The 57,671-nt window shown below is 51.7% G+C and carries 43 protein-coding genes and 3 pseudogenes (1 of these 46 running past the window's edge); 35 read left to right on the top strand and 11 right to left on the bottom strand.

The annotated features are described in order from the left end of the window. The 5 genes from FYJ45_RS15625 to FYJ45_RS15605 all read left to right on the top strand — a co-directional run. Window positions 1-936, top strand: the 3' portion of a protein-coding gene (locus FYJ45_RS15625) for a lipoate--protein ligase (RefSeq protein WP_154465589.1). Its footprint begins 60 nt before the window's first position; the window shows 936 of its 996 coding nt (coding positions 61-996); its start codon lies beyond the left edge, outside the window; the stop codon is at window positions 934-936. Between the two features lie 30 nt (window positions 937-966). Next, the gene (gene lpdA, locus FYJ45_RS15620; RefSeq protein ID WP_154465587.1) at window positions 967-2,358 is read left to right on the top strand and encodes a dihydrolipoyl dehydrogenase; all 1,392 of its coding nucleotides are present in this window, start codon (window positions 967-969) and stop codon (window positions 2,356-2,358) included. Further along, on the top strand, window positions 2,355-5,228 hold the full coding sequence (locus FYJ45_RS31805) for a D-serine ammonia-lyase (protein ID WP_154465585.1): 2,874 nt from the start codon (window positions 2,355-2,357) through the stop codon (window positions 5,226-5,228). Before lpdA ends, FYJ45_RS31805 begins: the two co-directional genes overlap by 4 nt. Window positions 5,229-5,496: 268 nt before the next feature. Next, entirely contained in the window at window positions 5,497-5,721 is a 225-nt protein-coding gene (locus FYJ45_RS15610; RefSeq protein WP_154465583.1) for a hypothetical protein, read from the top strand. A gap of 110 nt (window positions 5,722-5,831) precedes the next feature. Continuing rightward, window positions 5,832-6,044 (top strand): DUF378 domain-containing protein, encoded by a 213-nt coding sequence (locus FYJ45_RS15605; protein WP_021634681.1) that lies wholly within the window; start codon window positions 5,832-5,834, stop codon window positions 6,042-6,044. Between the two features lie 35 nt (window positions 6,045-6,079). Here the strand turns inward: FYJ45_RS15605 and FYJ45_RS15600 are convergent, their stop codons facing one another. Continuing rightward, window positions 6,080-7,042, bottom strand: coding sequence for an AraC family transcriptional regulator (locus FYJ45_RS15600; RefSeq protein ID WP_195841832.1), 963 nt, complete (start codon window positions 7,040-7,042; stop codon window positions 6,080-6,082). 125 nt (window positions 7,043-7,167) lie between these two features. Here FYJ45_RS15600 and FYJ45_RS15595 point away from each other — a divergent pair, with 125 nt between their 5' ends. The 4 genes and pseudogenes from FYJ45_RS15595 to FYJ45_RS15580 all read left to right on the top strand — a co-directional run bounded on the left by FYJ45_RS15595 (window position 7,168) and on the right by FYJ45_RS15580 (window position 11,146). Further along, complete coding sequence (locus FYJ45_RS15595) at window positions 7,168-7,311, top strand: hypothetical protein (protein WP_021634679.1); 144 nt, start codon at window positions 7,168-7,170, stop codon at window positions 7,309-7,311. Further along, window positions 7,284-9,557 (top strand): glycoside hydrolase family 3 C-terminal domain-containing protein, encoded by a 2,274-nt coding sequence (locus tag FYJ45_RS15590; protein WP_154465579.1) that lies wholly within the window; start codon window positions 7,284-7,286, stop codon window positions 9,555-9,557. The genes FYJ45_RS15595 and FYJ45_RS15590 overlap by 28 nt, the downstream gene beginning before the upstream one ends. Before the next feature lie 162 nt (window positions 9,558-9,719). After that, window positions 9,720-10,025 (top strand): annotated as a pseudogene (locus FYJ45_RS15585) (BlaI/MecI/CopY family transcriptional regulator); the annotation flags it as partial. A gap of 206 nt (window positions 10,026-10,231) precedes the next feature. Next, entirely contained in the window at window positions 10,232-11,146 is a 915-nt protein-coding gene (locus FYJ45_RS15580; protein WP_154465575.1) for a YitT family protein, read from the top strand. A 181-nt stretch (window positions 11,147-11,327) separates the two neighbouring features. Here the strand turns inward: FYJ45_RS15580 and FYJ45_RS15575 are convergent, their stop codons facing one another. Then, window positions 11,328-12,803, bottom strand: coding sequence for a DUF1846 domain-containing protein (locus FYJ45_RS15575; RefSeq protein ID WP_154465573.1), 1,476 nt, complete (start codon window positions 12,801-12,803; stop codon window positions 11,328-11,330). A 233-nt stretch (window positions 12,804-13,036) separates the two neighbouring features. After that, a pseudogene (locus FYJ45_RS32720) lies at window positions 13,037-13,129 on the bottom strand (hypothetical protein); the annotation flags it as partial. A 420-nt stretch (window positions 13,130-13,549) separates the two neighbouring features. Between FYJ45_RS32720 and ftsH the strand changes: the two are divergent. The 14 genes from ftsH (at window position 13,550) to FYJ45_RS15500 (ending at window position 31,347) form a co-directional block, all read left to right on the top strand. After that, complete coding sequence (ftsH, locus tag FYJ45_RS15565) at window positions 13,550-16,027, top strand: ATP-dependent zinc metalloprotease FtsH (RefSeq protein WP_154465571.1); 2,478 nt, start codon at window positions 13,550-13,552, stop codon at window positions 16,025-16,027. A 184-nt stretch (window positions 16,028-16,211) separates the two neighbouring features. Beyond that, window positions 16,212-18,083 (top strand): excinuclease ABC subunit UvrC, encoded by a 1,872-nt coding sequence (gene uvrC, locus FYJ45_RS15560; RefSeq protein ID WP_154465570.1) that lies wholly within the window; start codon window positions 16,212-16,214, stop codon window positions 18,081-18,083. Between the two features lie 63 nt (window positions 18,084-18,146). Further along, complete coding sequence (hprK, locus tag FYJ45_RS15555) at window positions 18,147-19,094, top strand: HPr(Ser) kinase/phosphatase (RefSeq protein WP_154465568.1); 948 nt, start codon at window positions 18,147-18,149, stop codon at window positions 19,092-19,094. A 2-nt stretch (window positions 19,095-19,096) separates the two neighbouring features. Then, window positions 19,097-20,035, top strand: coding sequence for an ROK family glucokinase (locus FYJ45_RS15550; RefSeq protein ID WP_154465566.1), 939 nt, complete (start codon window positions 19,097-19,099; stop codon window positions 20,033-20,035). Between the two features lie 54 nt (window positions 20,036-20,089). Beyond that, window positions 20,090-21,001, top strand: a complete 912-nt coding sequence (gene murB, locus FYJ45_RS15545) for a UDP-N-acetylmuramate dehydrogenase (protein ID WP_025488331.1) — start codon at window positions 20,090-20,092, stop codon at window positions 20,999-21,001. A gap of 175 nt (window positions 21,002-21,176) precedes the next feature. After that, window positions 21,177-22,037, top strand: a complete 861-nt coding sequence (gene rapZ, locus FYJ45_RS15540; RefSeq protein ID WP_276891404.1) for an RNase adapter RapZ — start codon at window positions 21,177-21,179, stop codon at window positions 22,035-22,037. 35 nt (window positions 22,038-22,072) lie between these two features. Further along, window positions 22,073-23,098 (top strand): DNA-binding protein WhiA, encoded by a 1,026-nt coding sequence (gene whiA, locus FYJ45_RS15535; RefSeq protein WP_154465564.1) that lies wholly within the window; start codon window positions 22,073-22,075, stop codon window positions 23,096-23,098. Between the two features lie 37 nt (window positions 23,099-23,135). Further along, complete coding sequence (locus FYJ45_RS15530; RefSeq protein WP_021634662.1) at window positions 23,136-23,399, top strand: HPr family phosphocarrier protein; 264 nt, start codon at window positions 23,136-23,138, stop codon at window positions 23,397-23,399. Between the two features lie 131 nt (window positions 23,400-23,530). After that, entirely contained in the window at window positions 23,531-24,442 is a 912-nt protein-coding gene (locus FYJ45_RS15525) for a diacylglycerol/lipid kinase family protein (protein ID WP_154465562.1), read from the top strand. A 174-nt stretch (window positions 24,443-24,616) separates the two neighbouring features. After that, window positions 24,617-25,480: a class II fructose-1,6-bisphosphate aldolase gene (gene fba, locus FYJ45_RS15520; protein ID WP_154465560.1), complete on the top strand. Its 864-nt coding sequence runs from the start codon at window positions 24,617-24,619 to the stop codon at window positions 25,478-25,480. A 471-nt stretch (window positions 25,481-25,951) separates the two neighbouring features. Beyond that, entirely contained in the window at window positions 25,952-28,003 is a 2,052-nt protein-coding gene (locus FYJ45_RS15515; protein ID WP_154465558.1) for a TIM-barrel domain-containing protein, read from the top strand. Window positions 28,004-28,311: 308 nt separating this feature from the next. Further along, window positions 28,312-29,259 carry a helix-turn-helix transcriptional regulator gene (locus FYJ45_RS15510; RefSeq protein WP_154465556.1) on the top strand — a complete coding sequence of 316 codons (948 nt, stop codon included), beginning with the start codon at window positions 28,312-28,314 and terminating at the stop codon, window positions 29,257-29,259. A gap of 219 nt (window positions 29,260-29,478) precedes the next feature. Next, window positions 29,479-30,684: a DNA glycosylase AlkZ-like family protein gene (locus FYJ45_RS15505; RefSeq protein ID WP_154465554.1), complete on the top strand. Its 1,206-nt coding sequence runs from the start codon at window positions 29,479-29,481 to the stop codon at window positions 30,682-30,684. A gap of 96 nt (window positions 30,685-30,780) precedes the next feature. Then, entirely contained in the window at window positions 30,781-31,347 is a 567-nt protein-coding gene (locus FYJ45_RS15500) for a GNAT family N-acetyltransferase (RefSeq protein ID WP_154465552.1), read from the top strand. A gap of 143 nt (window positions 31,348-31,490) precedes the next feature. Here the strand turns inward: FYJ45_RS15500 and FYJ45_RS15495 are convergent, their stop codons facing one another. Continuing rightward, window positions 31,491-32,012, bottom strand: coding sequence for a peptidylprolyl isomerase (locus FYJ45_RS15495; protein ID WP_154465550.1), 522 nt, complete (start codon window positions 32,010-32,012; stop codon window positions 31,491-31,493). Between the two features lie 153 nt (window positions 32,013-32,165). Between FYJ45_RS15495 and FYJ45_RS15490 the strand changes: the two genes are divergently transcribed. The 3 genes from FYJ45_RS15490 to FYJ45_RS15480 all read left to right on the top strand — a co-directional run bounded on the left by FYJ45_RS15490 (window position 32,166) and on the right by FYJ45_RS15480 (window position 35,340). Continuing rightward, entirely contained in the window at window positions 32,166-33,128 is a 963-nt protein-coding gene (locus FYJ45_RS15490) for a GNAT family N-acetyltransferase (protein ID WP_154465548.1), read from the top strand. 237 nt (window positions 33,129-33,365) lie between these two features. After that, window positions 33,366-35,054, top strand: a complete 1,689-nt coding sequence (locus FYJ45_RS15485) for a thioredoxin domain-containing protein (RefSeq protein ID WP_154465546.1) — start codon at window positions 33,366-33,368, stop codon at window positions 35,052-35,054. A gap of 10 nt (window positions 35,055-35,064) precedes the next feature. Then, entirely contained in the window at window positions 35,065-35,340 is a 276-nt protein-coding gene (locus tag FYJ45_RS15480) for a hypothetical protein (protein ID WP_021634649.1), read from the top strand. A gap of 62 nt (window positions 35,341-35,402) precedes the next feature. Here the strand turns inward: FYJ45_RS15480 and FYJ45_RS15475 are convergent, their stop codons facing one another. Continuing rightward, the gene (locus tag FYJ45_RS15475) at window positions 35,403-36,341 is read right to left on the bottom strand and encodes a LysR family transcriptional regulator (RefSeq protein ID WP_154465544.1); all 939 of its coding nucleotides are present in this window, start codon (window positions 36,339-36,341) and stop codon (window positions 35,403-35,405) included. Window positions 36,342-36,687: 346 nt separating this feature from the next. On the opposite strand from FYJ45_RS15475, the gene FYJ45_RS15470 reads away from it, so the two are divergent. Then, window positions 36,688-38,103, top strand: a complete 1,416-nt coding sequence (locus FYJ45_RS15470) for an MATE family efflux transporter (protein ID WP_154465542.1) — start codon at window positions 36,688-36,690, stop codon at window positions 38,101-38,103. A 123-nt stretch (window positions 38,104-38,226) separates the two neighbouring features. Then, window positions 38,227-40,767 carry a glycoside hydrolase family 95 protein gene (locus FYJ45_RS15465; RefSeq protein ID WP_154465540.1) on the top strand — a complete coding sequence of 847 codons (2,541 nt, stop codon included), beginning with the start codon at window positions 38,227-38,229 and terminating at the stop codon, window positions 40,765-40,767. A 259-nt stretch (window positions 40,768-41,026) separates the two neighbouring features. Here FYJ45_RS15465 and FYJ45_RS15460 read toward each other — a convergent pair whose 3' ends face one another. Further along, a complete protein-coding gene (locus tag FYJ45_RS15460; RefSeq protein WP_025488343.1) occupies window positions 41,027-41,521 on the bottom strand; it encodes an HD domain-containing protein in 495 nt (164 codons plus the stop codon). Between the two features lie 198 nt (window positions 41,522-41,719). Then, window positions 41,720-44,179 carry a cation-translocating P-type ATPase gene (locus FYJ45_RS15455; protein ID WP_154465538.1) on the bottom strand — a complete coding sequence of 820 codons (2,460 nt, stop codon included), beginning with the start codon at window positions 44,177-44,179 and terminating at the stop codon, window positions 41,720-41,722. Window positions 44,180-44,928: 749 nt separating this feature from the next. Here FYJ45_RS15455 and FYJ45_RS15450 point away from each other — a divergent pair. The 3 genes from FYJ45_RS15450 to FYJ45_RS15440 all read left to right on the top strand — a co-directional run bounded on the left by FYJ45_RS15450 (window position 44,929) and on the right by FYJ45_RS15440 (window position 49,069). Beyond that, complete coding sequence (locus FYJ45_RS15450) at window positions 44,929-46,296, top strand: hemolysin family protein (RefSeq protein WP_154465536.1); 1,368 nt, start codon at window positions 44,929-44,931, stop codon at window positions 46,294-46,296. After that, window positions 46,274-48,220: an alpha-L-arabinofuranosidase C-terminal domain-containing protein gene (locus FYJ45_RS15445; RefSeq protein WP_154465534.1), complete on the top strand. Its 1,947-nt coding sequence runs from the start codon at window positions 46,274-46,276 to the stop codon at window positions 48,218-48,220. Before FYJ45_RS15450 ends, FYJ45_RS15445 begins: the two co-directional genes overlap by 23 nt. Before the next feature lie 66 nt (window positions 48,221-48,286). Beyond that, window positions 48,287-49,069 (top strand): HAD family hydrolase, encoded by a 783-nt coding sequence (locus FYJ45_RS15440; RefSeq protein WP_154465532.1) that lies wholly within the window; start codon window positions 48,287-48,289, stop codon window positions 49,067-49,069. A 93-nt stretch (window positions 49,070-49,162) separates the two neighbouring features. Here the strand turns inward: FYJ45_RS15440 and FYJ45_RS15435 are convergent, their stop codons facing one another. The 3 genes and pseudogenes from FYJ45_RS15435 to FYJ45_RS15425 all read right to left on the bottom strand — a co-directional run bounded on the left by FYJ45_RS15435 (window position 49,163) and on the right by FYJ45_RS15425 (window position 51,444). Continuing rightward, the gene (locus FYJ45_RS15435; RefSeq protein ID WP_154465530.1) at window positions 49,163-49,513 is read right to left on the bottom strand and encodes a hypothetical protein; all 351 of its coding nucleotides are present in this window, start codon (window positions 49,511-49,513) and stop codon (window positions 49,163-49,165) included. After that, window positions 49,503-50,749: pseudogene (locus FYJ45_RS15430) on the bottom strand (thiamine pyrophosphate-binding protein). Before FYJ45_RS15430 ends, FYJ45_RS15435 begins: the two are co-directional and overlap by 11 nt. Before the next feature lie 116 nt (window positions 50,750-50,865). Next, complete coding sequence (locus tag FYJ45_RS15425; protein WP_154465528.1) at window positions 50,866-51,444, bottom strand: TetR/AcrR family transcriptional regulator; 579 nt, start codon at window positions 51,442-51,444, stop codon at window positions 50,866-50,868. Between the two features lie 269 nt (window positions 51,445-51,713). Here FYJ45_RS15425 and FYJ45_RS15420 point away from each other — a divergent pair, with 269 nt between their 5' ends. The 4 genes from FYJ45_RS15420 (at window position 51,714) to FYJ45_RS15405 (ending at window position 56,934) form a co-directional block, all read left to right on the top strand. After that, entirely contained in the window at window positions 51,714-52,181 is a 468-nt protein-coding gene (locus FYJ45_RS15420; RefSeq protein ID WP_207708428.1) for a MarR family winged helix-turn-helix transcriptional regulator, read from the top strand. A 90-nt stretch (window positions 52,182-52,271) separates the two neighbouring features. Further along, complete coding sequence (locus tag FYJ45_RS15415) at window positions 52,272-54,422, top strand: ABC transporter ATP-binding protein (RefSeq protein WP_154465524.1); 2,151 nt, start codon at window positions 52,272-52,274, stop codon at window positions 54,420-54,422. Next, window positions 54,419-56,257 (top strand): ABC transporter ATP-binding protein, encoded by a 1,839-nt coding sequence (locus FYJ45_RS15410; protein ID WP_154465522.1) that lies wholly within the window; start codon window positions 54,419-54,421, stop codon window positions 56,255-56,257. The genes FYJ45_RS15415 and FYJ45_RS15410 overlap by 4 nt, the downstream gene beginning before the upstream one ends. A gap of 71 nt (window positions 56,258-56,328) precedes the next feature. After that, complete coding sequence (locus FYJ45_RS15405; protein WP_154465520.1) at window positions 56,329-56,934, top strand: cytidylate kinase-like family protein; 606 nt, start codon at window positions 56,329-56,331, stop codon at window positions 56,932-56,934. Here the strand turns inward: FYJ45_RS15405 and FYJ45_RS15400 are convergent. Further along, entirely contained in the window at window positions 56,856-57,437 is a 582-nt protein-coding gene (locus FYJ45_RS15400) for a M28 family peptidase (protein ID WP_154465518.1), read from the bottom strand. The genes FYJ45_RS15405 and FYJ45_RS15400 overlap by 79 nt on opposite strands. Between the last annotated feature and the right edge of the window lie 234 nt (window positions 57,438-57,671).

Raw genomic sequence — 57,671 nt, 5'->3', positions numbered from 1 at the left:
CTGGAAGAATATCTGATGTACCAGGCGGGAGAGGACGAATGTATTCTTTATTTGTGGCAGAATGAACGGACGGTGGTCATCGGACGGAACCAGAATGCCTGGAAGGAATGCAGGACGAAGGAGCTGGAGGCGGACGGCGGGTATCTTGCCCGCCGTCTTTCCGGCGGCGGCGCCGTATTTCATGATTTGGGGAACTTGAATTTCACTTTTCTGGCGCGCAGGTGCAATTATGATGTGGATAAACAGACGGATGTCGTCCTGGAGGCGGTGAAACGCCTGGGGCTTTCCGCCTGTAAAAGCGGCCGTAACGATATCACCATCAACGGATGTAAATTTTCAGGAAATGCGTATTATTCTACGGGAGACTGCTGTTACCATCATGGTACGATACTCATGCACGCGGATCAGGAGCAGATGGAAAAATATCTGCATGTTTCCAGGCAGAAGCTGGAATCCAAAGGGGTGGAGTCCGTGCGCAGCCGGGTCATCAATCTGTGTGATCTGATGCCGGAGCTTACGAAGGAAAGGATGGCTGTTGTGCTGAAGGAGGCCTTCGCCGGGCGCTACGGGCTGCCGGTGGAGCCGTTTCCGGGAGAACGGCTGGAGGGTGGTGAAATCCGCAGCCGGGCGGCTGCCTTTGCTTCCTGGGAATGGAAGTATGGCAGACAGATTCCCTTCAGCGATGAAATTTCCCGCCGTTTTTCCTGGGGAGAGGTACAGCTTGCGCTGAAGGCGGATGGGGGGAGGATTAGTGAATTGATCCTCCATACGGATGCGTTGGATACACAGCTGGTGACTGCGCTTACGGAGGCGCTTCCCGGAACACAGCTGACGAAGGCTGCGGTTGCGGAGGCCTTCCGGCAGATACCGGCGCAAAACAGGCTGCAGGCATCCATGAAGGATGATTTGGAAAGACTGCTGGGCCTGCTTTTATAATATGCGGCCTTTGGCAGCGGGAGGTAATTAATGGCACAGGAATTTGATTTGATTGTTATCGGCGCAGGGCCGGGAGGCTATCCGGCGGCGCTTCGTGCGGCGGAGGGCGGCCGCAGGGTGGCTGTCATAGAAAAAGATGAGCTGGGAGGAACCTGTCTGAATCGCGGCTGTATTCCCACAAAGACATTGCTTCATGCTTCAGGTTTGTACCGCAGGCTGCAGGAAGCGCAGGCGGAGGGGCTGAGCGTGTCGGAGGCTCATGTGGATATGGCCCGGCTGCAGGAACGCCGTCTTGAGGTAATCTCCTCCCTGCGGGAGGGAATTGCCGTGCAGTTTCAGAAAAAGGGTGTGACTCTTTTTACCGGTACCGGCCGGATCCTAGAAAAAGAAAAGGTGCTGGTAACGACAGGAAAAGAGGAAATTCTTCTTACAGCGCCCCGCATCCTTATCGCGGCCGGGGCTAAAACCGCTGTTCCGCCGATTCCGGGAATCGATCTGCCCGGTGTGGAGGACAGCGCCGGCCTTCTTGCAAGACAGAAACCATACGACAGCCTTATTATTATAGGCGGAGGCGTGATCGGCATGGAATTTGCCTCCTTCTATTCTGACCTGGGGAAAAAGGTCACCGTACTGGAGGCCATGGATCGGATTTTGCCCGGCATGGATCGGGAGATTTCCCAGAATCTGAAAATGATACTGAAAAAAAGAGGTGTGGATATCCATACAAAAGCTTCCGTAACCCGTGTGGAAAGAATGCAAGAGGGAGGCTTTGTATGTTATTATGAAGAAAAAGGACAGGCGTTTTCGGCTTCCGCAAAAGGGCTTCTGGCAGCGGTGGGCCGCAGGGCGGACGGGGAGTCCGTCTGGTCAGGGCAGCTGCTGGGGCCAAGCGGGACGGAGCGTGGACGCATTCCTGTGGACGAGAATTACCGGACCCGGATTCCCGGCATATACGCCGTGGGAGACGTGACAGGGGGCATACAGCTTGCTCACGCTGCCACTGCGGAGGGGCTGCTTGCGCTGGATCATATGGAAGGCAGGGAACCTTCCATAGACAGAAGGGTCATTCCTTCCTGCGTATATACAGATCCGGAAATTGCCTGTGCGGGCCTTACCTGTGAGGAAGCAAAGGCTTCAGGCGTCCCGGTAAAAACAGCGAAGTACATAATGTCCCTGAACGGAAAATTCGTGCTTTCCGGCCAGGAGAGAGGTTTTATCAGGCTTGTGGCACGGGAGGATAATGAAAAAATTGTGGGAGCGCAGCTGATGTGCGCCCGCGCCACCGATATGATTGGAGAGCTTGCGCTGGCAATCAGCCGCGGAATTACCGCAGGGGAGCTGGCCGGAGTCATCCATCCCCATCCCACCTTTGGGGAGGGCATCGGTGAAGCGGCCCGGTTGCTGCAACAGGAGAGAACATGAGAATCAAAACAACAGGCGGTTATGTGGAAGGATTTGAGGAAAACGGACTTCAGAATTTTCTGGGGATTCCCTATGCCCGGGCGGAGCGGTTTCAGGCGCCCCGGGAAATAAACTGGGAAGGGATGTTTCAGGCTGACGCGTTTGGTAAAAAAGCGGTCCAGTCCCATCCTGCGCAAGAAACGCAGGCCGGTTTGGAAGGGCGGAAGGAATACGGGGAGGACTGTCTGAATCTGAATATTTATGTTTCGGCGCGGGCCGCCCTGGAGGCGCGCCGGGAAGGAAGGGGCCTGCCTGTGGCGGTCTATATTCACGGCGGCGCATTCCAGAACGGAAGCAACCGTGACCGGAGCGGAAAACAGATCATACGCGATCATAGCTTTATTTATGTTTCCATAAATTACCGCCTGGGCGTATTGGGTTATCTTTATCTGGGAACTGCGCTGGGTGAGGAATACCGGGGCACCGGAAACAACGGGACCCTGGATCAGCTGGCGGCCCTGCGCTGGATATATGATAATATCGGGGAGTTTGGAGGCGACCGCAGCAGGATTACCGTGTTTGGCGAATCCGCAGGAGCCAAGACTCTTGGCGCGCTTCTGCTGAGGCCGGAGCTGAAAACCTGTTGCAGCCAGGTATTGATGGCCAGCGGCGCTTACCAGTGTATCCGTGAAGAAGAAACAGCTGCTGCGGTTGCGGATTCCTTTTTCTCGCTGGCAGGGCTTAAAAGGCCGGAGGATATCCTGACCATGGATGTGGATAACCTGCTGGCAGTACAGGAGCGGCTTGTGGATAATCCGGGAAATACTTGTACCTTCGGCCCGGTTGCCGATGGAATTACGGTTCCCATGGACTGGAGGGAAGCGCTGAGAAGCGGCAGGCATTGGTCGGGCAAGGCAATTGTGGGCAGCTGCCGCCATGAAATGGTATTCCGCCGCCTGGGCGATCCTGATTTTACGGCCCATTGCCCTGCCATTGCCAGGGCCCTGTTTGGGCAGAACGCGGAGATTGCCATAGAGGAATTCGAGGAGTTCGACGCCGGGGAGCGGCAGGAAGAAAGTGGTTTAGCTTTACGCAGGGCGCTGAAATGGGAACAGCTTCTTTCCGACTACATGTACCGTACCTACAGCAGGCGCCTGGCGGAACTTCTGGCGAAAAACGGAAGCCAGGTCTGGTATTACAGCATGGATTTCGGTACGGCGTCCCATGTGCTGGATCAGTCCGCCGCATTTGACGGCGCCTGGCGGGATGATGCTTTATTCCCCGGAATTGCCCTGGAGGAACGTAGAAAGACCGCGGAAATTATCTATGAAAGCTACGTCCGCTTTTTCGAAACCGGAGATCCCAACTGGGAGGGCATCCCGGAATGGAAGCCGCTGGGAGACGAGCGGGAAAAAATGGTCTGGGATGGCCGGATCCATACGGAGCCGCTGACAGAGGAGGAAACGCTGAACCGCTTCCCTGATGAGGTATTCCGCCTGCAGCGCTCCCTGGATCACGCCGTTTCCACAAAGGAAACGGTGGGTCCGCAGCCACAGGCAGTGCCGGATGCGGCAATGGAGGAAGCATCGGATATCATCGCCCGGGTGACAGCGCAGAGGGAGGTCTTCTGGATCAATCCCCACCGTGTTTCTTTCGCAAAAGCGAAGGAAAGCCTGGACTTTACGATGGCGGATATAGAAGAGGCCCAGGCGCGCCTGCTCAGGTTCGCCCCATTTCTGGAAGGCTGCTTCCCGGAGCTTCAGAAAACCGGAGGAATCATCGAATCCCCGCTGCAGGATATCCCGGCCATGGCGGAAAGCCTCTGGGACGGCTGCGGGGCGGGAGAGGGGGAGCCTCTCAGACATGGACGCATGCTCATGAAGCTGGACAGTGAGCTGGCGGTGGCCGGATCCGTCAAAGCCAGAGGCGGCATTTACGAGGTACTTGCAGCCACGGAGGAGCTCGCCCTGAAGGCCGGGCTTCTGAAGGAAACGGATGATTATTCCGTCCTTTTGAAGCACAGGGACTTTTTTTCACACTATACCATGCAGGTGGGCTCTACAGGAAACCTGGGACTGAGCATCGGCATTATGAGCGCAGCCATCGGCTATCGGGCGGTGGTGCATATGTCCTCGGACGCCAGGCAGTGGAAAAAAGATCTCCTCCGGAGCAAAGGGGTTATTGTAAAAGAATATGAGGGAGATTACGGCGCTGCGGTCAAAGAGGGCAGGGCGCTGTCCGATGCGGATGAAAACAGTTATTTTGTGGATGACGAACATTCCTCCAGACTGTTTCTGGGCTATGCCGCCGCCGCACTCCGGCTGAAAAAACAGCTGGCGGATAAACAGATCCCCGTGGACGGTGATCATCCGTTGTTTGTTTACCTGCCCTGCGGCGTGGGAGGCGCGCCGGGCGGCATTACCCTGGGGTTGAAATATGTATTCGGGGACGCGGTGCACTGCTTTTTTGCGGAACCGGTGCAAAGCCCCTGTATGCTCCTTGGCATGGCAACCGGCAAAGGGGATCAAGTCTGCGTACAGGACTTCGGACTGAGCGGGAAAACGCTGGCGGACGGCCTGGCGGTAGGGCGGCCCTCAGAGCTTGTGGCACGCAATATGCGTCCGCTTCTGGACGGCATTTATACGGTACAGGACGAATGCCTTCCCGGATGGATGCAACGGCTTAACGAAACGGAAGGCGTGATAATAGAACCCTCCGCCTGCGCCTGCCTGGGCGGCCCCAAAATCCTGGCCGGAGAACAGGGACGCGCCTGGCTCAAACAACAGGGCCTTTATGAAAAGACCGCCCAGGCGACCCACATCGTGTGGGCCACAGGCGGAGGCCTGATGCCTGAAGAAATAATAACGGAATATCTGAATCTTTCAAAATAGCCGAATTTTAACACAGTTTTATCCGTTGCGGTGCGACGAGCCGTTCTTCCCGGCTGCTCCCTGGCCCGGCAGTGTTTCCTGTAAGGGGCGTTTGAAAGCGCCAGTCCGATATTTCATTTATTTTTATTATTCTGTATGGTTTTATTCTTCACTCCGTGATAAAATAACAGGAACAGTATTACAGGGACGGAAGTGTCCGGAGGATAAAACATATGCATAATAAGCTGGCTGTGACAGGGGGAAGCAGGCGTTTTTTTAAAGGGAAGCTTTGCCTGGCGGGATTGCTGATGCTGTTGTTTTGGCATCTGCTGCCGATACAGAGCCTGGCTGCGGACGGAGGCAGGCAGATGATTCGTGTAGGGTATCCCATACAGTTGGGGATGACCTTGTTCTGGCCAGGCCGCAGAATGATTATGATTCCCTCTACATCAAGGCGGATAAAGCGCTGTACCGGGCAAAAAAGGAAGGACACAATACGTATTTTATCGCCTGAACCGCCGTATTTTTCAGAACATTTTAACTTAAAAAAGGAAAATACAAAAAAAGTATAAAAAAGGAATTGAACGGGCATGATAGTTATGTAAGAAAAAGGAGGTAGCTGTCATGGGAAACAAAGGTCTTGATTATACAGCACTTGTGATTGCAGTTATCGGCGCCGTAAACTGGGGACTTATCGGATTGTTCCGACTGGATCTGGTAGCGCTGATATTCGGCCAGATGAGCTGGATTTCCAGAATCATTTATGTGATTGTGGGTATCTGCGGAATCTATCTGCTTACCTTTTTCGGCCGTGTTGGAAACGGAAGAGACGAATAAGCAGAAAATACGAAGAAGCCTCCGGAAGAAAAAAATTATTTTCCGGAGGTCTCTTTTCTTTTGGCGGAAGGCGTGCAGCCGTATTTTTCGTAAAACATCCGCCGGAATAATTTATAATTGGTAAAGCCATGGCGCACCAGAAGCTCGGTAATGCTTGTATCGGTACGCAGAATGTCTTCGCAGATATGGGAAAAACGAACCTGGTTTACGAATTCCAGGAAGGTCATTCCCATATTTTTTTTGAAAAAACGGCAGAAATACTCCGGGTTCAGAGCCACCTGGGCGGCGGCGTCACGCAGGCTGATGCTTTCCTGATAGTGTGCATTTACATAATCCATTACCGTGATCAGCCGGGCGCGCTCCTCGTCGTTCAGGCTGCCTCCGCCCTCTCCCGCGGGTAGCCGGAAGCAGTTGACGCAAAGAAAAAGCAGCTCATAAAGCAGGCTGGTGAAATGCAGCTGATAGCAATAGGGCTTACGGATGTAAATCTCCTGTATTTCCTTTAGACAGTAGACAAGGGCTTCATCGGAGCGCGTTTCCCCGCAGGAGCCGTTCATAAAGCGGATGCGGTCAAAATCCGGAATGTGTTTTTTCAGGAACTGATAGGGAATCTGAAGCACATCTATGCGGGAATGCTCGGAACTGCTGGTGGCATGGATATCCCTGGAATTGATGATGGCAAAATCCCCTTTTTCCAGGCGTATGGAGAGATCATTGACCAGCAGATCCATATCCCCTGCCTCGATATAGAGAATTTCCAGACTGTTGTGCCAGTGCCGGGGGACCAGGATTCCGGCATCCTCATAGGAAAAACAGCGGACCTGGATATCCGGCTCCACCTGGATGTTTTCATGGGTATAAACAACCGGTGAAAAGGATTCCTTTACCTGGATGCCGTCAAAATAACTGCCGGGACAGGAATCGGAGGTACCCTGATAACCGATTTCCTTTTCACCCCAGTTTGCGGGGAAATGCCCCGCTTCATTATAATATTTCATGAAAACCTCCATAAGGTTAAGAATTGCCTTAAAATACCTCTTAATTATCCGTTATTTTTCAAAATAAGTCAATATTGACCCAATGTAAGTCATTTTTGCAATAGAAAAGCAGGTTATAACATGCTATGATGAAAATACAGGCGCCGGCGGACGGCGCCGGAGGTTCAGGAAAGCCCTGGCTGAGGACGGCCGGAGACGGCAGCCGGCTGGGGGATAACAGCAAGTTTAAGAAGGAGAAGGTATGGAAAGGGAAAAATTACAGGAATTAATCAAACAGATGACACTGGAGGAAAAAGCGTCCCTGTGTTCTGGCGCAGATTTCTGGCATACGGAAAGCGTTGACCGGCTGGGGATTCCGGCAATGATGGTGTCCGACGGCCCTCACGGCTTAAGAAAGCAGGACCAGGAGGCGGATCACCTGGGAATGAATGACAGCATTAAGGCTGTGTGCTTCCCGGCAGGCTGCGGCACGGCGGCCAGCTTCAACAGAGAGCTGATTACCAGAATGGGAGAGACACTGGGAGAAGAATGCCAGGCGGAGGGCGTAGGCGTTATCCTCGGGCCGGCGGTGAATATCAAGCGTTCTCCTCTCTGCGGACGTAATTTTGAATATTATTCCGAGGATCCCCTTGTGGCTTCCGAGATAGCAGGCGCATTGATCAAGGGCGTACAGAGCAAAAACGTGGGGACCAGCATCAAGCATTTCCTGGCAAACAACCAGGAAACACGCAGGATGTCCTCATCCTCCGAGGTTGACGAAAGGACGCTGCGCGAGATCTATATGGCGGCCTTTGAAGGGGCGGTAAGCAAACAGAAGCCCTGGACCGTTATGTGCTCCTACAACAAAATCAACGGCACCTATGCGGCAGAGCATAAAGAAGCGCTCACCGATATCCTGAGAGGGGAATGGGGCTTTGATGGTTTTGTGGTAAGTGACTGGGGTGCGGTGAACAACAGAGTGCCCGATCTGGAAGCCGGCCTGGATCTGGAAATGCCCTCCTCCGGCGGCATCAATGATAAGCTGATCGTGGATGCGGTAAAGGACGGCAGCCTGGATGAAGCGGTGCTGGACAGGGCTGTGGAGCGTATCCTGAACATTGTATACCGTTTTGAGGAAAACAGGGATAAAACAGCGGTATTTGACAGAGACAGGGATCATGAAATGGCGAAAAAGGTCGCTGAAGAAACCATTGTCCTTCTGAAGAATGAAGACAATCTTCTTCCGCTTTCCGAAAAGGAAGATATCGCCTTTATCGGCAAATATGCGAGAAAACCCCGCTATCAGGGCGGCGGCAGCTCACACATCAACAGCCATAAGGTAACCGGCGCCTGGGACTGCGTAAAGGACTGGGGAAATATCACATTTGCAGAAGGATATGCGGATGACGCGGATGTTGTGGATGAGGCCATGATCGCGGAAGCGGTTGCCAATGCCTCCAAAGCGAAGGCTGCGGTTATTTTTGCCGGGCTTCCGGATGCCTTTGAATCCGAAGGCTTTGACAGGGCGCACATGGGAATGCCGGACTGCCAGAACGAGCTGATTGAACGCGTTGCGGCCGTTCAGCCCAATACCATCGTGGTATTACATAATGGCTCCCCCGTGGAAATGCCCTGGACGGACAAGGTAAAGGGCATTGTGGAAGCCTACCTGGGCGGCCAGGCTGTAGGCGCTGCTACTGTGGATATCCTCTTCGGGAAAGTGAATCCCAGTGCAAAGCTTCCAGAAAGCTTCCCCTACAAGCTGGAGGATAATCCGTCATACCTGTACTATCTTGGCGAAGGCGACAGGGTGGAGTACAGAGAAGGCGTGTTTGTAGGCTACCGTTACTATGATACCAAGAAAATGGAGGTCCGTTTCCCCTTCGGCTTCGGCCTTTCCTATACAAGTTATGAGTATTCCAACCTGAAGGTCAGCGCAGATCACATAAAAGACACCGACGTCCTGGAGGTCAGCGTGGACGTGACCAATACAGGCGGCATGGCAGGAAAAGAAGTGGTGCAGCTGTACGTTTCCGACGTGGAGAGCACTGTGATCCGCCCCGTTAAGGAGCTGAAGGGCTTTGAAAAAGTAGAGCTTGCGCCCGGAGAGACAAAGACTGTCACCTTCACCCTGGATAAGAGGGCCTTTGCTTACTGGAACACCCAGCTGCATGACTGGCATGTGGAAACCGGAGAATTCCGTATCCTTATCGGAAAATCCTCCCGGGATATCCAGCTGGAAGCAGCGGTGACCGTGGAATCCACAGTGAAGGTTCCCGTACATTATACGATGGATACCACCTTCGGCGATCTGATGAAGGACGAAAAAGCCATGCAGATCATTGCTCCCATGATGCAGCTTAATATCGGCGGCCAGCAGAATGAAAGCGATGCAGCGGCAGAGGCAATATCCCGCGAGATGATGGAAGCCATGATGAAATATATGCCAATCCGCGGAATCCTCAGCTTTGCCGGAGGCAAGGTAACCCTGGAGCAGCTGACGGGGCTTCTGGACCAGCTGAATGCAGCGCAGTAATATATATAATTGATGGTAATGGATCGGGACGGAGCACTGTCCTGATCTGTTATCATGGAAGATAAAAATGCCATGCTGAACAGGAAAAGCTGATTCAGCATGGCATTTTTCAAATCCTCTGTTGACAATTGGACTACACGGCGTTAAGGCAGCGCTTTTTATGCGCAGATAGCCGGAAGACTGGCGGCAGAGGGAAATACCTGGAATAAGAATACCATAATAACCCTGCTTTCCCGCCTGGTGGAAAAGGGAATGCTTCGTACGGACAAGTTCGGCAGAAGGAACCGGTATACGGCGCTGCTTTCCCAGGAGGAATATCAGGCGGGGCAGACGGAAAGCTTTGTGGAAAAAATCTATGAAGGAAACGTACAGGGCCTGCTGGCCACCCTGATTAAAAAGGAAATGCTTACGCCGGAGGACTACGCAAAGCTGCAGGAATTCTGGGACAGGGGGGAAAATGATGAGTGAGTTATGGAAGCTTGTTCTTTCATTATCGCTGTCTGGTACGCTTTTAGTGCTTCTTCTTTCTGCAGGAAAGGTATTGCGTCAGCGGTTTCCGGTATTTTTTATTTTTTGCATATAATTTTCAAAATAATGTAAAAATGGTTGATGCAATCCCTCTGCGGGTAAGTTATAATAGATTTGGAAATACTGGCAACAGGAGGATTTTATCAATGGAAACTGCGATGCAGAAGTTCAGGGATATGGAAAAAAGCTGGAAGTGGTATCAGATTAACAGATTCTTCGGCGCGCTGGCAGGCGCGGTGGTTTATTCCCTGGGTATCAATCTGTTTATTGTGCCGGTAGCCCTGTACAGCGGCGGAATCATGGGCTTTTCACAGATACTGAGGACGATTCTTATCCAGTACCTGAATTTGCCCCTGCAGAATTTTGATATCGCCGGTGTAATTTATTATCTGATCAACATTCCTATTCTGCTGATTTCCATGAAGCGGATTGGGAGAAGGTTCTTTATTAAAACGGTGATGTGCGTAACTACGGTTACTGTCCTTCTGTCGGTGATACCGATTCCTATGCAGCCCATACTGCCTGATGATACGCTGGCCTGCTGTGTAATCGGCGGAATTATCTGCGGCCTGGGAATGGGACTTGCCTTAAAGAACGGCGGTTCCCTGGGCGGCATGGACATTGTGGGCATGATGCTGATTAAATGGCGCAAGGATTTCAGGGTCGGCCGGGTGAATCTGATCACCAACATTATCCTGTATTCGGTCTGCCTGTTCCTGTTTGATATCCCTACGGTGATTTATTCCCTTATTTACGCTTCCCTGAGCTCCTTTGCCATAGATAAGGTGCACGCCCAGACGATAAACGTGGAGGTGCGCATCATAACCAAGGCGCAGGACGAGGGGATGGAAAAAGAGATCTTCACCGAGCTGGAACGCGGCATAACCAAGTGGGAGGCCATCGGCGCTTATACGGATGAGTCCGTACACATTTTATTTGTGCTCATATCCAAGTACGAATTGAGCCAGCTGAAAAATATAGTCCATAAATATGACCCCCATGCCTTTATCGTGGTAAACGAAGGCGTGAACGTGGTGAGAAATTATAAAACGCGTCTGTAAGCCTGTAATATGGAAGCACAAATTTGATTTATGCCTTTTAAATGACGGCGGACGTGCTTATGCACGTCCGCCGTGTAAAAACCCCCCGGAAAGAAAAAGCGCCCTGCCTGACAGACGGCTTTTCTTTCCGGGGGTTTTGTGCTGTTTTTATTTGCTGACAGTTTTCCTGCATGAAGTCTGTTTACTGATGGTTATCCGATTCTGTTTTCGGCTCGCAGGTCAGATGCATTCCCAGCTTCTTGAAGACCGCTTCATCCACGGAGGAAAGCATGACGGAGGAATGGACCTCGCAGCCCTTCAGCTGGCGCAGGGCGCTTAATGCAAGCGCGGCCTGCTTGTCCGTTGCGGCGCTGATGGACAGGGCAATGAGGATTTCGTCCGTATGCAGCCTGGGGTTAATGCTTCCCAGATAAGAGGTTTTCAGTGTCTGGATGGGTTCAATGGCCTGAGGGGATACCAGATGCACTTCGTGGTCAATGCCCTCCACCACCTTCAGGGAATTCAGGAGGCACGCGGAGGCGGCGCCCAGAAGCTCCGTGGTCTTTCCGGTGACCAGCGTGCCGTCGGAAAGCTCAATCGCCACGGCGGGATGGCCGGTTTCCTCCTCCCGCTGCATGGCGGCCTTCACTACGGGACGGTCATTGATGGTAAGTCCTCCCTGCTTCATGAGCAGCTGCAGCTTATAAAGGATTTCCTTGGAGCTGTTGCCCCGCTTCAGATCGCAGAGACAGTGATAGTAGCGGCGGATGATTTCCTGGTTGGCGGCCTCACAGCAGATTTTATCGTCCAGTATACAGTTGCCTACCATATTGACGCCCATATCCGTGGGTGATTTATAAGGGCTGTCCCCCAGAATCTGTTCGAAAATGGCATTGAGGACAGGGAAGATTTCCACGTCACGGTTATAGTTGACCGTTGTCTGGCCATAGGCTTCCAGGTGGAAGGGGTCAATCATGTTTACATCGTTTAAATCCGCGGTGGCGGCTTCATAGGCCATGTTCACAGGATGCTTCAGAGGCAGGTTCCATATGGGGAAGGTTTCGAATTTGGCGTAGCCTGCCTGGATCCCTCTTTTATGCTCATGATACAGCTGGGAAAGGCAGGTGGCCATCTTGCCGCTTCCAGGGCCGGGCGCTGTGATGACAACCAGCGGTTTGGTGGTTTCCACATATTCGTTGCGGCCGTAGCCTTCATCGCTGACAATCAGGTCGATATTATCCGGATAACCTTCAATTACATAATGAAGATAAGAACGGAGCCCCAGATTGGTCAGGCGGCGGCGGTACTGGTCGGCGGAGGGCTGTCCCGCATACTGGGTGATAACAACGGAATTGGCCAGGAAGCCCATTTTGCGGAAGGTTTCGATAAGGCGCAGGACCTCGGCGTCGTAGGTAAGGCCGGAATCCCTGCGGATTTTATTTTTTTCAATGGAAGGCGCGCTGATGACCAGTACGATTTCCGCCTGATCCTTCAGCTGCTGGAGCATTTTGAATTTGCTGTCCGGTTCAAAGCCGGGAAGGACGCGGGAAGCATGGTAATCGTCAAAAAGCTTTCCGCCAAACTCCAGATAAAGCTTGTCGCCGAACATGGCGATCCGCTCCTTAATGTGTTCTGACTGCATTTTCAGATATTTGTTATTATCAAATCCGTACTTCATAGTTCCCTCTTTGTATTTTATTTTTTTGGTTTGTGTTCAGTTTTTTACAGCTATTTATTCCCGCGAGCAACGAGCCAAGTAGCCATGCTTGCATGGATATTTGGCGACTGCCGCGAGGGTCAAATACCCCGCTGCTCTGCAGCGCTGCAAGTTTGATACCCCGTTGCTTGCAGCGGGGTTTTTGATTTTACTTCTGCAGGGCCGCAGACACAAATCCCCTGAAAAGGGGGTGTGGCCTGTTGAAGCCTTCCCGGGGATGCGGCGGTAATTCCCTTTCCGGGCCCGGATACCATGCCGCCTGTTACAAATACATATTTTACTGCCATGACGTTCTCCATTTTGCCGTAGGTGACGGCTTTACAATACAAAGCTTCAGCAAGCTGCAACTGTGATGGGGCTTACAGTTATGGATAAATTAGAAAAGTACGCCGTTAAGCGTACCGGTTCCCCGTCCTTTGTATAGCATGCAGTATAGAAAACATGCATTTTCTGGAACTGGACTGCGCCCTTTGTTTCCGGCTTTTCACAAACCCGCGCAAAAACAATCCAATTTCATTATTATACAACGGGAAACGTAAAAAAATCCAGCGTTTCATGCAAAAAAATTAATAAATCTTTTATAGTTTGCCCCATATTTTCATAGAATTAATATTGATTTATATTTCCTGAAACCCTATAATAGGAAATGATTATCAGAATTTAGCCAGTTTCCCGAGGGAAACTGTTTATAGAAAGGTTTTTACATTATGGATAATAATAATTTGAACAGCTATAACGGCGGCAATGGCTACAATAACGGCCAGGGCGGCGGTCCCGGTAACGGCCAGGGCGGACCGGGGGGCGGCGGGCAGCCTCCGAAGAAGCAGAATTTGATGCTCCTTCTGGTTGCGGCGCTGGTGACGCTGGTATGCATGAGCTTTTTTATGAAGATGCTCAGCGGCGTTTCCAACCAGGAAATCACTTACAATGAATTTCTGGAAAAAGTGGACGCGGGAGAGGTTGAAAGCGTAGAGATTACGGATGAACAGATCAATATAGTCCCCAAATCCGACGCCAAGGAAAACCCGTTCATGCCCGCGGAAGAAATTACCTATTATACTGGACGGGTGGAGGATGCCACGTTGATTTCCCACCTTCTGGAAAAGGACGTGAAAATCAACGGGGAAATCCCCGATAATTCAGGTTTTCTGCTCTCTATTTTACTGACCTATGTACTCCCCTTTGTAGTAATCATTTTCCTTTTCAATTTCCTGATGAAGAAAATGTCCGGCGGCGGCGGTCCCATGGGCGTGGGCAAGAGCAATGCCAAGGTATATGTACAGAAGGAAACCGGTGTTACCTTCAAGGATGTTGCCGGAGAGGACGAAGCCAAGGAATCCCTTGTGGAGGTGGTGGATTTCCTGCACAATCCGGGAAGATATTCCAAAATCGGCGCCAAGCTGCCCAAGGGCGCGCTGCTTGTGGGACCTCCCGGAACAGGTAAGACGCTGCTGGCCAAAGCGGTGGCAGGAGAGGCGCATGTGCCGTTTTTTTCCCTGACAGGTTCCGACTTTATCGAACTTTACGTAGGTGTGGGCGCATCCCGTGTGCGTGACCTGTTTAAGGAGGCCACCAAGAACGCCCCCTGTATTATTTTTATCGATGAAATTGATGCCATCGGCCGCAGCCGTGATTCCAAGTACGGCGGAGGCAATGAAGAGCGGGAGCAGACGCTGAACCAGCTGTTGTCTGAAATGGATGGTTTTGACAGCTCCAGGGGCATCCTGATCCTGGGCGCTACCAACCGCCCGGAGATCCTGGATAAGGCGCTTCTGCGTCCCGGCCGTTTTGACCGTCAGATCATTGTGGATAAGCCGGATCTGAAGGGCCGCGTGGAAATCCTGAAGGTGCACGCCAAGGATGTGCTGATGGATGACACCGTGGATTTTGACGCCATTGCGCTGGCAACCAGCGGGGCCGTAGGCTCCGATCTTGCCAATATGATAAATGAAGCCGCCATCAATGCGGTAAAGCAGGGCAGGGATTATGTCTGCCAGAAGGATCTGTTCGAGGCGGTGGAACAGGTGCTTGTAGGTAAGGAAAAGAAGGACCGCATCATGAGCAAGGAGGAACGCCGCATCGTTTCCTATCATGAGGTGGGCCACGCGCTTGTGAGCGCGCTGCAGAAAAACTCGGAGCCTGTGCAGAAAATCACCATCGTCCCCAGGACCATGGGCGCGCTTGGATACGTGATGCAGGTGCCTGAGGAGGAGAAGTTCCTCAATACCAAGGCGGAGCTTCACGATATGCTGGTAGGCCTGCTGGCAGGCCGGGCCGCGGAGGAAATCGTATTTGATACGGTAACTACCGGCGCTTCCAACGATATTGAGAAGGCGACCAGCATCGCGAGAGCTATGGTAACCCAGTACGGCATGAGCGAGAAATTTGGCCTGATCGGCCTGCAGACGGTGGAGAGCCAGTACCTGGACGGCCGCGCGGTTATGAACTGTTCCGACGTGACGGCGGCGGAGGTGGATTCCGAGGTAATGCGCATCCTCAAGGAATGCTACGCAAAGGCGCTGGAGCTGCTTGGCGGAAACCGCGCCGTTATGGATAAGATCGCAGAGTACCTTATCGAAAAGGAAACCATTACCGGTAAGGAATTTATGAAGATATACCGCAGGGAAAAGGGAATCCCGGAGCCTGAGGAAACGGAGACCCCGGAGGAGGCCAGGCCGAGGATCAGTGAAAATACCCCTTCCGTTACAACTGTGGACATACAGAAAACACAGGGCGCTCCGGCACAGCCGCAGGAAGAGATTGTCCCCAAGCCCTGGGATCTCCATTTCCAGCAGACGCAGAACAGCGCGCCGGCAGGGGAAAATACGGCAGGAATGCAGCAAATGCCCGCAGGGCAGCAGCCCATGGGACAGACGCCTGCATCAGCAGGGGAAGCTAACGCAGCCCCGGCAGGAAACGAATCTAACAGACCGGACGGCAATGACTGGTGGAGCGGCGGCGAAAGCGGCATCCCCGGGCAGGATTTGAATTTCTTCCGCACGGAGGAGAATGGGAACGGAAGTGATTCCCATCAGGAAGGCTCTTCAGAACAGGCGGCCGGACAACCGGAAAACGGCACAGACGCCGGCAGCGCGCCGGATGACGGCGCGGCAGGAGCGGGCAAGCCCGCCGGCCCGGTAGGCAGGTTTTCCAATACGGTTCTTCCGCCGTCAGACAGGAAATAACCTGTAATTAAGATTCCCTCGCAGGAAACAAAGCGAGGCGGGACATTAAATTCATAAAAAAAGCTACGGATAAGGGATTCTTATGTTAAGATAAAGTAAGAATCCCTTTTCCTGTCGGCAGTCTCCTGATGCCGCCATATATTTTGCCGCTATACACTTTTACACCCGCAGGGAGGAAAAACATATGTTTAACTTCGAAGAAGAACTGAAAAAGCTCCCCCCCAAGCCCGGTGTTTACATTATGCATGACAAGGATGACACGATTATTTATGTGGGAAAGGCCATCAGTCTGCGCAACCGGGTGCGTTCCTATTTCCGGGAGAGCACAAATAAAAGCCCCAAAATAGAAAAAATGGTGACTAAAATCGCCAGATTTGAATATATAGTTACGGATTCCGAGCTGGAAGCGCTGGTGCTGGAAAACAATCTGATTAAGGAGCACAGCCCGCGCTACAACACCATGCTTAAGGATGATAAAACCTATCCTTATATTAAAGTGACAACAGGGGAAGAATATCCAAGAGTCCTTTTTTCCAGACAGATGAAAAAGGATAAATCCAGATATTTCGGGCCCTTTACTTCCGCCGCGGCGGTGAAGGACACCATAGAGCTGATCAATAAGCTGTACCGTCTGCGGACCTGTAACCGGGTGCTTCCCAGGGATATCGGTCTGGACAGGCCCTGCCTCAACTACCATATCGGACAGTGCAGCGCGCCCTGCCAGGGAATGATTACCAAAGAGGAATACCGGGAGCAGGTGGATAAGGCGCTGGATTTCCTGAACGGCAACTTCAAGCCCATACTTACGGATTTGCAGCAGAAGATGGAGGAAGCGTCGGAAAACCTGGATTTTGAAGAAGCTATCCGCTACCGGGATCTGTACAACAGTGTGAAGCAGGTAGCCCAGAAGCAGAAAATCACGGACAGCAACGGGGAGGATAAGGACATTATCGCCCTTGCCAAGGATGATAACGATGCGGTGGTCCAGGTGTTTTTTGTCCGGGACGGCAGGCTGATCGGCAGGGAGCATTTTTATATGACGCATATTTCGGACAGCACCTCGGCCCAGATACTCCTGGACTTCGTCAAGCAGTTCTATGCGGGAACGCCTTTTGTGCCCAGGGAGCTGATGCTGCAGGAGGAAATTGAGGATACGGAGGTTGTGGAGCAGTGGCTCAGCGGCCGCAGGGGAAGCCGCGTCCATATCCGGGTGCCCAAAAAGGGAACCAAGGAAAAGCTGGTGGAGCTTGCCGCTACCAATGCGGCGCTTGTCCTGAGCAAGGACAGGGAGCGCATCAAGCGGGAGGAGGGTAGGACCATCGGCGCCGTGAAGGAGATCTGCGCGCTTCTTTCCCTGCCCGAAATCAGCCGGATGGAGGCCTTCGATATTTCCAACATCAGCGGCTTTGAAAACGTGGGCTCCATGGTGGTCTATGAAAAAGGAAAACCGAAGCGGAGCGATTACAGGAAATTCAAAATCCGCACAGTGTCCGGCCCGGATGATTACGCCTGCATGAAGGAGGTCCTCACCAGGCGGTTCCTCCACGGTATGGAGGAAGCGAAGGAGCTGCAGGAAAAACAGCTGGAAAAGGAATTCGGCAGCTTTACCAAATTCCCGGATTTGCTGCTGATGGACGGCGGCAAGGGCCAGGTGAACGTGGCGAAGCAGGTGCTGGAGGAGCTGCATATTAACATACCGGTGTGCGGCATGGTGAAGGATGACAACCACCGTACCAGAGGGCTTTACTATCAGAATGAAGAAATTGAGATAGACACCCGCAGCGAGGGCTTTAAGCTCATTACCCGCATCCAGGATGAGGCCCACCGGTTTGCCATAGAATACCACCGCTCCCTGCGGAGCAAGGAACAGGTGCGCTCCGTGCTGGACGATATACCCGGCGTGGGGCCTGCGCGGCGCAAGGCGCTGATGCGGCATTTCAAATCCATAGACGACATCCGTTCGGCGGACGCGGCGCAGCTTTCCCGGGTGCCGGAGATACCGGAGCATATCGCGGAAGAAATCTATTCTTTTTTTCATGGTTCTGTGGTAAAATAAGCAAAGATAAACGCGCAGCGATATATGTATTACAGCGGAAAATATAAAAGTGGAGGACAAGGTATGTCACATGTGAATCTAACACAGATCATTGAGAAAATGAAACTGGAAAACCTGACACCGGAAATCGATGTCAAGGGGATCAAAATCACCCAGCCGGACATCAACAGGCCGGCGCTGCAGATGGCGGGGTATTTTGAGCATTACGAGGCCACCCGCCTGCAGATTATCGGCTTTGTGGAATATACCTATATGGAAGCGATGACGGAGGAGAGGAAGAACAAGATTTATAACCAGCTACTGTCCTATCCCATTCCCTGTATCGTATTTTCCAGGGAGCTTCATCCCGACCCTCTTTTCCTGCAGATAGCAAAGGAAAAAAATGTGCCTATTCTGATGACAAAGAAGGCGACATCCGCTTTTATGGCGGAAATTATCCGCTGGCTGAATGTGATGCTGGCGCCCTGCATTTCCGTACACGGCGTGCTGGTGGACGTTTATGGCGAAGGTGTGCTGATTACCGGAGAGAGCGGAATTGGTAAATCCGAGGCGGCCCTGGAGCTGATTAAGAGAGGACACCGTCTCGTATCCGACGACGTGGTGGAAATCCGCAAGGTCAGCGATGATACTCTGATTGGCAATGCGCCTGATATCACAAAGCATTTCATTGAACTGCGCGGTATTGGAATCATTGATGTAAAGACGCTGTTCGGTGTTTCCAGCGTAAAGGATACCCAGTCCATTGATCTGGTGATCTGTCTGGAGGACTGGAATAAGGATAAGGAATATGACAGACTCGGTCTGGAGGAGGAATATACGGATTATCTGGGCAACAAGGTTGTCTGCCACAATATTCCCATCCGTCCCGGACGTAATCTGGCCATTATCTGTGAATCTGCGGCAGTTAACCACCGCCAGAAGAAGATGGGCTATAACGCGGCGCAGGAGCTGTACACCCGTGTCCAGAATTCCCTGGCCCGCAGAAGAGAAGAAGATGAGGAGGACGATTGATTATGGCAAAGTACTGTTTCGGAGTAGATGTGGGAGGCACCACCGTCAAGCTGGGCTGTTTTGATACGGAGGGAACCCTTCTGGAAAAATGGGAGATTACCACAAGGACGGCCAACGGCGGCGAGGCGATTCTGCCCGACGTTGCCGCCAGCATTCTGGACAAGATGAAAGAGCGTGAGATTTCCAGGGAAGATGTTATCGGCGTGGGCGTAGGCGCTCCCGGTCCCATTGACGGGGAAGGAACCGTTTATAATGCCGTAAACCTGGGCTGGGGAACCTTCAGCATTAAGACCCAGCTGCAGGGACTTCTGAACATTCCCGTAGAGGCAGGCAATGACGCTAACGTGGCCGCTCTGGGAGAGATGTGGAAGGGCGGCGGCCAGGGCCATAAGAACCTGGTGGCTGTTACGCTGGGAACCGGCGTTGGCGGCGGCATCATCGCCGACGGCAGAATTCTTTCCGGGGCCACGGGAGCCGCGGGGGAAATCGGACACATCCATGTGATGGACGGCGAGCAGGAAATGTGCAACTGCGGCAACTACGGCTGCCTGGAGCAGTACACCTCCGCAACCGGTATCGTAAGGCTTGCAAAGCGCAGGCTGGCGGCTGATGATAAGCCCAGCAGCCTGAGAGGGAACGACAGCATTTCCGCCAAGACCGTATTCGATGCGGTAAAGGCAGGGGATGAGCTGGCAATCGAGGTGGCGGAGCAGTTCGGTGAAATCCTGGGTAAGGAGCTTGCCAACATTGCAGGCGTTGTGAATCCGGAAATTTTTGTAATCGGCGGCGGCGTATCCAAAGCAGGCCCGATTCTGCTGGATTATATCCAGAAGAATTACATACCTTATGTCTTCGCAGGAAGCAGGGGCGCGCTGTTTGCGCTGGCGACCCTGGGAAATGACGCCGGTATTTACGGAGCGGCAAAGATGGTGCTGGACTAAAAGCGCTGGATACGGCATAATATATTTTTAAGTTTATGAGGAATGGGAGCACAAGTGAGTAGAGCTTTGATAGAATATCTGGAAAGTGTGGTACCGGCAGAGAACATCCTTTTGGAGGAACCCATGCACAAGCATACCACCTTCCGGGTGGGAGGACCGGCAGAGGTATTTGTAACTGTCGAGAATAGTAAACAACTGGAAAAGATAATCAAATACCTGAATCTTGTGGAGCGGCCTTATTTTATCCTTGGCAACGGAAGCAACCTGCTGGTAGGGGATAAAGGCTACCGGGGAGTCATCATCCGGCTGGGCGGTGATTTCAACCATCTTACGGTGGAAGGGACGCTTCTGACGGCGGGGGCTTCCGTACTGCTGTCCGCAGCCGCCAGGGCGGCCATGGAAAACGGCCTGGCCGGAATGGAATTTGCCTCCGGCATCCCGGGAAGCGTGGGCGGAGGCGTCAAGATGAACGCAGGGGCCTATGACGGCGAAATGCGCAATATCGTGGAATCCGTACAGGTGATGTACAAGGACGGAAGCATACTGGACCTTGACAATGAGACCATGGAGTTCGGTTACCGCAACAGCGTAATCAAAAACAGGCCTTATGTGGTGCTCCAGGTTTCCATGAGGCTTCAGGAGGGTGACAGGGAGGCGATCCTTGCCAGAATGAATGAACTGACGGCAAGACGGAAGGAAAAGCAGCCGCTGGAATACGCCAGCGCGGGCAGTACCTTTAAGAGGCCGGAAGGCCACTTTGCCGGAAAGCTCATTATGGACAGCGGTATGAGGGGCGCCAGAATCGGCGGCGCGCGGGTGTCCGAAAAGCACTGCGGCTTTGTGATTAATGACGGCACGGCAGTAGCGGCGGACATTGCGGAGCTGATCCAGGAGGTCATTGAGACTGTAAAGGAAAAATTCGGAGTCACACTGGAGCCGGAGGTTATTTTCCTGGGAGATTTTTAGGCGGCTGTTCTTTGTGTGGACAGCGCTTTTAACAGTATGAAACGGGTAAACGGAGGCCCCTGCAGGGGCTTTCGTTCTGCCTGCCGGAATACGGAAGGGAAGCGCAAGATTCCTTTCAAACTACTGATTTATGCAGTATCGCAGGCAGGCCTGCGATATGCAGGAGGTATAAAAGGTGAGATTCGTAATTGTGACGGGAATGAGCGGCGGGGGCAAGAGCACAGCCATGAGAATGCTTGAGGATTCGGGATTTTTCTGCGTGGACAACCTGCCGGTGCCTTTAATTGAGAAGTTCATGGAACTGCTCATGATGCCCAATAACGAAATATCCAAAGCTGCGCTGGGGCTGGATGTGAGGGCTGACCAGTCCTTTGGCGATGCCATGAAAATCCTGAATAAGATGCGCCAGAACGGCTTTGTTTTTGAAATCCTTTTTATGGATGCCAGCGATGCAACCCTGATGAAGCGTTATAAGGAAAGCCGCAGGGTACACCCCCTGGCTACGCCGGAGGATAACCGGATTGAGAGCGGCATCCGCAGGGAAAGGGAAATCCTTACCGCCATGAAAAAACAGGCGGATTATATCATAGATACTTCCAAGCTGCTGACCCGCGAGCTGAAGGAAGAAATAGACAGAATTTTTGTGCAGAACGGGGAATATAATAATCTTATAGTAAGCATTGTTTCCTTCGGCTTCAAGCACGGAATACCGGCGGACGCGGATCTTGTTTTTGACGTGAGATTCCTGCCCAACCCATTTTACATTGACGAGCTGAAATATCTGACAGGCCTTGATCAAGGCGTACAGGATTATGTGATGAGTTTTCCTGAGGCCGGGCAGTTTCTGGACAGGCTGGAGGACATGCTGCATTTTCTGATCCCCAACTATATTAAAGAAGGTAAATATCAGTTGGTGGTTGCCATAGGCTGTACCGGAGGAAAACACCGCAGCGTGACGCTTGCAAATGAACTGTACGGGCGCATGAAGGATAAAGGGAACTATGGACTGACATTAAGCCACCGGGATGTGAAATAAATGGCCGGCGGGACTCATATCCAGGAGGGCGCAATATGTCTTTTTCGGGAGAAGTAAAAGAAGAACTGATGAAACACACGCCTCCGGCCAGGCATTGCCAGCTGGCGGAGCTTGCATCCATACTGCATTTCTGCGGCAGCCATACGGCGGCGGAGGGCAGTAATAATTTACAAAATGAAGAAAAAAAGAGCATTTTTAACGTTGAAAAGCTGCTGATTCAGGCAGAAAATGAGGCGGTTATCAGAAAATGCTTTACATTATTGAAGAAAACATTTAATATAAATACTAGCGTGAATGAAAAAAGAGTCGGAAAGAGCGGAAAAGCAGGCGCCGGGACCGGTGCAAAGCCCAGGGCTTATGAGATTGAGCTTACGGATCCCTCTCAGATAAAGCAGGTTCTCCAGGCCACTAAATTCATGGACGGGGAAGGGCATCTGAGGGATATGAAAGCGCCTGTCAGCGCGATTCTTATCAAGAATTCATGTTGTCAGAGGGCATTCCTGCGAGGGGCGTTTCTGGCGTCGGGTTCTATGAGCGATCCGGGAAAGAGCTACCATCTGGAAATTGTATGTACGAATTTATTCCAGGCGGAGCAGATACAGTCCATTCTTCTTGCATTTGAAGTGGAAGCGAGGATTGTACAGCGGAAGAAGTACCAGGTGGTTTATATGAAGGACGGCACCGGGATCTCAGACTTCCTGAACATTGTGGAAGCGCATGTATCCCTGATGAATTTTGAAAATTTCAGGATTGTAAAAGAAATGCGCAATTCTGTAAATCGGAGAGTGAACTGTGAGACGGCGAATATCGGCAAAACCGTTAGTGCGTCCACAAGACAGGCGGAGGATATCCTTCTCCTGCAGCAAAAATACGGATTTGAGAATCTTCCGGAAAGCCTGAGGGAGATGGCGGAGGTCAGACTGGCCTATCCCGACGCCCCCTTGAGGGAGCTGGGGGAATATCTGGATCCTCCTGTTGGTAAGTCCGGTGTGAATCACAGGCTTCGTAAATTGGGTGAGCTGGCGGACAAGGTCAGATCACAGCAGGGGATAAAGAGTTAACAGAAGTGGAAGGAAAGCAGTAAAAGGAGGAGTAATTATGAAAATGAAGGCAGTCAGAATTCAGTTAAACGGCGGACTGGAAGCGAGACCCGTAGCTATGCTTGTTCAGGTGGCCAGCCAGCATGACAGTACTGTTTATCTGGAATCGGAAGGCAAGAAGGTAAACGCAAAGAGTATCATGGGAATGATGAGCCTTGGACTGGACAGCGGCGAAATGGTAACTGTAATCGCCGATGGCCCTGACGAGGAGGTTGCGGTGGAAGACATTGCAAAATATCTTTGCAGCGGCAAAAGCAACTGAATGAAGAAAAGGCTTTAAAATAATAGCGAAAGGAGCATTTACATGCTCCTTTTTTGGAGTTCTGAGGGGGCCATTAAAAAGAGGAAAACAGTGAGTTCGCATTTTGCTCCGCAAAACATGGAGGATTTGAGATGGCTAAGAAAAAAATGCTGTTTATTTATAATCCAAAGGCCGGCAAGGGACAGATTAAAAACAACCTTTGTGATATTATAGATGTTTTTGTAAAGGCAGGGAATGAGGTCACCGTTTATCCCACCCAGTATGCAGGGGATGCGGTAAGGATGGCTGCTGAGAAGTCAAAGAAATACGATTGTGTTGTCTGCAGCGGGGGCGACGGGACGCTGGATGAGGTGGTCACCGGTATTATGAAGAGCAACAAGCTGGTTCCGGTGGGCTATATCCCGGCGGGAAGCACCAATGATTTCGCCAACAGCCTAGGGATTCCCAGGAATATGAAGGCCGCCGCGGAAACAGTGGTTGGCGGCAGACCCTTTGCCTGCGATATCGGCGCCTTTAATGACGACACGTTTGTGTACATTGCGGCTTTCGGGCTTTTTACCGATGTTTCCTATGAGACGAAGCAGGAATATAAGAACGTCCTGGGACATATGGCATATATCCTGGAAGGGATGAAGCGCCTGCCTTCCATCAAATCCTATCAGATGAAGGTAACGGCGGAGAACCTGGAGATTGAAGGCGACTTCATTTTCGGTATGATTACCAATTCCATGTCCGTGGGAGGCTTCAAGCGGATAACCGGAAAATATGTGGAACTGGATGACGGGGAATTCGAAGTGACCCTGATTAAGCGACCCATCAATGCCATTGAGCTGAACCAGATCCTTACTGATCTTGTAAACAGGAACATAGATACGGATCAGATGTACTGCTTTAAGACAGCTTCCCTTCATATTGAATCCGAAGAAGAGGTTGCCTGGACCCTGGACGGGGAATTCGGAGGGCGCCACAGGGTAGTGGATATGGAAAACCGGAAGCAGGCTCTGGAAATCAGGGTTCCCTGGCCTGAAAATGTGTTGATTTAAGGCAGCGGCTTCCGGCCCGCTGTGTTTTGGGAAGTAATTGTGGAGGGACTGAACAGTTACATTCAGGCAAGTTATGTGAAAAGTTTAACTTTCCTTATTTCCTTTTTGAAGAAGATGGGTTATAATAACACCAGTAAAGGGAATTTATTTTACAATTTAACGGAGGTAAATAAAATGTTAGTATCAGCTAAAGAAATGCTCGACAAAGCAAAAGCAGGCCACTATGCAGTCGGCCAGTTCAACATTAATAACCTGGAATGGACAAAAGCCATTCTGCAGACAGCACAGGAACTGAATTCTCCTGTAATCCTCGGTGTATCCGAAGGCGCTGGCAAATACATGTGCGGATACAAGACTGTAGTTGGTATGGTTAACGGAATGCTGGAAGAGATGAACATCACTGTTCCCGTAGCTCTTCACCTTGACCACGGCAGCTATGACGCTTGCTACAAGTGCATCGAAGCTGGCTTTTCTTCCATCATGTTCGACGGATCTCATTATTCTATTGAAGAGAACGTTGCCAAGACCAAAGAACTGGTTGCAGCGGCTCATGAAAAAGGACTTTCCATCGAAGCTGAAGTTGGTTCCATCGGCGGTGAAGAAGACGGCGTTATCGGAATGGGCGAATGTGCAGATCCTCAGGAATGCAAGATGATCGCTGATCTGGGAATTGATTTCCTGGCAGCAGGCATCGGCAACATCCATGGAAAATATCCTGCAAACTGGAAGGGACTTTCCTTCGAAACCCTGGATGCCATCCAGCAGCTGACAGGGGACATGCCTCTCGTTCTTCACGGCGGCACAGGTATTCCGGAAGACATGATCAAGAAAGCTATCTCCCTCGGCGTTTCCAAAATCAATGTTAACACAGAGTGCCAGCTTTCCTTCGCAGCAGCTACCAGAAAGTACATCGAAGAAGGCAAGGATCAGGAAGGCAAGGGCTTCGACCCTCGTAAGCTTCTTGCTCCCGGAGCACAGGCTATCAAGGATACTGTGAAAGAGAAAATGGAAATGTTCGGTTCCGTTGGAAAAGCCTGAATATAGGTTTTATTTCTTCCGGGGACAGGCCGGATGAATGCGCTTGCGTATTTATCGGACTTTCACAGGTTTATAATTACAGATAAAATTAGAGCGTCGGCAGTATGCCGGCGCTCTTTTTAAATAGATGGGCCGGGACAGCGGGGGGGCGGCAGGTGATTTTCTGCCTGCTGCGGGAACTGTGCAGAACAGCCATGCAGATAAGAATTAAAAATGGAAGACGGTGTACCTGCAGCTTTATGCTGATGCATATTATTAAAAAAATTTTCATCCTGACAGTCAATAATATTCGGATTGACAGTTACGGACCTGCACGGTTATAGTATAAAAAAGAGCCGGTTTTACCAGGATTACCAGGAAGGTGAAAAGGTTTTGCCAGGGAGCCGGGCTGGCAGAAGGAACCGGCGGAATTGAGGTTTTGCAAAAGGGTGTTATCAAATTATGGCAATACCGCAGAAAGGATGCAGAAGGATGATAAAGAAAATAACCTATGGAGCCCCCTTCGATACGGAGGCGGTTACCGGAGCCTATGAAAGCTGGCAGGGAGAGCTGCCTTATTTTTCCCAGGAAGAGGGAAGAAAATTTTCCTACAGGATGGCGGAGGAGGATATTGTATTCGGCCTTGGGGAAAATGTGCGCGGAATCAATAAGCGAGGCTGGATTTATGAGAGCAAATGCAGCGATGATCCGAACCACAGGGAGGACAAGCGCTCTCTTTACGGCGCCCATAATTTCCTTATAGTGGATGGAAAGGAATGCTTTGGCGTGTTTTTTGATTATCCGGGTAAGCTTACCTTTGATATCGGTTATACCGACCGGAACGTGATGCTCATAGAAGCACAGACAGGGGATATTGATGTTTATGTGATCGAAGGAGAGGGGCCGGAGGACATCGCGAAGCAGTTCCGCGGGCTTGTGGGACGCAGCTACATTCCGCCCAAGTGGGCTTTCGGCTATGGACAGAGCAGATGGAGCTACATGAATGAGGATGAAATCCGGGAGGTGGTGAAGAAGCACAGGGAGGCCGGTATTCCCCTGGACAGCATTTATCTGGATATTGATTATATGGTTAGGTATAAGGATTTTACCGTAAATGAGGAAACCTTCCCGGATCTTGCGGGCTTTGCGGAAGAGATGAAGGAGCAGGGAATCCATCTGGTGCCGATAATCGATGCGGGTGTGAAAATAGAAGAGGGCTATGATATTTACGAGGAAGGCATGGCGGGCGGATATTTCTGCAAGGAAGAGGACGGCAGTGAATTTGTGGCCGGCGTATGGCCCGGGCGTGTGCATTTTCCTGATATGCTCAATGCGGATGCGAGAAAATGGTTCGGCGGAAAATATAAGGTGCTTCTTGATCAGGGGATTGAGGGCTTTTGGAATGATATGAATGAACCGGCTATTTTCTATTCCGAAAAGCATTTGCAGGAGGTTTTTGAGCAGCTGGAGGAATTCAGGGGGATCAATCTGGATAATGAAGCCTCCGCGTCCCTGAACAGGCTGGTTGGCGGACTGAGCAATAATGAAGAGGATTATAAGCTTTTTTACCATGAGCATAAGGATGGCAGGGTAAGGCATGATAAGGTACATAATCTGTTCGGATACAATATGACCCGTGCTGCGGGAGAGGCGTTTGAGGAGCTGGAGCCGGATAAGAGGATTCTTATGTTTTCACGTTCCTCCTATATCGGGATGCATCGTTACGGCGGTATCTGGACGGGGGATAATCTTTCCTGGTGGTCCCATATCCTGTTGAATCTGCATATGATGCCTTCCCTGAATATGTGTGGTTTCCTGTACACAGGGGCTGATCTCGGAGGCTTCGGCTCGAATACGACGGAGGAACTGCTCATGCGCTGGCTGGAGCTGGGAATTTTCACGCCGCTGATGCGCAACCATTCTGCCTGGGGGACAAGACGGCAGGAGGTTTACCGTTTTACCCAGACAGGGAGCTTCCGGAAAATAATTGCGCTGCGCTACTGTCTGCTTCCCTACCTGTATAGTGAATATATGAAGGCGGCGCTGAGAGATGAAATGATGTTCCGTCCGCTGTCCTTTGTGTATGCCGGGGATCGCTTTGCCCGCCGTGTGGAGGATCAGCTGATGGTGGGCGAAAGCATTATGATTGCTCCTGTGTATGAGCAGAACGCAAAGGGGCGTTATGTATATCTGCCGGAGAGAATGAAGCTGGTACGTTTCCGGGGGCCTGAGGACAGGAAGGAAGAGGTGCTTGAAAAGGGCCACCATTATGTGGATATCGCTCTGGATGAGGTGGTTTTCTTTATCCGGCCGGACCATCTGGTTCCCATGTCAAAGGGCGGAAGCTGTGTGGAAAAGGTGGATTTTGATCATCTTGGACTCCTGGGCTTTGTGGAAAAGGAAGGCTCCTATGAGCTGTATGATGACGACGGATACAGCAGGGATTATGAATCGCCTTCCCACTATACGCAGATTACTGTGGACGCAGAGGGAAGGATAAGCAGCGGCGGAGAGGGAAGCCGGAAGGAATTTTATTTGATTTGACTTCAAAAAAACGCAAAAAAAACTCCCCTGGACAGGGAGGATGCCAGGTAACTGTTTACCTGGCATTTATTATGAAAAAGCTATTTATAAAAAGTTTTGTTGTACGCTAAAGGAGGGAAGATGAAGTTGTATGTTTTTCTCGCTTCATCTTATGTTTATAGTATAGTAAAGAGAAGTGTCTAAACAGTGATTGGCAGATTAACTTTCTTTGAAATAAATATGAACAAAATATGAACGCTGTTTTTGGCAAAAACTGACAGAAAAAAACATGTTTTATACGTCTGTAATAGCAGACGGCGGAGGTGAAAATGAAGCTGGACCGACTTCTGGGAATCACAATTTATCTTTTGAACCATGAGAAAACCAGCGCCAGTACCCTGGCAAAGCGCTTTGAGGTTTCAGTACGCACGATTCAAAGAGATATTGAAGCCCTGTGTATGGCGGGAATCCCTGTTGCGGCGAGCATGGGCGCTGACGGCGGCTATGAAATACTGGATACCTTCTGCATGGAACGCCAGACCGCAGAGCAGACGGATTATCAGCATATTGTGGCGGCGCTGCAGGGCCTGCTCTCCGCATATGAGGAAGAGACGGCCGAAGATACGCTTGAAAAAATGAAGGCGTTGGCGGGAACATCCGCTCCGGAGGTAATCCTTGACTTCAGCGTGGCCAGGGAGGAAAACGGCATCAGCGGAAAGCTGGCGATTATCAGGGAATGCATGGATCAGGGGAAAAAGCTGTCCTTTCTTTATACGAATGCCGAAGACAGGGAAAAGCAGTTTGAGGTGGAGCCTGCCGCCTGTATTTTTCAATGGTACGCCTGGTATCTGGCGGCATATTATCCGGAAAAGGAAAGCTACTGTCTGTTTAAGCTGGTGAGGATGCGCACACTTTGCTGTATGGAGGAGAGGATGCAGCGCAAGCATGATGCAGGGGAGGCTGCGGAAATACTGCGCAGCAGGCCGGATACAAGAAAACAGTTGGACATCAGGCTGGAGGGCAGGAAGAAGGTAAAGGTAAAATGTATGGAATACCTGAAGGGGGAAATTGAGGAGGAGAAGGAAAACGGGGATTTCATAATGCGGCTCAGGGTGCCGGAAAATGAGCATTTCTGGTATGGGACAATTCTGGGGCTGGGAAACCAGATAAAGGTTCTGGAGCCGGAAAGCCTGAAGGAACGGATTTGCCGGGACTGCAGGGATGTGCTTGCGTGTTATGCAGAAAAGCGGCATGCGTTATATAAAAACCGAATATAAAAATTTTCCGGTGTGTGAACGGATTAGCGGGGATTATCATTATTATGAGATTATGTCTGATATGGATTCATTAAGGTCCGGAGAGGAATAGTTATGATGGTCAGGCCCCGTCTGTTACGAATATTTCTGCTGCTAAAATTCCGGGCAGGGCAACTATGACATACAGCTGTCATACTTTGGCTGGTATAATGTAAGAAATGCAGGAGAGGAAGGGCAGGTATGACAGCTGGCAGCAATTGTATATCAAAAGAGGAGGCCAGGCGTTTCCTGGTGAAGTACCATGGACTGGACGGCAGCCAGGGGCTGTCGGGAAAGGATGGGATCATGCGGTTTATGAACCGCGTGGGTTGTATTCAGTACGATCCGCTGAATGTGGCGGGGCGGAACGCGGACTTAGTATTGCAGTCAAGAATTGAAGGCTATCGGCCCAGGCTGTTGGAGGAGCTTTTGTATACGGATCGGAGCCTGGTGGATGGCTATGACAAGATGATGTGCATTTACAGGACGGAGGATTTCGGAAGGATGGCGCGGGTCAGGAAAGCGGCGGCGGATGGCGCGGCGGCTGTGATGCGGCGCCGGGGACAGACGGAAGCGCTGGAGCTTCTGGATGTGATACGGGAGGATATCCGCAGGAACGGGCCTGCCCAGGCGAAGGATTTTTCCATCGGCTGTAACCGGAAGGGAAGGTGGGGGCCGAAAAAGCTGTCCAGCTCGGCGCTGGATTATCTTTACAATACGGGTGAGCTGTCGGTTGCGGGAAAAACAGGCACTCAGAAGATATTTGATTTCACTGAAAATCTGTTTCACGAAGTAAGGACAGAGGAATTCCAGGGAGAGGATGGAGAGGCAGCTTTTTTCCGATGGTATGTGAAGCGCAGGATTGGCAGTGTGGGAATGCTGTGGAATAAAAACGGAGGCGCCTGGCTGGGGCACTTTGTATCGGACAGGGAGCGGCGCGGGGCGTGTATCCGGCAGCTTTTGGATAGGGGTGAGCTGCGGGAATTCCGGGTGGAGGGGATTGAAGAGCCTTTTTATATGCGCACAGAGGATGCGGATGTTCTGAACAGGCCGTTTCAGGAGGGAAGGACGGCTTTTATGGCGCCGCTGGATAATCTGTTGTGGGACAGGGAGATGCTGCGGGTGCTGTTTGATTTTACCTACAGCTGGGAGGTATATTTGCCCGCAGATAAAAGAAAATTCGGTTACTACGTACTGCCTGTGTTGTATGGAAGCCGGTTTGCGGGAAGGTTTGAGCCGGAGCAGTATCGGCAGGGGGATTCTGTGCTGCGGATTAAAAACTGGTGGTGGGAGGAAGGCTGCGGGGGTGACATGGATATGCGGGAGTCTCTGGCGGATGCATGGAAACGGTTCGGGGCGTATCTCGGCGCTGAGAGAACGGAAGGGACAGCGCAGGTGATTAAGTAAAAGGTTAAGCAGAACATCAAGTAAAACAGCATGTCAAATATCAAGTGAAAGGTTAAGCAAAACATTGGGAAAAACAGTGGGAAAGGGAAGGGCAATATGAAAGATGTGTATGTAGAATGTCCGGTATTAGGAAACGAGGCTTTTTTGCTGCAAAGAACGGTGATGGCGGATGCTCAGGAGCTTCTGGAGGTTTATTCTGATGAGAAGGCGGTGCCTTTTTTCAACAGTGATAACTGTAACGGGGACAATTTTTTTTACAGGACGCTGGAGCAGATGCAGGCAGAGATAAACTTCTGGGAAGCTTCTTATCGGAGCAGGGCATTTGTCAGATGGAGTATTTTTGACCGGAGCAGCGGCAAGGCGGTGGGAACGATTGAAATGTTCTGCAGGATGGCGGATGATTTTTTTAATAAGACGGGGCTGCTGCGGCTGGATTTAAAAAGTGAGTATGAGAAGGAAGATGTGATCTGCAGTATTTTGGAGCCGCTGCTGGAGCAGGCGCCGGAGCTGTTCGGGTGTGAATCTGTTTCCACCAAGGCGGTGAAGGAAGCGGCGGAGAGGCGGAAGGCTCTGGAACGTCTGGGATTTAAGGAGACGGCGGAAAAGCTGAAAGGCCATGATGGGACGGCCTATGGTGATTATTTTATGCTGCGGTGTGAGTGAGGAAAAGTCCATGATTCAGCCGGAGCCGGAGGCGGCAGCAGGTTCAGGATTATCTGAACTGTTACGTAAATACGCTTTCCGGCTCCGGCTGAAATTTTTGGGAAAAGCCTGTGTAACCATCCGGCTGCCCGGACGGCTATAGCTTACATTTTTTCCGGTTCCGGATAATCCACACCGAAGGTTTCCACGGTCATGGTTTTGATGCGCTGATCCTCAAGCGGGCGATCGGAATAATCCGTGCGGGTTTCAGCGATGCTGTTTACCACGTCCATTCCTTCGATGACCTTTCCGAAGGCTGCATAGGAGCCATCCAGATGGGGTGAATTTTTATGCATGATGAAGAACTGGCTGCCTGCGGAGTTGGGAGCCATGGAACGGGCCATGGAAAGAACGCCTTCCGTGTGCTTCAGGTCATTTTTTACACCGTTCTGGAAGAATTCTCCTTTGATGGAGTAGCCGGGGCCGCCGGTTCCGTTACCAACCGGGTCGCCGCCCTGGATCATAAAGCCTTTGATGACTCTGTGGAAAATCAGCCCGTCATAGAAATTCTTATTGATCAGACTGATAAAGTTATTTACGGAAATAGGGGCGATTTCAGGATAAAGCTCTGCCTTTATAACATTTCCGTTTTCCATGGTGATTGTTACAACGGGATTCTGTGCCATAAATAAAACTTCCTTTCTGGTATTTATTTGGTTACAATATAACTGTTCAATGTCCTCACAGTTACGTTGCAATAAGCCTATGCGGCAAGGCGCATGGCCGACAGGTCTATTGTAGCCGAAATGCGGGAATTCGTAAAGGGAGCTAACCGGTTTATGTTGGAAAAAGTGATTGTGTCGCTGGAAAAAGAGGCGGCGGAAGATAAAATAAAGGAACTTAGGGAGAATCTTGCACTGTATCAGACGGAGCTGCTGGTGGATACAGGGCTGTGTGGGGGGAAAAAACGGGCAGGTAAGGCGGGAAATGCAGATAAGGCGGATAAGGCAGACAAAGCGGATAAGACAGACAAAGCAGATAAGGCAGACAGGACGGATAAAACGGTTGGGGCGGGCCGGATTGCTGAGGGAAAAGCTTCCGGGAAAGACGCTGCCGTCTACATTACGGACAGGCCTGATGCGGTCAGGGCGGCAGCGGGAGAAGATGCCTGCATTTTGTTGTATCTGACAGAAGAAAACAGGGGCAAAGTATGGGGGGATATTCCTTATGCGGTGGAAGGCCTGGAAGGCCTGGACGGAGATTTCCTGGAAAAGGTCTATCAGCGGCATGTGAAGGAGCCCTGGGAGATTCTGCAGACGGACCGGCTTATTGTCCGGGAAATGACAGAGGAGGATCTGGATGCGCTGTACCAGATCTATGACCAGTCGGGAATTGAGGATGTTATGGATGGGCTGTCGGAGGATAGGGAGGAGGAACGGGCATATGTCAGGGCTTATATAGAACGGGCCTATCCTTTTTACGGATTTGGGCTTTGGATGCTTGTGGAGAGGGAATCGGGCAGATGTGTGGGAAGAGCGGGGTTTTTTATGAGGGAAGGGTTCGATGAACCGGAACTTGGCTTCATTATTGCCCAGGAGGCACAGAGGAAGGGGTACTGTATGGAGGCCTGTGGCGCAATACTGGAGTATGGATTCCGGGAGCTGGGATTTGAGCGGGTGCAGGCGCTGGCGGCGGAGAGGAATGGCGCTTCTCTGGCTGTATGCCGGAAATTGGGCGGGCAGAGGAGTGGAAGCATCGTATGGGAGGGCAGAAGTTATGTACGGTTCGTATGGAGCAGGTAGCCGGAACCGGCTGTTGTGTGGTGGCAGGATGCCAGCCTGTGTCTGGGAATGGTTCTGTGCAGGCATCTGTATACGAAAATGCGCTGATTCATTCAAAATGAAGCGGTTCTGCAGGAAAAGAACGGCAGCATGGCTATTGACGTGTATGACGTGGAAAAGCTATAATTCAGTTAAATGTGCAGATACCGGACAGTGGTAAATAGCTGGTGAATTCAGAGTAAAGGCAGGGGCGGGAGTATGAGGAAAGCAGCGGCAGCGGTTCTTGTTATTGTGTTGTTGGCGGCGGCAGGTTTCTTTGGACTGTGGACAGCGGGGAAAAAAGAGGCTGATGCGGACACGGAACCGGAAAAAACAGTGATTTATTTTTTCCATAATAATCCCTGTGAATCCTGCCACGAGGGTGAAAAATTCAGGGAGCTGGTCAGGGATACGCTTGCGGAAAAGCAAGACAACATTCCCTACTGGATAGATGAATATTATATTTACCGGCCGGAAAATAAGGAAAAAATGAACCGGCTCATGGAAGAGAGGGGAATTTCTCAGGAGGATATTTCCTATCCGCTGGCAATTATAGGAGAACGCTGTCTGATTGGCTATACCCAGATAAGAGAGGAATTATACGACAGCCTTAAGTTGGCTGCTGAAAAAGGAAGCAGCGGAGAGGCAGGGTCGGGGAAAACAGCCGGATACGGGGCGCAAGAGGAAGGGGAAGCAGCCGTAGACGGAGTGGTAAAGGCCGGGGAAGAAGATTCTGTCAACGGGGGAAACGCCGGAATGAATGGAAGCAGCGAAAGCGGTTTCCGCTGGAAAACCCAGGATTCCATACATATTCTGCTGTTTATCACGGAAAGCTGCAACAGCTGTGAGAAGGCAAAGGAATATCTGGCAGGACTGCCGACGGAAGCTGTAGCGGACGGGAGGAGCTATCCCGTTGAGCTTGGTGAAATTTCCGTGATGGAGGAGGACAATGCGGAGTACCTGATGGAGTTGTATGACTCCTACCAGGTGCCGCCGGCAGATCAGAAGGTGCCTGTGGTATTTATCGGAACTCGCTATCTTGCTGGAGAAAAACAGATCCGCAGCGGGAGGCTGGAAGAGTATATTAATGCACTGGAAGGCCTTGGGGCGCTGTATCTGCCTTCGGACGGCAAGCCGGCGGATGGGGGACGGGTGCCTGGCAGCGCGGCGGGAAAAGGCTTCGAAGGAGCGGTTTCTGTCGGAAGCATCCTTCTTACGGGGCTGCTGAATGGCCTGAATCCCTGTGCGCTTTCCATGACGCTTCTGTTCCTTTCATTGCTTGCGGCGGCCGGCGGCCGTTTCCTGCGGTACGGTTTCTGTTTCCTGGCTGGAAAATTTGCGGCTTATCTGGGACTGGGACTGGCAGTTTCCGCAGCCGCATCGGCTATACCCTTGGAGGCCTTCGGACTGGCCCGGAATATATTGAATGTAATACTGGTATGCTTTTGCCTGGCAGCGGCACTGGGAAACATCTGGGATTTTGTCCAGATAAAAAGAGGAAATTATGGGAAGGTCAGAATGCAGCTTCCCGCAGGGCTGCGCAGATGGAATGAAAAGCTTCTGCAGTCCACAGTCCGTCCGGGGCTGGGAGGGCTGCTTTTCCTGGCTGTATTCGGCGGGAGCGTGCTGGTTTCCCTGGGGGAATTTTTCTGCACAGGGCAGATTTATCTGGCTTCCATACTGCGCTGGGTGCAGACGGATGCGCAGAAGGGCATTCCGGTCTTCGTCTTTTGCCTGTATGTGGGAGCTATGTGTATTCCTGCGCTGTTCATCATTCTTCTGGTTGCAGGAGGGAAGAGCATCCTGGCGCTGTCGGAAGGAAGCCTGCGGCGGATGCCGGCGGTAAAGCTGTGCTATGCGGCGCTGTTTATTGTGTTTGCTGTATTTTCTCTGTATATGCTGATTTAGGGGGAGAAACATGTTTGGGAAAAAGAAAAAGCAGGAAAATGAAATCTGCGTCCGGTTGGGAGAACATGAAGTTTACAGGGGAACGCTGACCGATTTGCCGCTGAAGGAAGAGATTATCCTGGAAAAGAGCGAGGAATTTTTCAATGATCCCAATCCCTGCTTTATCCACAGGAGCGCTGTCAGGGTAAGGCTGCTGGCAGAGCTGGAGGAGGCCGCAGGGCGCGGAGAATGGGAGCTGTGGGAAAAATATATGGGAGTGGCAGTTGACAGTGTGGACTTCGGGTAAGGCCAGGGAAAGATGGACTGCCAGGACATGCGCGGGGTGACACAATTATCAGGGACTGCCGCTTACCGGCAGTCCTTCTTTATACAGGAAGGTTCTGCAAAATCAGAAAACAGCCGCAAAAAGGCGTTCCCGGCAAGGGACAGCGGCGTATCGGTGCGGGATATGACGCAGATTTCCCGTTCGGGAACTGTTTCCGTCAGCCGGATTTGAAAGACGCTTCCTTCCTCCAGCGCACTGCGGGCGAAGGCGCGGGGGACAAAGCCCACACCCAGATTATTGGCGGCCATAGGGGTGATCAGGTCGGTGGTGGCCAGCTCGATGTCCGGGCTTACAGCCAGATGGAACTGAAGAAGAAAATCATCCAGGAACTGTCTGGTGACGGTGCCCGGCTCCATGCAGATAAAAGGGTAGCCGCAAAGCTCCCCCGGCGTGACGCTTCGGCCGGCCAAATCGGAAAAGTCATTTCCGGCGATGAAAATATCCTGAAAGCCGGCCAGCCTGGTAACGGAGAATTTATCCTGTGGCAGGAAAGCCCCCTTATAACCAGGACGCATGACCAAAATAGCGAAGTCAATATGGCCGGAACGCAGGGCTGCCAGGGCAGTGGGGGTGCTGCTGTTGCTCACCTTGATCTTCACCCCGGGATGCAGGGTTTTAAATTCCTTGAGGAAGGGCAGCAGGAAAAAGTGCAGGGTGGTTTCGCTGGCGCCGATTCTCACCTGGCCCTCCAGCAGTTTCTTTTTTGCCTTCAGCGCGTTTTCCGCTTCAAAAATGTGCTCACAGGCGGCCCTGACGTGCTCATAGAGCATGGCGGCCTCGGGGGTCAGGGAAACACCCTTGCGGGAGCGCTGGAACAGCACGCAGTCCAGCTCCTGTTCCAGCATCTGTATGGCGTGGGTGACTGTGGGCTGGGTCACGTAAAGCGCCTTTGCGGCCTCCGTAAAGCTTCCCAGCCTGGCAACATAATAAAAAGTTTTGTAAGAATCAAAGCTCACGCTCATTCGGTATTCCTCTCATAGGCAGATATATTTCTGCTTTTTCCAACACTGCCCTCGTCAGCATTTATCCCGGTTTATATCATGAAAAGATACAATTATAGATAAAATCTATGTAATACATAGAAATGATTGATTTTATTTATCTTTTTAGAAGTAGTATAATACAGGACGGTTTGAAAGGCAAATGTTATGCGGAGGTTTTGTCCGCCGGTGTTACAATATGGATGCAGTTACAGGGTGGTTGTAATTACAGAGCGGCTGCAGGCTGCATAGTAACCCGCCGGCGGCCAGGAAGCCGGAACAGAACAGAAATGGCCGGCATGACGGCAGAATGAGAGAGGTAAGAGTGATGAATAAGGACCTGACGGTAGGAGAACCGCAGAGCGTACTGTGGAAATTTTCGATTCCTATGTTTGTAAGCGTGATTTTCCAGCAGATGTATAATATTGCGGACAGCGTGATTGCGGGGAAATTTGCAGGAGAGGACGCGCTGGCTGCGGTAGGGGCTTCTTATCCCATTACCATGATTTTTATGGCGATTGCCGTGGGAAGCAATATCGGCTGCTCCGTAGTGATTTCCCAGTATTTCGGCGCGAAGTGGTATGACAAAATGAAAACGGCGGTGTCCACCACGCTGATCGCTTCCCTGGCTCTTTCCCTTGTGCTTACTGTCGCAGGGCTTCTGGGCAGCAGAGGCCTGATGGTGATGATCAACACACCGGATAATATTTTTGCGGACGGGGATCTGTATCTGCGGATTTACATCGGCGGATTTGTATTCCTTTTCCTATATAATGTGGCAACAGGAATTTTTACCTCCCTGGGGGATTCCAAAACGCCGCTGTATTTTCTGATTGGTTCCTCCATCGGAAATATTTTACTGGATACGCTATTTGTGGCGGTTTTCCACTGGGGCGTGGCCGGTGTGGCGTGGGCTACCTTCCTTGCCCAGGGCGTTGCCTGCGTGCTGGCGCTCGTTACCCTGAAAAGAAGGCTGGCCTCTGTTGAAACGACTGGTAAGGCGGCGCTGTTTTCATGGAATATGCTTGGGAAAATCAGCAGAATCGCAGTGCCCAGTATTTTGCAGCAGTCCTTTATCTCTATCGGAAATATTTTCATCCAGGGCCTGATAAATTCCTTTGGTTCTTCTGTTATCGCCGGTTACTCTGCGGCGATTAAGCTGAATACCTTCGCCATCACCAGCCTGACCACGCTGGGAAACGGAACGAGCAGCTTTACGGCACAGAATCTGGGCGCGGGAAAGCAGGGGAGAGTGAAAGCGGGCTTTGGCGCAGCTGTGAAGCTGGCGTTGATTATTACGGTACCCTTTTTTGTGGCTTTTTTCTTCGGCAGCCACGTCATGCTGTCCCTGTTTATGAATGAAGGCAGCACGGTAGCAATGGAAACGGGCATGGAATTTTTAAAAATTGTATCGCCCTTCTATTTCGTGATTTCCCTGAAGCTGATGGCGGATGGTGTCCTGCGCGGAGCCGGCGCAATGAAGTCTTTTATGATAGCTACATTTTCGGATCTGCTGCTTCGCGTTATCCTGGCATTTATTCTGGCAGGCCCCTTCGGAACGCTTGGAATCTGGCTGTCCTGGCCGATTGGCTGGATGGTGGCCATGGTGCTTTCCCTTTCCTTCTATAAAAAAGGTGTCTGGAAGAGCAGTGCGCTTACGGACAGCGCGGAGGATATGGAAGAGGAGGCTCCCGAACTGGAGACAGAAGGAGCGCTTTTGTTCATGGAAGAGGAAAACGCATGAAATATTGTAACCGGATGTGAAGAAATGTTCCTTTCCATTTTTCCCCGAATGTGGTACAAAGAAGATAGGCTGCCGCACATAAAGAAGAATTAACCGGGCAGCGGGAAAAGGGGAAACAAGGGAATGAAGGATTATCTGCTTTGGGAAGATAAGCCTGCGGAAAAATTCTGTGACGCCCATTATCTGGGCAATGGCAGGCTTGGCATGTCGGTGATGGGAGGCGCGCCGCTGGAAGAGGTCTATATCAACGACGACACTCTCTGGTCGGGCAGCGAGGAATTCTATCTGAATCCTCAGCATTATGACAAATTTGAAGAGGCAAGAAGGCTTTCCCTGGAAGGAAAGGTGAAGGAAGCCAACAATATCATTAATAATGATATGGAAGGGCGCTGGTTTGAAGCGTATCTGCCTTTGGCAAGCCTGCATTTAACTGTGGGGCAGGCAAATAACAGACGGAATATGCCGCTAAAGATGGTGATAGAGCCGCAAAATGATGATATCAGCAATTACAGAAGGCAGCTGCAGCTTGGAACTGCAGTGGAGACTGTTTCCTGGGTGAGGGATAACATTCGTTATACCAGGGAATATTTCGTCAGCTTTCCGGATAATAAAGCATTTATTTACTGTACCGCAGAAAGGGAAGAAGGCGGAGCGGATGGAGAAAAACTGCTGGATTTCGCTTTTGGCCTGGACTCCTCGCTGCATTATGTTAACGGGACACAGGACGGGGAGGCTTATTTGACAGGGATTGCCCCTGATCATGCGGAACCCAATTATACGGCGGTTACGCCCCGCTTCATCTACAAGGCGCCGGAGGAATCGGATGCCATACGTTTTGCCTGCTGCGCCAGAGTGGTATCCTGTGACGGGAAGGTTTTTTCCGATGGGGCCAGGGTATATGTGAACCATGCAGGCTATGCGCTGATTGCCGTACAGGCAAAAACGAATTATGCAGGTTTCCGTAAAGAGCGTGACAGGGATGCAGGAAAGCTTCTGGAACAGATCCGGCAAGATCTGGACAGCCTTGAGGCAGCGTACGGGAGCACAGTCGGGGCTGCCGCGGAGTCCATAAGCTATGGTCCCATAAAAAACAGGCATATTTCGGATTACCAGTCGCTTTATAACCGGCTGGATCTGGATTTGGGACGGGAGCTTAGCGGGAACCTGCCAACAACACAGCGGCTGGCCTACTGCGCCGAGGGTGTGGACGATCCGTCCCTGGCCGCCTTGCTGCTGCAGTATTCCAGATATCTGACCATTGCCGGTTCCCGGCCGGGCACACAGGCGCTGAACCTGCAGGGTATCTGGAATGATACGCCCGCGCCTCCCTGGTCCAGCAATTATACCAATAACATTAATGTGGAAATGAATTACTGGCCCTGTGAGGCGTTAGGGCTTCCCGAATGCCATCTGCCCATGATGGATCTGCTGACGGAGCTTTCCGAAAGCGGGAAACAGACAGCCGAAGGCTATTATCATAGCAGGGGCTGGGTAACCCACCATAATGCGGATCTGTGGCGTTCTACGGAGCCAAGCTGTGAGGATGCTTCCTGGAGCTGGTGGCCCTTCGGAGGCGCATGGATGTGCCAGCATATCTGGACGCATTATGAATTTACCCGGGATGAGGCATTCCTGCGGAAAATGTATCCGGTGCTCAGGGAGGCCGCGGTATTTATGCTGGATTTCCTTGTGGAAAATAAGGAAGGCTATCTGGTGACGGCGCCTTCCCTTTCCCCGGAAAACAAATTCATCACGGATGGGGAGGATACGGTAATTGAGCTTATCGACGAGGTATCCAGGGAAAGCAGATGTTCGCCCAATCACCCCAGGATCAGCGCGGTGACAATCGGATCCACGATGGATATGAGTATTTTGCGTGAGCTGTTTTCCAATGTGGCGCAGGCTGCCGATATTCTCAAGCTGGAGGACGATCCTGTCCCTGCACAGGCTCAGGAAGCCATGAAAAAATTCCCGCCTCTTCGTACCGGACGCTTCGGACAGCTGCTGGAATGGTATGAGGATTACGAGGAGTGTACGCCGGGAATGTCCCACACCTCCCATATGTACCCGGTCTATCCGGGAGAACTGATTACGGAAACCAGAACACCGGAGTTATTTGAAGCGGCCAGGCGCAGCCTGGAAAGAAGGCTTCTTCATGCCAGAAAACAGGGCGGCTGGCCCGGATCCTGGAAGATTTGCCTGATGGCCCGGTTCAAGAATCCACTGGAATGCGGCCATCTTTTAAAGAGCACGGGAGAGGGTCTGGGAGCGGGAATGATGACCAATGTGAACCAGCAGATTGACGCCATATTCGGTCTGGGAGCCGGAATCGCGGAAATGCTTCTGCAGAGTCACCAGGGCTTCATTGAGCTCCTTCCTGCGGTGCCGGTGGACTGGTCTGACGGTCATTTCCGGGGAATGCGCGCCAGAGGCGGTTTTGAGGTATCGGCTTCCTGGGACAGGGGAAAGCTTCGGACCGGAGAAATCAAAGCCCTTATCGGCGGCCCGTGCTGTGTGAAGGCAAATGGGCTGGCCGGAGTAAGCGGTCCCGGCGTAAACGTCAGGGCGCAGGACGGCATGGTTAGCTTCACTGCGGAAAAAGGAATTTCTTATGTGCTGGGATTTGACGCAGAGGAAATCGCAGGCAGGGAGTACTATATTTAACGGATAAGGGAATACCGTAATTTAACAGGCGGATGTGAGGCTGCCAGATGTGAGCCTGACGGACTGCATGACAATGAGGCGGGCAGCAGGCTTCAGGCCTGGCAGGCAGCGGAGGCCGCTTTACTATAGGATGACAAAAAAGCAAAGGATCGGCGCGGGATAAACCCGGCCGGTCCTTTGTACTGCCGTGAGGGAAACAGCGCCTTGAAAAGCGTCCTCTCCGGCACTCTTTATGCAGTTGGAAAGAAAACCTTCATCCTTACGCCGGGCTGACTGCCACGCGTCCGTCTCTTGCCAGTGCAATCGTAATATGGAATACTTCCGCACAGGCGCATATTTTGTCCGCGCCGGATATAATCCATGCTTCCCGGGATTTGGGAAGAGGTCCCAGCGGGAACATATGGGACAGTATGGCGTCCCTTTCTTTTTCGGAAATTTCAAAGGTTTCCCCACTGGTCCTGGCGGCTACCTTGGGATGGCAGAAGGCCTGCAGCTCTCTGGAGGGCCTGCCCTCTCTGGGGTCATACAGAAAGAAATCATGAAGCAGCCCCGCCCTGGCGGCTGCCTGGGCGTCGCATCCCAGCTTCTTTGCCGTAAGCCACGAGATATAGGAAACATTAATACTGTGCATCAGCCTTGTCGTGGCCACATGGTGTCTGTAGCTGTTCAGGGCCAGAAATTCTTTATTTGTGAGGATGTCGGCAACATCCTCAAGATACTCTGCGTCAATATCCTCCGACAATGTAATGTCCATCGGCAACACGTCCTTTCCATTTTGAAACGGCCGCAACATTCCGGTCTGAAACGTTACTCTTTATACTATGATTATGGCGCGTTTTTGCCAGTGAATCAATGGATTTAAGAAAGATATAAGATTTTTTTGTAACTGTTCAGTACCCCTCACAGTTACTGCCCGGAAACATTCCGGATTATCTGCCGCGACGGATTTTGGCTAATTGTTTTCCGTTCCGTATTTCTTCAGGCAGCGGTACAGACGGTTACCCTGCTCAAACAGCCACAGGGCCAGATGCATGGCGGGCTGGGCGAGGAGAAGGAATACTGCCAGAACCAGCGCGGTCTGCAGCGTCAGGGGCCGTATGCTGAAAAGCTCTCCGAAAAAGACAACACAGACCAGGGCGGCAACGGTCATGACGCCCCAGACCGTGCGCCTCTTCCAGTCAAAGGGCCTGCATACCTGATAAAGGACAAGCAGCCCCACGAAGAGGACGGTTACGGCGGAAATGCTATAAAGCTGTTCCACCGGGAAATCAAAGGCGTAGGTAAACAGCTCGATTCCCAAAACAAGAAACAGGTTTGTCAGGCCGCCGGGAAGCGCTTTGTAAAAGACATTGCTCATAAAATGCCCCTCCACACGGCTGCTGTTCGGCTCCAGCGCCAGGAAGAAGGAGGGAATGCCTATGGTCAGGGATCCGATCAAGGACAGCTGCAGCGGCAGGAGCGGATAAGGGAAGCCGGCAAACAGGCTTACTAAAGACAGCAGGAAGGAAAAAATATTTTTAACCAGAAAAAGCGATGCCGCCCGCTGGATATTATTGATAACACGCCGTCCCTCGCCAACGATGGCGGGCATGGACTGGAAATCCGAATTCAGCAGCACAAGCTGGGCGATCTGGCAGGCTGCCTGGCTGCCGGAGGCCATGGCGATGCCGCAGTCCGCCTCTTTCAGGGCAAGCACATCGTTGACGCCGTCTCCCGTCATGGCCACCGTATGCCCGTTTTTCTGCAGCGCCTTCACCAGCCTGCATTTCTGCTCAGGAGTGACGCGTCCGAAAACACGGTATTTTTCAGCCGCCGCCTCCAGGCTGCTTTCCGTTTTCAGCGTGGAAGCATCCACATAAAGCTCGGCGCCTTCAATGCCGGCCTGCCTTGCCACCTCGGATACGGTGGAAGGATTATCGCCGGAAATAACCCGGACGGATACGCCCTGCTCCTTAAAATACCGGAACGTTTCCGCGGCCTCGCCCCGAAGCCGGTTGGTGATGAGAATGAGAGCCATGGGACGGATACACGCCTCCTGCAGCCCGTCTTCCTTCAGATTGCCATCGTAAGCGGCGGCAAGAAGGACACGCATGCCCTGCTCCGCCCAGGGACGGATTTTTTTCTTAAGCTCCTTCAGACGGGACCCCATAATAAATTCCGGAGCGCCGATAAGAAAACTGCCATGCTCCTCAAAGGTGATGCCGCTCCATTTGGTATCTGAGGTAAAGGGAACGATATCAGCGGCCTCCCAGTCCGAATCCTGCCGGAAACGCTCCGCCATAGCGCGTCCCGTATCATTATCCGCATCCATATTGTCATAAAATGCGGCCAGCATTTCCGTTACCGCTTCCTCAGGGAAATTTTCCTCATCCAGCAGAATAAAACGATCCACGTCCATCCCCGGCTCAGTGATGGTGCCGGTCTTATCCACACAAAGCGTGTCCACACGGGCAAGGATTTCCACACAGTTCATATCCCGCACAAGAACCTTCCGCCTGGAAAGACGCAGAACCCCTACGGCGATGGCGATGCTTGTCAGAAGATACAGCCCCTCCGGGATCATCCCGATAAGCGCGGCAACCGTCGCCTCTACAGCCCCCTTCACCGGAAGCCCCAGCATCTGATACTGATTGATGAACAGGCAGATCCCTACGGGGACGAGCAAAATACCTATCACCCGGATCAGCCTGTCCAAAGAACGCATCATCTCGGATTTTGCCAGCTTTACATCACTTTTCGCCTCTCTTGCAAGACGGGAAGCATAAGAATCACTGCCTACCTGCGAAAGCCTGGCAACACACCGCCCGCCGTTTACAAAGCTGCCCGACTTCAGCTCGTCCCCGGACTGCTTTAAAATAGCGTCGGTTTCCCCCGTAAGCAGCGACTCATTCACAGTTACCTGCCCGGAGCAAATCACGGCATCCGCACAAATCTGGCTCCCGTTATCAAATTCCACAATATCGTCCCGCACCAGCTCTGAAGAAGGAATTTCCTCCCATTCCCCGTCCCGGATACAATGTATTTTCTGCTCTGCCAGAAGCGTGAGCCTGTCCACAGCCCTTTTGGAACGGACCTCCTGAAAAATCCCGATAAACGTATTTGCAGCGGCAATCACAAGAAAAAGCAGGTTGGTATAAGACCCCACTGCAATCAGACAGCCCCCCAGCACAACAAATACCAGGTTGAAAAAAGTAAACGTATTAGACTTAATGATATCCCCCACACTTTTCGTGGGAGAAGAATCACTGCGGTTGACATACCCGTTTTCTACCCGCAGCCGCACCTCCTCAGCATCCAGCCCGCATCCGGGATCCGCCTCCAAAACCGCGATTTCCCTGCGTTCCTCTGTGTCCACATTTCCTTTCCCTGCTTCCTGGTTTTCCAGGCTTTTGCTGTTTTTCTTCCAATTCATAAGCAATCATTCCTTCTGCATTGGTAACTGTACAATTGTTCAATTGCTTTACAGTTACCTGCTCTGCTATAACATATCCATACCCTTCCGGCCGGATCCAACTGGTTTTTCATACAGACCCCAACATATGTTATGTTATTATAACCCTCCACAACGCCTGTTCCTATACTCATTTTGCCACATTTGTCTAAATTTATGGTAATTTAAGGAATGATTAAGAATTGTTTTATAATCCGGCCTGTGAATCATTACCATCCGGAACAATAACTGCCATATCAGCCCTCCCCACCACCCCGCCGGGAAGGCAGAAAAAGCCGGGCGCAGGCTCGCGGGACAGCGGAGAGAGGCCTCCGCCCTTCAAAACTATCTTGACAGCCTCCGCCCGGATTCTTTATAATGTTCCTATCAACTTACCGGAAGAAAGGAAAAGAATTCGATGGACGACGCGGACCCTGACGGGGAAACGAACCTTTATAGACAACGAAAGCTTTTAAAGGGCATGGCCTGTTAGCATCAGCTTGACAGGCTGTGTCTTTTTGTGTTTTTTTGAGGAAAAAACATGTTACTGTTCACTCAGTACTGTGCATTTACTGCACAGTACGTAAGAAAGTGATTCAAGAGTGCATAAATCCCATTGCCGCAGGCAATTTTTAATGGATTTATGCAGTTACTGGTGTGAACAGTAACAAAAACACTGCCCTCCGGCGGCAAAGGCGCCGGCATTACAAAAAGAAAAGGAGAGATTAACTTTGAGTTCCATACCAAGACAGTTATTGTTGCAGATTATTTTGATTTTATTGAACGCCTTTTTTGCGGCGGCGGAGATTGCGGTGGTTTCCCTGAACACAACGAAGCTGCGCAGGCAGGAGGAGGAAGGGGATAAAAAAGCGGGAAAGCTTCTGAAGCTGGTGGAGGAACCGGCCTCATTCCTGTCTACCATCCAGGTGGGCATTACATTGGCCGGATTCCTGGGAAGCGCCTTTGCGGCGGATAATTTTTCCGAATATCTGGTGAGATGGATTTATGATGATATTGGTTTCAGGGGACTGCCGGAGAAAGCGCTGGATACCATATCAGTTATTATCATTACCATCATCCTGTCTTATTTTACACTGATATTCGGCGAGCTGGTGCCCAAACGGATCGCCATGCAGAAGTCCATGGAGGTGGCAAAATTCAGCAGCGGCGTTATTTCCGGCGTTGCGGTGGTTATGAGGCCTGTGATATGGTTCCTGTCCTTTTCCACCAATACCGTGCTGCGGATACTTCATATGAAAACGGAGGCGGAGGAGGAATCCGTTACGGAGGAGGAAATCCGCATGATGGTGGATTTGGGCGGTGAAAAAGGCACAATTGACCAGGAGGAACAGGAATGGATACAGAACGTGTTCCGTTTTGATGATATATCCGTACGGGACGCCATGACCAGGGAGCCGGACGTGGTTGCCTTTTCCCTGAAGGAAACCGAAGAAAATATCCTGCGCACCATCCGGGAAAGCGGCCTGTCCCGTTATCCTGTGTATGAAGAGGATATTAATGATGTCGTCGGGATTTTAAATGCCAGGGATTATCTGCTCAGTAGAAACGGCGACAGCTCCGCCGGGCTGCAGGAGCTGCTGCGTGAGCCTTATTTTGTACCGGATACCATTCATGCGGACGATCTGTTCCGTGATATGCAGAAAAATAAAATCCATATCGCAATTGTTATCGACGAGTACGGCCAGACGGCGGGAATCATAACCATGGAGGATCTTCTGGAGGAAATCGTGGGAAATATTTATGATGAGTTCGATCCCGCCCAGCCTCCGGAAATGGTCCGGCTGGAGGATAACCTTTGGCGGGTTTCCGGCAGCGTGGACATAGAGGATCTGGCACAGGAGCTGGATATTGACCTGCCGGAGGATACGGATTATGATACTGTTGGAGGCATGATTTTCAGCTGCCTGCGCTCTATCCCCGCGGATGGAAGCCAGTTTGACGTGCAGGTAAACGGCCTGGCCGTCCATGTGGAGCTGCTGGAGGATCAGCGGGTAGAAACAGCGATAATCAGTAAAATCATGCCGGAAAGTACAGCGGAAGAAAAGGGGAAACAAAATGAATCAGGTAAAAATCAGTAAAAATGTGAAAACGCCCATACAGCCGGGGATGTTCGGCCTGTTTTTTGAGGATATCAATTATGCGGCCGACGGCGGGCTGTATGCGGAGATGCTGGAAAACCGGAATTTTGAATTCCAGGAATCCAGGGGGTACTATGATCATTACAGCCAGGATTTCGACGGGCTATATGGCTGGAGCGCCTGCCGCGGCCAGGGAAAGCTGGCGCTGGATACGCAGAAGCCGCAAAACGAAGTAAACCCGCATTATCTGCATTTTACGGCGATGGCAGCCGGGGACGGTTTTACAAATAAGGCATACGACGGCATCTGCCTGAACAAAGGGGAGAACTACCGCGTCAGCTTCTGGGCCAGAACGTCTGCCTTCGGCGGCAAGGTACTGGTGCATGTGGAAAAGGACGGTCAGCTTTATACAGATCAGGCAGAGATCGCTGGACTGACCGGGGAGTGGAAAAAATATGAGCTTACGCTGACAGCGGCCGCGCAGGTGAGAAGCGCTTCCTTTGTCATATGCCTGTCTGAGGCCGGCTGTGTGGATTTTGACATGATTTCCATGATGCCGGAAAATGCGGTGTGCGGCCTGTTCCGCCGTGATCTGGCGGAGCTGTTAAAGGAACTGCAGCCGGGATTCCTGCGTTTCCCCGGCGGCTGTATCGTGGAAGGCAATACGCTGGATAACCGGTACCGCTGGAAGGAAAGCGTGGGGCCTATGGAAGAGCGCCGGGTGAACTGGAGCCGCTGGTCCGTCCATGACACCAAGGAAGAGTGCGGCTATAAAACGCCTTTTTCCCATTATAACCAGACGCTGGGAATGGGATATTATGAATATTTTATCCTGTGCGAATATTTGGGGGCCTCACCGGTTCCCGTGATGAATGTGGGCCTGGCCTGCCAGTATCAGTCCACCCAGAAGGTGGCCTCGGACAGTGTGGAATTTAAGGAGTTTGTACAGGACGCCCTGGATCTGATTGAATTTGCAAATGGGGATGCTTCCACAAAATGGGGGGCGCTGCGCGCTGCCTGCGGACATCCGGAGCCTTTCGGGCTGCGTATGCTGGGCATCGGGAACGAGCAGTGGGAAACCGAAGAGGTGGATTTCTTCCATAGATATGAGCTGTTCGAACAGGCGATTCATGAAAAATATCCGGAAATCCGGCTGCTTGGTTCCGCCGGGCCCAATGTGAATTCCAAAGAATATGAAGCGGCCTGGAACTGGATCCGTCCGGCGGCAGAGAAAAAAGAAAATTTTGTCTATGCGGTGGATGAGCATTATTATGTGCCGCCAAAGTGGTGTTTTGACAACACGGGCTTTTATGACAATTATCCCCGTAATGTAAAGGTGTTTGCAGGGGAATATGCGGCGCATCCCCAGGGTATAGAAGACATCGCCCTGCGCAATAATATGGAAGCGGCGCTTGCGGAGGCGGCTCTGCTTACAGGAATCGAACGGAATGCGGATGTAGTGGTGCTGGCCTGTTATGCGCCGTTATTTGCAAGAATCGGGTATACCCAGTGGTCGCCGGATCTGATTTGGTTTGACGATGTTCATGCCTATGGAACGCCCAGCTATTATGTACAGAAGCTTTACAGTGTACATACGGGGCAGGAGGAACTGGAAATTAAACCTGCGCTGGGAGAAGGGCTGTATACGGCGGTCAGCTATGATCGGGAACAGGGTGAAGTGATTGTAAAGCTGATAAATGCCGGAGAGAAAGCTGAAACGGTGAGCCTTGGGCTGGAGGAATGGAGCTGTTCGGGTAAGCTTACACGGATCGAGCTGTGTGCGGACAGCCTGCAGCAGGTGAATTCCATTGCTGCCCCGGACAGGATTACAGATCGGCAGACCCGGGAAAGCTTTGCAGGAAATGAAGTGAGCACGGAAATAAAGCCGTACTCCGTAACCGTACTGCGGATTGCCGCAGAATAAGGAAAGTCAGGTGCTGCTGCGGGCTGTGGACAAAACACCGGTAGGCGCCTGGGGACTGGAGCTGGAATGATAAAAGTACTTTGTCTGGATTATGATAATACGGTTTTTGACCACCGCCTCGGTAACATCCCGGAAAGCGCCAGGGAGGCGCTGGAGGCCGTGAGGGGAAAGTGCAGGCTGGTGCTTGCCAGCGGGCGTTTTTTCAACGATGCGTGGAACGCGCCTATTAAAGAGCTGGTAAAGCCTGACGGCATCATCCATTCCAACGGCTCCCTGGTGGAAGCGGAGGGAACCGTGCTGAAGGAAACCTACCTGGATCCGAAGCTGCAGAAGGAGGTGCTGGACTTTGCCTACGCCAATGATTTATGCCTGGGCGGCCAGCATGAGGGAAAATGGTATACCACCAACCCGGAAAAGCAGGCGGCCCGGTGGAAGGGCAAGGAGCACCTGTTCCTCCGGGAAATGTACGATGCCAGAGAGCTTTATGAAATCCCCATGCACGCGCTCTATCTGGATGACTCTGTGGAAGCGGCCAGGCTGGTGGAACAGACCTTCCCGGCGCTGCGCACGCCCATAATGAGCGAAATTACAGGAGGCGCGGATGTCATCCCGGCACATCTCTCCAAAGCTTATGGGCTGGAGCTTCTTTTGGAGCATTGGGGCATACGCCGGGAGGAATCGGCGGCAATCGGCGACAGCATGAATGACTTTGAAATGATACAGGCCGCCGGGATCGGAATTGCCATGGGCAATGGCATACCGGCTTTGAAGGAGGCCGCGGATTATGTGACGACGGATATCAGCGAGGATGGCCTGAAGAATGCATTTCATTATCTGGGGCTGCTATAGGAATCCGGGGCTGTTATAGAAAACGAAGGAAAAAATAAAAGGCGGAGGAAGCAGCGGCTTCCTCCGTTCCTTTTGTCTTCAGCGCCAGAAAGCTTATTCTCCGCGAAGGCTGATCTCCTCCGTCCCCACGCTCCCGCCGCGCACAATTTCGATCCGTCCGGGGAACAGGGACTGAAACAGGGATACCAGATCGTCATTTTTCAACTCTGTCTGTACACTTTGTAGCAGCGCGGCAGACGGACCATAGTCAATCACCAGGGTACCCAGGACATGGGACAGTCTGAACAGCTCCGTCATATCCTGTTGACTGCAGCCGCTGACCCGGAGGAACATGAGCTCCTTTAAATGTACGGGAATCCCGGTAAAATCCATTACCTTGATTACCTCAACGCTCCGGTTCAGCTGCTTTTTAATCTGTTCAAAGGTGCGGTCGTCACCGGTCAGCCCGATGGTAACCCGGTAGATGGAAGGGTCCTCCGAGGGTCCCCGCCGGGACTATGGGCATGACATTTTCTTCTCTTTCAATCATAAATTCAATAACCGTGGGGCCGTTTTTCCTGTTCCTGGCTTCCAGCAGCGCCGGTTCTATGTCCTCAGGAGTGGTTACCCGGATGCCCCTGGCGCCATAGCTTTCCGCAAGCCTGATGAAATCCGGCGTATATTCAGGACAGTTTTCCCCGGGGCCGGTGCAGGGGACAGGGCAGCTTTTCCGGTACCGCAGGCAGGTGGAGGAATAGCGTCTCTGATAAAACATCTCCTGCCACTGCCGCACATTCCCCAGACAGCTGTTGTAAAAATACAGATGATAACAGGAAGCTCATAAACAACCGCAGTTGCCAGTTCCTGCAGATTCATCTGCATGCCGCCGTCGCCTGTGATCACAAGGACATCTGTGCGGGGATTTTCCAGGCTGGCTCCAATGGCCGCCGGAAGTCCATAGCCCATGGTGCCCAGCCCGCCGGAGGTCAGAAGCCTGCGGTGCTCATCAAGCGCAAGGAACTGCGTTGCCCAAAGCTGGTTCTGTCCCACATCCGTAGCGATAATGGCGTTCTCAAAGCAGTGATTGACCGCCTGCAGAATGGCCTGGGGAGAAAGGGCAGAGGGCTTCATGCGCAGGGGATGCTGCTGCTTCCAGCGCTCAAGCTGCGCCAGCCATTCCCCGGTAGGAAGCGGCTCTGCCTTTTCCAGCAGGGTGGAGATTGCGCTTTTTGCATCGGCCACAACAGGGATATCTACGGCAATGTAAAAGGCCTTTTTGATGACGCTACCAAGCTCTTCGCGTCTGCGTACCGTTACGGCATATTTTGTAATGCTCCTTGTAATGCCCACAATATTCACCTCCTGAAAGGAATCGTTTCCTATCAGCCCGGTGGGAACCTGCCCGGTAAAGCATACGAGAGGGACACTGTCATAGTTGGCAGTGGCGATTCCCGTTACAAGATTGGTGGCTCCCGGCCCGCTGGTTACCAGACATACTCCTGTTTTTCCGGTAGAACGCGCATAGCCGTCCGCAGCGTGTACCAGACCCTGTTCATGGCGGGGCAGGATAACCTTGGGTACAGCGGCTCCATACAGCGCGTCGAATAAATCGATTGCCTGGCCGCCGGGATAGGCAAACAGGGTGTCCACCTGCTCCGCCTGCAGTGCTTTTACAAATAGTTGGGCTCCGGTTATCTGCATTATTTTCAGCCTCCTTTAAGTTCACGGCGTCTCAAATTTGATGCCCCGTTGCTTGCGGTGTGGTGTTTGACTATCCTGTCATCCAGATATAAAAATCTCTTTCCCATCCGTTTCGCTTAACAACGGGGAATTCCGCTGATAAACAATTCCACGCTTTTGCGTATGAATCCGTCCTTATCCTCCGGCGACAGCTTCTGCTCAAAGGATGCCTTTAAAAAAGTAAAACCAAAGGTGGCGGAAAAAATCGTCATGGACAGGCTGGGGAAGTCCAGGGAAGGAAGCTTTCCTTTCCTGTGCATTTCCTGGAAATATTCGGTCAGGGCGGATAAAAAGGCCTGTGGGACCTTCATAATATAAGGGGCCGCCTCTTCATAAAGCTGCGGCGCGCGCAGGCCGATGGAAAGATTGACGAAATCCGGCGTAATCCGTTCCATATAAGCGCTCATGAATATTTCCAGATCGGGCTGCAGCTCCCATACCACATCCTGGAAAATATCCCGGGAAATATTCCCCCGCCATTTCTCCTGCCCAATGCCGGTCAGGGCGATATCCTTTTTGCTGCCGAATTTCCGGAAGAGGGTACATTCGTTCACACCGGCCAGCTTTGCAATATCCTTTGTGGTGGTGGCCACATAGCCCTTATCCCGGATCAGGGTCATTGTCGCATCAATTATTTTCTGACTTGTTTCGTCCATCCATTCCTCCATGCAAGTACATGGTTTCATTTGATTCTACCTGATAAATCCGATTATTTCAATAAGTAACAGCAGGAGCTTATCGGGAAACAGCAGAGGACTTACCGGAGTTTTTTTGTGCGGATTGATGGATTCTTTATAGTTTTTTTATACTTTTTTTCTAAAAAAAGAATTGTATTTCAGGCAGGGAGAGACTATAATCTTTAACCAAAGCAACTATTAACAATGTTAAATATTGCAGCTGCAAACAGTCGCGGAAAGGAATGGAAATGACGACGGATGAGATGCGTATTGATTTGCTGAGAACAACATTTCGGTACGGGCGGGTGAATATGGGAATAAGGCTTGGAAACATTACCCATGGAGAATTCACGGCTCTTCAGATGGTTCATATCTATATGAAGAGGAATCCTGACGCCAGCGGAATCAGTGTATCCGAGCTTGCCCGCTGTTCCTTTATGTCGCCGCCCGCCATGTCAAGGACATTGAAATCCGTCGAAGAAAAAGGGCTTGCAGAGCGGATGATTGACAATAAAAACAGGAGGAAAACCTATGTCCGTTTAACGCAGGCCGGAGAACAGGCCCGGCAGTACGCCTGGGAGGTATCCACCGAGTATATCAACCGGGTGATGGAGGAGATGGGGGAAGAAAAAATGGATGCGTTCCTTGCCTTGTGGAAGGAGCTGGTAGACATCATGGAGAAAAACATCGGAATGGTTTCGGAGAATCCTTCTTAGAGCGTGCCCCGGAATTATGGAAAAGTAATTTCAGAGACGTTTTTGAAGGAATGGCACAGAAGGAACAGCAGAAAGGAGAAATAGGAAAGAATGTGGAAATTGTTTAAACACCTGGGCGAGCATAAGGCTGCCGTCCTTTTAATCATTCTTCTTTTGGTAGGTCAGGCGTATTGCGACCTGGCGCTGCCTTCCTACACCTCGGATATTGTGGACGTGGGAATACAGCAGGGAGGTATTGAAAATGCCGTCCCTGAAAGAATGAGAGAGGAAACCTTTGACAGCCTGTCCCTGTTTTTGACGGAGGACGAAAAAAACGAGGCCCTTCAGGCTTATGATCTGAAGGACGGCATTTATGAACGGAATACCTCGGATAAGGAAACGATTGACCGCCTCAACCAGGATTTCGGAATGCCTATGGTAATACTCAGTTCCATTCAGGAGTCCGGGCAGACGGACATGGCCGGCCTGAAGGAAATGATGGCGGCAAAGGGAATTGACGATACAAAGCTGCAGGAAATGAAAAAACAGGCAGCTGAGGAAATGGGAGATATGAGCGATTCCATCATCACCCAGAAAGCCATTCTTTTTATTAAGGCTGAATATGAAGCCATGGGAATGGACCTGAATGATGTGCAGATGAACTACCTGCTTTCTACCGGAGCCAAAATGCTGGGCCTGACGCTTCTTATGATGGCGGCGGCCATACTGGCGGGCCTTCTGTCCTCCAGGACGGCGGCAAAGATAGGTATGGATCTGAGAGGAAAGGTTTTCACCAAGGTGGTTTCCTTTTCCAGCAATGAACTGAATAAATTCTCCATCGCTTCCCTGATAACAAGGAGTACCAATGATATCCAGCAGGTACAGATGGTAGAGGTCATGCTGCTGCGTATGGTGCTTTATGCGCCTATCATCGGTATCGGCGGCATTGTCAAGGTAGCCAGTACCAGAACCGGGCTGGGCTGGATTATCGGCGTAGCGGTTGCGGCAATTTCCGTGGTGGTTTTGATCCTGATGCAGATAGCCATGCCGAAGTTTAAAAAAATGCAGTCCCTGGTTGACCGGCTGAACCTGGTGTCCAGGGAAATACTCACCGGCGTGCCCGTTATCCGCGCCTTCAGCCGTGAGAAATTTGAAGAAAAAAGATTTGAAACAGCCAATAAGGATCTGATGAGAACCCAGCTGTTCACCAACCGGGTTATGACCTTCATGATGCCCCTGATGATGATGATCATGAACTGCATTACCGTTATGATTATCTGGTTCGGCGGAAAGGGGATCGATGCGGGAAACCTCCAGGTGGGCGATATGATGGCGTTTATTACTTATACTATGCAGATTGTCATGGCCTTCCTGATGATTACCATGATTTCCGTCATGCTGCCCCGTGCCGGCGTGGCGGCGGAACGTATCCAGGAGGTGCTGGACACCCGGCCCAGCATCCATGATCCTTCCGCCTCCAGGGACGGTGAGCTGGAAAAAGCGAAGGGCGAGCTTACCTTTGAGGATGTGTCTTTCCGCTATGAAGGGGCGGCGGAGGATGCGCTGGAGCATATCAGCTTTACGGCAAAGCCGGGAGAAACAACGGCGATTATCGGAAGCACCGGCTGCGGCAAATCCACGCTGATCCACCTGATTCCCAGATTTTACGATGTGACGGCGGGCCGGATATTGATTGACGGCGTGGATGTCCGGGAAATTTCCCAGCATAAGCTGCGCAGCCTGCTGGGCTTTGTACCCCAGAAGGGAAATCTGTTCTCCGGGGATATCGCCTCCAACATCAAATACGGCGGTTCCCATATTTCAGATGAAAAAATGATAGAAGCGGCGGAAATCGCCCAGGCCACGGAATTTATCGACAGCAAGCCCGAAGGCTATGAAAGTCCCATTGCTCAGGGCGGAAGCAATGTATCGGGCGGGCAGAAGCAGCGTCTGTCCATCGCCAGGGCCATCGCCAAGGATCCCAAGATATTCCTGTTTGACGACAGCTTTTCCGCGCTGGACTACAAGACGGATATGGTTCTGAGAAAAGCGCTGCATGAAGAAATTGAGGACGCCACCATTATTATTGTGGCGCAGAGAATCAGCACCATCCTTCATGCCAATCAGATTATCGTTCTGGATGACGGCAAAGTCGCCGGCATCGGCACCCATGAGGAACTGCTGGCAACCTGCGGGGCATATCAGGAAATCGCCCGTTCCCAGCTGTCTGAGGCGGAGCTGAAAGGAGGAAGCGCATCATGAGTGAAACACAGAGAAGACCCCCCAGAATGCATGGCCCGGGCGTCCGGATGGGCGGTGAAAAGGCCAAGGATTTTAAAGGCACCATAAAAAAACTGGTGAAATATATGGGCCGTTACTGGCCTGCCTTTGTGGCAGTGCTTATTTTTGCGGTGGGCAGTACCATATTCGGCATCATCGGCCCCAAGATTTCGGGGAAAGCCACCACAGAGCTTTTCAACGGCCTGGTTGCCAAGGTTTCCGGCACCGGCAGCATTAATTTCGAACGTATAGGTCATATCCTCCTGCTTCTGTTGGGACTGTACGTGCTCAGCGCGGTGCTCTCCTTTGTACAGGGGCTGATTATGACAGGTATCTCCCAGAAGCTGGCCTACCGCTTCCGGCAGGAAATCTGTGAAAAAATCAACCGTATGCCCATGAAATATTTTGAGAGCAGAACGGTAGGCGAGGTCCTTTCCCGTATTACCAACGATGTGGATACGCTGGGGCAGAGCCTGAACCAGAGCATCACCCAGCTGATTACCTCTATCACAACCATGATCGGCGTCCTGATCATGATGCTGAGCATCAGCCCCCTGATGACTCTGATTGCCATAGTCATCCTGCCCATTTCCGCAGGCCTGATTGGGATTGTGGTAAAAAAATCGCAGAAGTTCTTCGTGGCGCAGCAAAGATATCTGGGCGAAATCAACGGCCAGGTGGAAGAGGTTTACAGCGGCCACAATATCGTGAAAGCGTATAACAAGGAAGAGGATGTGGAAAAGACCTTCCATGATACCAATGATATTTTGTTCCAGTCCGCATGGAAATCCCAGTTCCTTTCCGGCCTGATGCAGCCCATCATGACCTTTGTAGGAAATCTGGGCTACGTATCCGTGGCGGTTCTGGGAAGCATCCTGGCCGTGAGAGGAACCATTACGGTAGGCGATATCCAGGCGTTTATCCAGTACGTAAGAAACTTTACCCAGCCTATTACCCAGCTGGCGCAGGTATCCAACATGCTGCAGTCCACAGCGGCCGCGGCGGAGCGTGTTTTTGAATTCCTTGAGGAAGAGGAGGAAGAACAGCTTGCGCAGAATCCGGTGCACCTGGAATTCCCCAAAGGCAGGGTGGATTTCCAGAATGTGGTATTCGGCTACAACCCGGATAAGGTGATCATCCATAACTTCAACTGTTCCGTGAAGCCGGGCCAGACAGTGGCTATCGTAGGCCCCACCGGCGCCGGGAAAACAACCATGGTGAAGCTGCTGATGCGTTTTTACGATGTGAACAGCGGCGCTATCCTGGTGGACGGCCACAATGTAAAGGAATTCAACCGGAGCGAGCTGCGTGAGATTTTCGGCATGGTGCTTCAGGATACCTGGCTGTTTAAGGGCACTATTATGGAAAATATCCGGTACGGACGGCTGGATGCCACGGACGAAGAGGTTATTGCGGCGGCCAAGGCGGCCCATGCGCACCGGTTTATCCAGACGCTTCCCGGCGGCTACCAGATGGAGCTGAATGAGGATGCCAGCAACGTATCCCAGGGCCAGAAGCAGCTTCTCACCATTGCCCGCGCTATTCTGGCGGACAATAAAATCATGATTCTGGACGAAGCAACCAGCTCCGTGGATACCAGGACGGAACAGCAGATCCAGAAGGCTATGAATCATCTGATGGAAGGCAGAACCAGCTTTGTCATCGCCCACAGGCTTTCCACCATCCGTGATGCGGATCTCATACTGGTGATGAAGGATGGCGATATTATAGAACAGGGCAATCATGAGGAACTCCTTGCAAAGAACGGATTTTACGCGGAGCTTTACAATTCGCAGTTCGTAGATGCCACTGCGTAATGCAAGAGGCTGCAAATCACAGTTACAGGACAGTACAGCAGCCTTGCGGCAGCAGAAAAGGAGACGGAAAAATGGCTCATCTGAGAACAATTACAATTGAAAGACAATATGCCAGCGGCGGCCGTGAAATCGGGAAACGGCTGTCGGAGAGGCTGGGCATCCCTTTTTATGACGGGCAGCTTCTCATGCTGGCGGCTGAAAAATACGGCCTGAACCCCGGCGTGGTCAAGGCAAACGATGAAAAGGTAAATAAAAGCCTTCTGTATACCGTGGCGTCCGCCGTGGAAAATTTCCGGGGAAATGAAAGAGGCATGATGCCTTACCGGATTTACCAGGCCCAGGCGGAAACCATACGCCGTCTTAGCATGGAAGGCCCCTGCATTTTTATCGGCCGCTGCGCGGGCGAGGTGCTGCGGGGGAAATGCAGAAGCCTGAATGTGTTTATTTATGCCTCCTCTATGGCGGAGCGCAAAGAACGCGCCAACCAGATTGACAATATCGCCATGGTGGAAACGGAGGATTACATCCGTATGAAGGACAGACAGCGCAGGGATTATTATAAACAGTATACGGACAGGGAATGGGGAGATCCCATGAACTATGATCTGTGCCTGAACAGCACAACGCTGGGATATGACAGATGCGTGGAGCTGATTGAAAGGGCATTGATGCGGTAGGGCAGCTCCCTGCCCGACAGCTTCTCTGCCATCGCGAGTAAAACGGCTACGCCGGAGGCATTGTCCAAAGCGCCCGGGGTTCCCGGTTTGGTGTCAATATGCGCTGAAAAACATACCTTATGTTTTCCGCTGCCATAGACGGCAATTACATTGGCGGCCTTTGCAGGGCGACGTTCCGCGTTCGGCGTAAGGGCTGCGGGAAGCCCGCTGCATAGCCGGGGCAGGCTTTCCGGAAGAACCACGGCGCAGGGTACTTCAAAGTCCCCGTCCTCAATGACCGGCACAAAGCGTTCCGGAGAAAGACTGACGGTAAGCACCGCCTTAACGCCGCCGTTTTCCAGCAGGGAGATGATTTCCCTGTGTTCCTCCGGATTCCAGAATACAAAGCCTTTGGGCATCAGCGGTTCCGATGCCAGCTCACCACAAAGCAAAACGATTTTCCCGGCGACAGGCGCGCGCCGCAGCTCCTCCCGTGAACTGACGCAGAGAAGCTCTCCCTGCACGCATACTCAACCGCCGTATGGTTTGCCTCTGAGCCAGTGGGCCTTGCACCGATTTCCTTACAAAGTACGTTCAAATGCCTTTCGATATTTTTCCGTGTTTCCATGTCTTTTTCCTCCTAGTATAATAATGGTGTAGTCAAGAACGACTACTGGTTAACAGTTACAAAGTCCAATCTAATAAATCTATATAGATATAACGGAAGGAGGAGTTCCCCCTCCATCAGAAGTTATAGG

Origin of the sequence: Eisenbergiella porci, assembly GCF_009696275.1 — a bacterium.
GTDB classification, from domain to species: Bacteria; Bacillota; Clostridia; order Lachnospirales; family Lachnospiraceae; genus Eisenbergiella; species Eisenbergiella porci.
Note: the sequence above shows the minus strand (reverse complement) of the source record. Positions and strands in the feature narration are given on the sequence as shown.

What these genes read in the sequence shown, in the direction of transcription:
- lpdA (WP_154465587.1), top strand. Translation starts at nt 967, where the DNA reads ATGGCACAGGAATTTGATTTGATTGTTATCGGCGCAGGGCCGGGAGGC.
- FYJ45_RS31805 (WP_154465585.1), top strand. Translation starts at nt 2,355, where the DNA reads ATGAGAATCAAAACAACAGGCGGTTATGTGGAAGGATTTGAGGAAAAC.
- FYJ45_RS15605 (WP_021634681.1), top strand. Translation starts at nt 5,832, where the DNA reads ATGGGAAACAAAGGTCTTGATTATACAGCACTTGTGATTGCAGTTATC.
- FYJ45_RS15600 (WP_195841832.1), bottom strand. Translation starts at nt 7,042, where the DNA reads ATGAAATATTATAATGAAGCGGGGCATTTCCCCGCAAACTGGGGTGAA.
- FYJ45_RS15595 (WP_021634679.1), top strand. Translation starts at nt 7,168, where the DNA reads ATGATGAAAATACAGGCGCCGGCGGACGGCGCCGGAGGTTCAGGAAAG.
- FYJ45_RS15590 (WP_154465579.1), top strand. Translation starts at nt 7,284, where the DNA reads ATGGAAAGGGAAAAATTACAGGAATTAATCAAACAGATGACACTGGAG.
- FYJ45_RS15580 (WP_154465575.1), top strand. Translation starts at nt 10,232, where the DNA reads ATGGAAACTGCGATGCAGAAGTTCAGGGATATGGAAAAAAGCTGGAAG.
- FYJ45_RS15575 (WP_154465573.1), bottom strand. Translation starts at nt 12,803, where the DNA reads ATGAAGTACGGATTTGATAATAACAAATATCTGAAAATGCAGTCAGAA.
- ftsH (WP_154465571.1), top strand. Translation starts at nt 13,550, where the DNA reads ATGGATAATAATAATTTGAACAGCTATAACGGCGGCAATGGCTACAAT.
- uvrC (WP_154465570.1), top strand. Translation starts at nt 16,212, where the DNA reads ATGTTTAACTTCGAAGAAGAACTGAAAAAGCTCCCCCCCAAGCCCGGT.
- hprK (WP_154465568.1), top strand. Translation starts at nt 18,147, where the DNA reads ATGTCACATGTGAATCTAACACAGATCATTGAGAAAATGAAACTGGAA.
- FYJ45_RS15550 (WP_154465566.1), top strand. Translation starts at nt 19,097, where the DNA reads ATGGCAAAGTACTGTTTCGGAGTAGATGTGGGAGGCACCACCGTCAAG.
- whiA (WP_154465564.1), top strand. Translation starts at nt 22,073, where the DNA reads ATGTCTTTTTCGGGAGAAGTAAAAGAAGAACTGATGAAACACACGCCT.
- FYJ45_RS15530 (WP_021634662.1), top strand. Translation starts at nt 23,136, where the DNA reads ATGAAAATGAAGGCAGTCAGAATTCAGTTAAACGGCGGACTGGAAGCG.
- FYJ45_RS15525 (WP_154465562.1), top strand. Translation starts at nt 23,531, where the DNA reads ATGGCTAAGAAAAAAATGCTGTTTATTTATAATCCAAAGGCCGGCAAG.
- fba (WP_154465560.1), top strand. Translation starts at nt 24,617, where the DNA reads ATGTTAGTATCAGCTAAAGAAATGCTCGACAAAGCAAAAGCAGGCCAC.
- FYJ45_RS15515 (WP_154465558.1), top strand. Translation starts at nt 25,952, where the DNA reads ATGATAAAGAAAATAACCTATGGAGCCCCCTTCGATACGGAGGCGGTT.
- FYJ45_RS15510 (WP_154465556.1), top strand. Translation starts at nt 28,312, where the DNA reads ATGAAGCTGGACCGACTTCTGGGAATCACAATTTATCTTTTGAACCAT.
- FYJ45_RS15505 (WP_154465554.1), top strand. Translation starts at nt 29,479, where the DNA reads ATGACAGCTGGCAGCAATTGTATATCAAAAGAGGAGGCCAGGCGTTTC.
- FYJ45_RS15500 (WP_154465552.1), top strand. Translation starts at nt 30,781, where the DNA reads ATGAAAGATGTGTATGTAGAATGTCCGGTATTAGGAAACGAGGCTTTT.
- FYJ45_RS15495 (WP_154465550.1), bottom strand. Translation starts at nt 32,012, where the DNA reads ATGGCACAGAATCCCGTTGTAACAATCACCATGGAAAACGGAAATGTT.
- FYJ45_RS15490 (WP_154465548.1), top strand. Translation starts at nt 32,166, where the DNA reads ATGTTGGAAAAAGTGATTGTGTCGCTGGAAAAAGAGGCGGCGGAAGAT.
- FYJ45_RS15485 (WP_154465546.1), top strand. Translation starts at nt 33,366, where the DNA reads ATGAGGAAAGCAGCGGCAGCGGTTCTTGTTATTGTGTTGTTGGCGGCG.
- FYJ45_RS15480 (WP_021634649.1), top strand. Translation starts at nt 35,065, where the DNA reads ATGTTTGGGAAAAAGAAAAAGCAGGAAAATGAAATCTGCGTCCGGTTG.
- FYJ45_RS15475 (WP_154465544.1), bottom strand. Translation starts at nt 36,341, where the DNA reads ATGAGCGTGAGCTTTGATTCTTACAAAACTTTTTATTATGTTGCCAGG.
- FYJ45_RS15470 (WP_154465542.1), top strand. Translation starts at nt 36,688, where the DNA reads ATGAATAAGGACCTGACGGTAGGAGAACCGCAGAGCGTACTGTGGAAA.
- FYJ45_RS15465 (WP_154465540.1), top strand. Translation starts at nt 38,227, where the DNA reads ATGAAGGATTATCTGCTTTGGGAAGATAAGCCTGCGGAAAAATTCTGT.
- FYJ45_RS15460 (WP_025488343.1), bottom strand. Translation starts at nt 41,521, where the DNA reads ATGGACATTACATTGTCGGAGGATATTGACGCAGAGTATCTTGAGGAT.
- FYJ45_RS15455 (WP_154465538.1), bottom strand. Translation starts at nt 44,179, where the DNA reads ATGAATTGGAAGAAAAACAGCAAAAGCCTGGAAAACCAGGAAGCAGGG.
- FYJ45_RS15445 (WP_154465534.1), top strand. Translation starts at nt 46,274, where the DNA reads ATGAATCAGGTAAAAATCAGTAAAAATGTGAAAACGCCCATACAGCCG.
- FYJ45_RS15440 (WP_154465532.1), top strand. Translation starts at nt 48,287, where the DNA reads ATGATAAAAGTACTTTGTCTGGATTATGATAATACGGTTTTTGACCAC.
- FYJ45_RS15425 (WP_154465528.1), bottom strand. Translation starts at nt 51,444, where the DNA reads ATGGACGAAACAAGTCAGAAAATAATTGATGCGACAATGACCCTGATC.
- FYJ45_RS15420 (WP_207708428.1), top strand. Translation starts at nt 51,714, where the DNA reads ATGACGACGGATGAGATGCGTATTGATTTGCTGAGAACAACATTTCGG.
- FYJ45_RS15415 (WP_154465524.1), top strand. Translation starts at nt 52,272, where the DNA reads ATGTGGAAATTGTTTAAACACCTGGGCGAGCATAAGGCTGCCGTCCTT.
- FYJ45_RS15410 (WP_154465522.1), top strand. Translation starts at nt 54,419, where the DNA reads ATGAGTGAAACACAGAGAAGACCCCCCAGAATGCATGGCCCGGGCGTC.
- FYJ45_RS15405 (WP_154465520.1), top strand. Translation starts at nt 56,329, where the DNA reads ATGGCTCATCTGAGAACAATTACAATTGAAAGACAATATGCCAGCGGC.